We start from the raw sequence: 57,671 nt of genomic DNA, 5'->3' as shown, positions 1-57,671 counted from the left end.
TTTTCAGCCAGAAATGGTATAGCGAGCGCCAGACATCATTTTTGGTGCGAAGCCACATGCCTTCGAGAACCACCAGATAGCTCGCAAGCCCGATGGTGATCGCCGGGAAGAGAATATGAAAAGAGACGGTAAAGGCGAACTGTATCCTGGCCAGATGAAACGCATCAAGCTCGAACATGCTCCGTACCTCTGGAACTGATAGCGCACAAGGCATTGCCAGACAGCCTCAGGCTGCCTGGCAAAACCGGTTACGGTTTTTTCTTACCTGCACCAAGCTCGGCACCGGTAAGCGGATCGGCATTAGGGTCGGATTTCGTGCGTGCGCACATCGCTTTGACCAGCGTTTCCTGCTCTGTAGTGAGCGTTACGCTTGCGCCGCCGTCACCGCCATCGACCGCTGGCTGAGGAGATTCCACGTAGTCGAAGTGCTTATCGCTGTTCCAGCTGCCGCGAACTTCTCCCCCCTCAGACATATTGTAGTACTTGTTGGTGTACTCTTCGATTGGCGGCAATTTACCCGGTGGGAAATTGTTACGGATCGACTGGAGCGCCTTCTCAAACGAGAGCTGGTGTGCTGCCTCACGCGTCATTAAAAACGCCAGCGCATCTTTAACACCCGGATCGTCCGTTACGTTAATAAGCCGTTCGTAGATAATTTTGGCGCGCGCCTCGGCCGCTATGTTAGAGCGCAGATCCGCGGTCGGTTCGCCAATGGTATCCACGTACGCCGCCGTCCACGGTACGCCTGCGGAGTTAGTAAGCGGAGTACCGCCGCCGTAGAGCAGGGAGGTGATATGACTGTCGTTGCCGTTCTCGGTCATGGAGCGGTACAGTTCCGCTTCATTTTCAACGCCTTCTGCCAGTTCGCCTTTCGCACCCTTATTGAGCATACCCACCAGGGTGCCGATAATTTCCAGGTGACTTAACTCCTCGGTCGCGATATCCATCAGCATATCTTTACGACCGGGATCGTCGTCGCTTAATCCTTGCGTAAAGTAACGACATGCCGCGGCAAGTTCGCCCTGTGGCCCGCCAAACTGCTCAAGCAGAAGATTGGCCAGGCCCGGATTCGGTTCGGCTACGCGTACCGTGTATTGCAGCTGTTTTACGTGTCGAAACATACATTCTCCCTATTTCGTTATTTTTTCGCTTCAACGCCGTCCGCGTCGGAGCGCAGCAGGAACTGTTCCGTCGTTTGTGGAATATGCTGGAGCAGCCAGTCTGCCATCTGGCGCTCTTCTTCCAGAATGGATTCAAGGGCTGGAATGGAGGCGGTATCGCCTGCTTGTTTGGCCGCAGCCAGCAGAGAGGTGTAGCAGGCAATTTCAAACTGCTCAAAAACGTAGCCGCTGATGGAGCCTTTAACAATTTCGTCGGAAGGGAACATGCCGCCAATGGACTGGCCGAGCGCCGCCATTTTGCTCATGGAATCTTTTATGACCGAACGGGAAATATCATTGCGGTCGAGAATTTCTTCCAGCACGGTAATTTGGTGTTTAGTTTCATTAACGTGTTGTTCAATTCGTGCACGTAAGTCGGGATAATTATCAATACGGCTGGCCATTGATTCCAGCATGGATTCGGCTTGCTTTTCCATCGCATGGGCATCGCGTAGCCAATCATGGTAGTGTTCTACATGATTCATAATTAACTCCTGTGATTTATTTTCTGGTTAATTTTTGGTGCTGATGCTCATCAGATATTAATTATCCTTTCTGGGCTTTTTGATTAATATTACCGACAGCCAGATCGGTTAATTTGAGATCGGTTTCTTTTTCTTCTTCCAGCGTTTCGGCAAGAAGTTTAACGGCTTTTTTATAGCCTAATTGTTCAGCCAGGGTGGCCAGGGTGCCGTAGCTGGCAATTTCGTAATGTTCAACTTTCTGAGCTGCGGCAATTAATGCAGCGTCACGCACTTCATTTTTCTCAGTGCTCTCAATAACTTCGTTGGCTTCTTCAATTAAGCCTTCCATCGCAACGCATTTCATGCGCTTCAGTTTGAGACCGGATTCCTGCTCAATAATCTGATCGATACGTTCGATCTGTCCCTGCGTCTCTTCGAGGTGAGCCGTGAACGCGGCACTCAGCTTCTCGCTGGATGCGGCGCGAGCTAATTTGCTTAGCGCGCGGGTCAGCTGCTTCTCAGCGCTGTAGGTGTCGGATAACAGGTGAATAAATACATCTTCAACAGTTTTCATATTCATATTTTCGCTCCAGTGAAATAAAGGGAAGGTACTGCGAGCCGACGGGCCCGCAGCATGCTCTCGGTATATTTATAAGAGCTTTAAATAAGATCAGGAGTTATCAGATTTACGGCCTCCGCCATGACTACTCTGACCCCCTTTCTTACCCGCTTCAGATGCACGTTGCGGATCGTTTTTGAAATTACCGCCGCTGTGCTGGCCGCCTTTACGTCCAGCTTCTGATGCCTTTTCACGGTCTTCAGCGAAATTACCGGAACCACCACGATGTTGCTCTGCCATATATCAACCCTCATGTTGCGTTTATGTCAGGAGATACGATAAGTAATTCGTATCAGTTGTCGTTCAGAAATTAACATTAGTCGTTATGTGAGAAGAGTCAAATTTCTTGTCTGGGTTGTTTTGCGGTAATTTCGCAGGGAGTGAAGAAATACCGCTTCGTTACGAGTTTTAAAAACGGATGGGAAATCCATCAGTTAGATGAAAATAAATCCGGAGGTTAAGATTGCGCTTAGCTAATAATCCTAATGTGAACGTGGCGTGAATTATTACAAGAATTGACACAGCGCAAAAATATATCTTCGCAACGGGTGTTCTTGTATTCGGAATAATCCTATGAACGTGAAGAAGTCATGCGCTGAAAAGAGTGTGGCTAAACCTCGTTTTTGACGTGGTCAGGCGGATCGGGTGAGGGTATGCTTCTTTTGTCACCACAATAATTACAGAGGCAATGTCATGGATCAGGAGCTACTGGATGCGGGGTACCGGGCCTATACCGGTGAGAAAATCGATGTCTACTTCAACACCGGGATCTGCAAACACTCGGGCAACTGCGTGCGCGGCAGCGCGAAGCTGTTCGATCTGAAGCGTAAACCATGGATCGCGCCGGATGAAGTAGATGCAGAAACGGTTATGCGCGTAATTGATACCTGCCCGAGCGGTGCGCTGAAGTACCGCCAAAAATAAGCGAGGAACCATGGAAATTCTTGAAGGCCATAACAAGTTTTACGTCAACGACGCCGAAGGCAATCAGGTAGCGGAGATCGTCTTTGTCCCGACCGGCGAGCATCTGAGCATCATTGAGCACACCGATGTGGATCCGAGCCTGAAAGGGCAGGGTGTGGGTAAACAGCTGGTGGCGAAGGTGGTAGAGAAGATGCGCGGTGAGAATCGTAAAATTATCCCGCTGTGTCCATTTGCGAAGCATGAGTTTGATAATACGCGGGAGTATGACGATATTCGGGCGTAAAACAGATGCCCGGCATTGCGCCGGGCAGCATACTCAACCCACAAACATCACCGACACACACAGCACACCCACAATCAGCGTCAGCAGGTTACCGATGGAGCGGTACGGTTTTAATGACGGGATCAGGTACGTCGACAGCGTCGGCATGATGAACAGGATCATGGCGATAAGCGGACCGCTGATGGCATAAATCATTGAGATCGCATTCGGGTTGATGCAGCAGACCGCAAAGGTAATCAGCGACACGCCGAGAATCGAAATCGCGCGGTTAAAGGCGCGGCTTTTCTTCACACCCACCTGATTCAGCGACGATTTCACAATTTCCGTTGCCCCTTCAATCACGCCAAAATAGGTGCCGAGGAACGATTTCGACATCGCAATAATTGCCACGATAATGCCGGAAATGCCCAGCCATGCCGGGGACGATGGCATCATCGACAGAGCGGACAGGATCGTCACCCCTTCCTCTTTTGCCGCCACGATATACGACGGTGGAATCGAAAGCAGGCAGCTGAACACAAAGAACAGCACGCTGAGGCAGATGATCAGGTACGCCACTTTCATGATTTTTTTGCATTTACCCATCGCCTCTTCACCGTATTTCTCGCGACGGTCTACGGCGAAGGTCGAGATGATCGGAGTATGGCTAAAAGCGAAAACCATCACCGGGATCGAAATCCACACCTGGTGCAGCGTATGCTGGTCGAAGGCCATCTGGCTGGTCAGCAGTGACGGCTGCCAGCTGCCCGTCAGATACAGCGAGACAAACAGGAAATAGGCGATCAGCGGAAAGACAAGGAAACCCATCACCTTAATGGTGATGTGCCGCCCCATCAGGAAGATCAGATTCAAAATCAGCACTACGCCAAAGCTCACCAGCATCCGCATGCCGGTATCCACCGTCATCCGTTTCGCCAGCTGTTCAGTGAGTGAGTTGGTTATCGCCACCGCGTAAATCAGAACTACCACAAAGAAGGCCACAAAATAGAGCGTGGTGATCAGGTTGCCGATCTTTTTGCCGTAGTAATGGGAAACGGCACCGGTGATCCCTTCGTTGCCTTTCGTCTTCGACGACAGAATAAATTGCGCCAGCGCTTTATGCGGCCAGTAGGTTAAGGGATACGCCACAAGGGCGGTGATCAGCAGGACAATCGCGCCAGCAGAGCCGAGCTGAATGGGCAAGAACAGGGTTCCTGCGCCCACGGCAGTGCCGTAGAGGGCGAAACTCCAGAGAGTCTCTTCTTTTGACCAAATTTTCGACATTAGAGCAACGTATCAACTATAAAACGAACAAAAAGGAGTGCAATTTACCATAATTATGCGTTGAGGTCGCCGTTGCTTCGCAGGGGGTGGGCCGGAGCAGGTCTCCGGCCGGAAGGTTATTCGCTTGCCAGGGCGCGTCGTTGCTGGCGGCGCTTGATGATTTTCTCCCGCAGGGTGTCGTACGCCCAGTTGTAGAGCATGGTGTACGGCAGGAAGAACAGAAAGAAACCAATTTCCAGGGTAAAAGCCTGGAGCAGCGTCACGCCCAGCACGGCGGCAACGATGGTTACGCCAATCACAATAAAGCCGCATTCAAAACCCAGGGCATGCAGGGCGCGCACTTTCGCCGTGCGCTTCACCCGCTGGACGGGCCAGAAACGGTCGAAGCCAAAGTTATAGATAATGTTCCAGAGCATTGCCGTGGTCGCCAGAATAATGGTGAGACCCCCCATTTCAACCACCGAGCGCTGCATTAGCCACGCGGCCGTCGGGGCGAGGATCGCCGTAGCAATGCCTTCAAAACAGACGGCATGGAAGATCCGCTCCGGCAATTTACGTTGGAGTGCATCCTGATGTTGCATATTTACCTCATATAGACGCCAGTATGGGCGTTGATGCCGCCTATTCTTATCGTTTAAGGTGATATATAAAAGATGGTATCCATCGATAAAGTAGATACATCATGCGTTACTCTCCCGAAGCACTGACCGCGTTTGTTGAAACTGTCGCCGCAGGTTCGTTTTCTGCTGCGGCACGGCGGCTGCGTAAAAGCCAGTCCACCATCAGCACCTCCATTGCCAACCTTGAAGCTGACCTTGGCTTTGAGCTGTTCGATCGCTCGGCGCGTCATCCGGTATTAACCGCCCAGGGTGAACAGGTGCTGGGCTATGTCCAGTCGATACTCGCCGCCAGCGCGCGCCTGGATGAGCTGGCCGTATCGTTAACCGCGCAAACGGAGGCGCGTTTTACCTTTGTTCTCTCCGATACGCTTAACCCGGCCGTGCTGGAAGAGATGATGAGCCAGTTCGACCAGCGTTTTCCGCACACGGAATTTGAGTGCCTGATTGGAGAAGAGGAGGACGTGATCGATCTGCTGCAAAAGGAGCGGGCGCAAATTGGCCTGACGGAAGCGCGCGACAGCTACCCGACCGATATTGGCGCGACCCGTCTGCCCATGCAGACGCGGATGGCCATCTACGTTTCTGCCGGACATCCTCTGGCAGGGCAACATGAGACGCAGGCGGACGAGCTGCATGGCTGGCGCGAGCTGCGGTTGAGCACCTATCTTGAACGGGAAGCGCCCCTTGCGCGCGGGCCGGTCTGGTCTGCGCCGAATTACCTATTACTGCTGAGTATGGCGGTACAGGGCTTTGGCTGGTGCGCGTTACCCTGCGCGCTGGTCGACGAATTTGCCGCGTCGAAATCGCTGGTGCAGCTGAACGTGCCGGGCTGGCCGAGGTCGATTGCCATCGATCTGGTATGGAACAAACGAACCCCGCCCGGCGTCGCCGGAAGCTGGCTGCGCCAGTACTTGCAGGACGCACGATAATCCTGTGACTAAACTCACTATTTTTAAACATTTGCGTCAATTGTTGATAACAATCCTCTACTATCGTCATGTCATTTTGCACAGAGGTCGTGATGAAAGATGTCGTTATAGTGGGTGCGTTACGTACGGCTATCGGCTGTTTTCAGGGAGCGCTTGCGCGTCACTCTGCGGTTGATCTCGGCAGCGTGGTGGTAAGAGCGCTGGTGGAACGCAGCGGGGTTGCCGCACATGAAATTGATGAGGTGATCCTGGGCCAGGTGCTGACCGCTGGCGCGGGACAAAACCCTGCGCGTCAGGCGGCGCTGAAGGGCGGCCTGCCTAATACCGTTTCGGCAATTACCATCAACGATGTCTGTGGTTCAGGTTTGAAAGCGCTCCATCTTGCGACGCAGGCCATCCAGTGTGGTGAAGCGGATGTGGTCATTGCTGGCGGGCAGGAGAATATGAGCCGCGCCCCGCATGTCCTGACCGACAGCCGGACCGGCGCGCAGCTCGGGAACAGTCAGCTGCTTGACAGCCTGGTTCACGACGGGCTGTGGGACGCCTTCAACGACTACCATATGGGCGTAACGGCGGAAAACCTGGCGCGGGAATACGGTATCAGCCGCGAGCTTCAGGATGCATATGCCCTCAGCTCACAGCAAAAAGCGCGTGCAGCGATCGACTCCGGGCGTTTTCGCGATGAAATTGTCCCGGTCAGTACCCAGCGCCAGAACGGTGAAGCGCTCATCGTCGATACCGACGAGCAGCCGCGCACCGATGCCAGCGCAGAAGGGCTGGCAAAACTCGATCCGGCCTTTGAAACGCTCGGTTCCGTAACGGCAGGCAACGCCTCATCCATTAACGACGGTGCGGCGGCGGTGATGATGATGAGTGAAAGCAAAGCCCAGGAGCTGGCGCTGCCGGTGCTGGCGCGGATTAAAGCGTTTGCCAGCGTGGGCGTTGATCCCGCGTTAATGGGGATCGCCCCGGTCTATGCCACGCGCCGCTGCCTGGAGCGGGCGGGCTGGGAGCTGAACGATGTGGATCTGATTGAGGTCAACGAAGCTTTTGCTGCACAGGCGATCTCGGTCGGGAAAATGCTGGAATGGGATCCGCTGCGGGTCAACGTCAACGGCGGAGCCATCGCGCTGGGCCATCCCATTGGCGCCTCCGGCTGCCGCATTCTGGTGTCGCTGGTCCACGAAATGAAAAAGCGTAACGCCCGAAAAGGGATCGCAACGCTCTGTATTGGCGGGGGGCAGGGGGTGGCCCTGGCTATCGAACGGTAATTTCTCCCTCTGCGCACAGAAAACCTCCCACGGGAGGTTTTTTTGTGTCCGCAGAATCCTTTTTTAACACTTATGCGTTCTTTCTGAAGCCCGCAATAAATATTGCGCGGTTAATTATTGGCTTTGTGAAGTGCTTAATGTGATCTCACGCCTGAAATTTACGGTTAATACCCTTTTTTTGTTGATGGGGTTCACGTCGATCTTTGCCAAAAAAAATGAAACAAATAATTTCGATCCTTGTCACTAAAATAACGGTGCATAAAAAATAAACTCAAGTTTCATAAAAACGAAACGTTATTTTAATTGAGGGTTTTTTCATGTTTAAGAAATCTCTGCTCCTTGCTTCCCTTATTAGTGCCTCTTTTGCGGCTAGCGCCGTTACCGTCGATCTGCGTCACGAATATATTGACAGCGGCTCGAATGCCGACCGTGTTGCCGTCTCGCACCGCTTTGATAATGGCTTTGGTTTTTCAGTCGAGGCGAAGTGGAAATCAGGCGGGGACAAGGCAGATCAGCCATTCGCGGATGTAGTGGGGAACGGTCACGAAGATCAGATTAGCTGGCGCTGGAAAGCGACAGACAATATCGCCCTGACCCCTGCGTTTACGATTGAAAGCACAGACAGTCGCACCATTTATAAACCGAATCTGCATGTGCAATATAGCTTCGATAATGGCTTCTACGTGGCTGCGCGTTACCGTTACGAATATACCCGCTACCCGTCAAGCTCAAATAAGGACGATGATAAAGTTAACCGTGGCGATGCGTGGGTCGGTTGGGTATTAGGTGACTGGCGTACCGAGCTGAACTATGTTTACGCGAAAAGTTCTGAAGGCGTGGCCCGAAATAACAATAAAGATTATTCCAACGAATATAACGCCAAGCTGGCCTACAAATGGGATAAAAACTGGGCGCCGTATGTGGAGGTGGGCAACGTGGGGGTTAAAGACACGGACGAACGCCAGACCCGGTTCCGTTTAGGCGTGGCGTACTCCTTCTGATAATTTATCTTCTTCGCTAAAACCGCCGGGTGGCGCTTCGCTTACCCGGCCTACACCTTCCTTCCACTCCGTCGTTTCGTATGTCGCGTAATCACTCAAAAAAAAGCCCTCCGAAACGGAGGGCAAGGCCAGTTACAGAAACACTAACTCAAATCAGACATGCAACATTTCAGGTTGCTCGGGGAGTTTCGCGATATAGAGGGCCGGTTTGCCGTCTTTATCGGAACTGTACAGCACCGCTTTTTCGTCCGGCGTGAAGGACGGATGCGGGTGGGTTACCTGGCGGCTGTTCGCCACCGTAGCCCATGAGGTGTCATGACGGGCGATGCGGTAACAGGCTTTCTTCGCCACGTCAAAGGCATACAGATAAGGATCGTTATCAATGGTGTAGCCGCCGGTGTCTTTCACATCGACAGGCGTACCGGAGCCGTCGCCAACCAGCAGGGTGCCGTCGACGTTGCTCATCAGGTGCGAACAGGCGGGCATATTCATTACCGCTTCATTCACGCCGGTGTCCGGGTTGAAGCGGGAGATGGTGCGCCCTTGCTGACCTTTCAGGTAAGAAACGTAGATCAGCGCGGACCCGTCCGGCACCCAAAATTCATGTGTACAGCTTTCACCTTCCGCGTGCGTTTTCACTTTCCGCACGTTGCTGCCATCTTCGTTCACCAGCCACATGCGGGCGTCGACCAGGTCGTGCGGCCCTTCATGACAGAAGGCCACGGTATTGTCATCGAACGGGCGATATATCGGATGTCCCAGCCAGATCTTCTCGTCATGAATGGTGGTGCTTTCACCCGTTTTCAGATCAACGCGCAGCAGGCGGCAGTGCGGCCCTTTGTGGAAGAAGTCGTGGAAAATTTTCCAGTCGTTGAGTGGCGTCCAGTCACGTCTGGCAATCTCAATACCCACCAGTTTGGTGCAGTCGCTGTTCGCGACCCAGGTGCCGTAGCCGACCCACTCTTCCGGTACGCGGTACACTTCGCGCTCTGCCAGCGTCTGTAAATCCACCTCCAGCAGGGTGCGATCGTTCTTCACATAGTAGAGGGATTTATCGTCCGGAGAGAGAAACCCGCCAAAGGTGTTATCGCCCGCGCCTTCGGTCAACTGTACCGCTTCGGCGTTTTTCAGATCCAACAGGTAATAGTTCCAGTGACCGTCGAACTCCCCGGCGAACAGCAGGTGGCTGCCATCGTTAAAGAAGCACTTCTGATAAAAGTAGTTGCGATGACAGGTTACTTCCGGTGGGGTCAGGCGGGTGACTTCCACGCCTGTATCCGGATCGCGGCTGACCTCATAGTTCAGCTTGACCCGCATACCTTTAGCCATAATGCACTCCTTTGAACGCGTAATGTAGGTTGAAAACTAGGTGATAAATTATCAAAACGTTGTTTTATTATGTGTGACTGACAGCGCACTTTCTCAGTTTCATTAACCAGATTGAGGGTCTTAAAGATTTATCGTGATCGAAACACCATTTCTGGCATAAACAAGCAGAAAAAATGAAACGTTGTTTTAAATTCAATTGAAAACCCCGTGGTCAGGGGATAATATGTGTTCATCACGAAAACGGAACGTTGTTTCGTTAATTATCTTTGCCTTCGGGCACGATCAATTCTGGAGGTTTACGTGGACGTCAGACAAAGCATCCACAGTGCGCACGCTAAAACGCTGGATACTCAGGGGCTGCGCAGTGAGTTTTTAGTTGAGCAAGTGTTCGAAGCCGACAAGTACACCATGCTCTACAGCCATATTGACCGCATTATTGTGGGCGGGATTATGCCGGTGGCGAAAACCGTCTCCGTGGGCGGTGAAGTGGGCAAACAGCTGGGCGTGAGCTACTTCCTCGAACGCCGTGAACTGGGCGTGATTAACATCGGCGGGCCGGGCACCATTACCGTCGATGGCCAGTGCTACGAAATTGGTCACCGCGATGCGCTGTACGTCGGCAAAGGCGCGAAAGAAGTGGTGTTCGCCAGCATTGATGGCAGCAAACCGGCGAAGTTTTACTACAACTGCGCCCCGGCTCATACGACTTACCCCACCAAAAAAGTCACGCCAGCGGACGTTGCCCCGGTGACCCTTGGCGATAACCTCACCAGCAACCGTCGCACCATCAACAAATACTTTGTTCCGGATGTGCTGGAAACCTGCCAGCTCAGCATGGGGCTGACCGAGCTTGCGCCGGGCAACCTGTGGAACACCATGCCGTGCCATACCCACGAGCGCCGCATGGAGGTCTACTTCTATTTCAACATGGATGAAGACGCCTGCGTGTTCCACATGATGGGGCAGCCGCAGGAGACGCGCCATATCGTTATGCACAACGAGCAGGCGGTCATTTCGCCGAGCTGGTCCATCCACTCTGGCGTGGGAACGAAAGCCTATACCTTTATCTGGGGTATGGTCGGTGAAAACCAGGTCTTCGATGACATGGACCACGTCGCTGTTAAGGATCTGCGCTAGTCGCAGGCAGTTAAGTATATATCTGCCTGTTGCTGACAGGCGCTGAACGATTAAGGAACAAACATGATTCTGGATGCATTTTCTCTGCAAGGTAAAGTGGCTGTGGTTTCCGGTTGTGACACCGGGCTGGGGCAGGGTATGGCGTTAGGTCTGGCGGAAGCGGGCTGCGATATCGTCGGGATTAACATCGTTGAGCCAACGGAAACCATCGAGCGCGTCACCGCACTGGGCCGCCGTTTCCTGAGCCTGACCGCGGACCTGCGCAAAATCGATGCGATCCCTGAGCTGCTGGATCGCGCGGTGGCGGAGTTTGGGCATATCGATATTCTGGTCAACAACGCCGGCCTGATCCGTCGTGAAGACGCGATTAACTTCAGCGAAACGGACTGGGACGACGTGATGAATCTGAACATCAAGAGCGTGTTCTTTATGTCCCAGGCGGCTGCGAAGCACTTCATCGCCCAGGGGAAAGGGGGCAAGATCATCAATATTGCCTCCATGCTCTCTTTCCAGGGCGGCATCCGCGTGCCGTCTTACACCGCATCGAAGAGCGCCGTGATGGGCGTGACCCGTCTGCTGGCGAACGAGTGGGCGCAGCACAACATTAACGTCAACGCGATTGCGCCGGGCTACATGGCCACCAACAATACCCAGCAGCTGCGTGCGGATGAAGAGCGCAGCGCGGCAATCCTGGAGCGTATTCCAGCGGGTCGCTGGGGTCTGCCGAGCGATCTGATGGGCCCGGTTGTGTTCCTCGCGTCCCCGGCTTCGGATTACATTAACGGCTACACCGTTGCCGTTGACGGCGGCTGGCTGGCACGATAATTCACCCCGAATAAAGAACCTCTGCCCTCGGGTGGAGGTTTTTTTTGCGCCAAAATTGTCTTTATCCATATCCTTAAAGATGAAAAATCCATACTGAAAAGGAATGAATGACGGGTGTCACACATTTATTGCTCAAATATTAACTAATTAATAAAAAATAAGGTTAAACCACCCTGATTTGAAATTGTAATGTCCATCACAGATCGGTATGTCGTAGCGAAATAATCCATATCTTCACCAGTTCCGGCCTGACACTTTCTTCCGGTATCTCGTAATTTCACTTAACGAATTTCGCTGTTGAGGCAGGAAACTATGACATCTGTAAATGACTCTACCCTTATGCCCGCTGCGCTGCGCGATACCCGACGCATGAACCAGTTTGTTTCTGTTGCGGCCGCCGTAGCCGGTTTACTGTTTGGTCTGGATATCGGCGTTATCGCTGGCGCACTGCCCTTTATTACCGACCACTTTACGTTAAGCAACCGCCTGCAAGAGTGGGTGGTGAGCAGCATGATGCTGGGTGCGGCCATCGGCGCACTGTTTAATGGCTGGCTGTCGTTCCGTCTCGGGCGCAAATACAGCCTGATGGTTGGGGCGATCCTGTTTGTTGCCGGTTCCATTGGCTCGGCGTTTGCCATCAACGTTGAGGTGCTGCTGCTCTCCCGCGTGCTGCTGGGCGTGGCGGTGGGTATCGCGTCCTACACCGCGCCGCTTTACCTCTCCGAAATGGCGAGCGAAAACGTGCGCGGGAAGATGATCAGCATGTACCAGCTGATGGTGACGCTCGGTATCGTGCTGGCGTTCCTGTCGGATACATACTTCAGCTACAGCGGCAACTGGCGGGCAATGCTTGGCGTGTTGGCGCTGCCTGCGGTGCTGCTGATTGTGTTAGTCATTTTCCTGCCGAACAGCCCGCGCTGGCTGGCGCAAAAAGGGCGTCACGTGGAGGCGGAAGAGGTGCTGCGCATGCTGCGCGACACGTCTGAAAAAGCGCGTGAAGAGCTGAACGAAATCCGCGAGAGCCTGAAGCTGAAGCAGGGCGGCTGGTCGCTGTTTAAGGCAAACCGCAACGTGCGCCGCGCGGTGTTCCTCGGCATGCTGTTACAGGCGATGCAGCAGTTCACGGGGATGAACATCATCATGTATTACGCCCCACGCATCTTTAAAATGGCCGGTTTTACCACCACCGAACAGCAGATGATCGCCACGCTGGTGGTAGGGCTGACCTTTATGTTCGCCACCTTTATCGCGGTGTTCACCGTTGATAAGGCCGGACGTAAACCCGCCCTGAAAATTGGCTTTAGCGTGATGGCGCTCGGCACCTTAATACTCGGCTACTGCCTGATGCAGTTCGATAACGGCACGGCGTCAAGCGGCCTCTCCTGGCTCTCCGTCGGCATGACCATGATGTGCATCGCCGGTTACGCGATGAGCGCCGCGCCGGTGGTGTGGATCCTGTGCTCTGAAATTCAGCCGCTGAAATGCCGTGACTTTGGTATCACCTGTTCCACCACCACCAACTGGGTGTCGAACATGATCATTGGCGCGACCTTCCTGACGCTGCTGGATGCGATTGGCGCGGCAGGCACCTTCTGGCTCTATACAGTGCTGAACGTGGCATTTATCGGCGTGACCTTCTGGCTGATTCCGGAAACCAAAGGCGTGACCCTGGAGCATATTGAACGCAAGCTGATGAGAGGGGAGAAACTACGTAATATCGGCGTGTAATGTCATTGCCCGGTGGCGCTTCGCTTACCGGGCCTATGATAGCCTGTAGGCCGGGTAAGGCGTAGCCGCCACCCGGCTTTGTGTTTACCGCATCGCACGTCTCAAAATACGCTCCGCCTGACGCTGGAAGTCAGCGGCCGTCTCTTCCACGGTTTTCTGCCCGTAGTCGATATACTGCAAAGAGGTACCGAACTGCGCCACAATCTGTGGGTCGTCAAAGTATGGCGAGACGGTGAGTTTCGCCGGCAGCGACTGCGCCAGGCGCAGGCCCGCCACGGATGGATCGTCCTCTTTAATGGTGCCGTCTTCGGTCAGATACTGCACCGCCACTTTGCTCAACGGCACGCCGCGCTCAAGACCCAGCGTATCAACCCCTTCTTTGCTGTTGAGCAGGAAGTTAATCAGCTTCGCTGCCGCTTCCGGGTTTTTGGTCGTCTTACCAATCGACAGCATCTGCGCCGGTTTGAAGAACAGACCCGCGTCGGTGGCGCCCGGCAGCATTGGGTAGCTGCCCAGCTCCAGTTTCGCCGGTGGCTTCAGGTTGTCGGAATATTTGTTGATGGTGGAGTTCCACATGTAGGTGCCGCCCCATTCACCCTGGATCCACGGCTTCATCTCATACATGTTGCTCTTACCGAACGAGGCATAGTATTTGGTGTCCGGCATGACGTGGCTGTCGATCAGCTTTTTGTAGGTCTGGAAAAACTCCACCCACTGTTCCTTTGTGTAGCTGAACTTTTTGGTTTTCTCATCCACCGCAGGAATGTTGTACTTCTGGATCATGTACGAATTCAGCAGCGCCAGCGTATCCTGGTGCTCCAGGATCACCGGGTAGTATTGCTTGCCGAGCTTGCTCTCGAAGGTTTTACCGGCCGCCATCAGCTCGTCCCAGGTTTTCGGGTACGCAATACCCGCTTTTTTCCAGGTTTCGTCATTGAAGTAGAACACGCGCGCCGTCACCGAGATCGGAATGCCGTTCAGCTTGCCGTCCACGGTGGTGGTTTGCAGCTCTTTGGGATCGAACTGCGACAGGTCGATCACGTCCTTCATCTTGTTCAGATCGTAGAAGCCGTCACCGGTTTTGGAGAAGATCGGCAGCCAGTTCCAGTTGGTCTGCATCACGTCCGGCTCGGTGCCGCCCGCAATCTGGGTGGTCAGACGGGAGAGGTGACCGTCCCAGCCGGTGTATTCCGCTTTTACGTTGATGTCCGGGTTCTGCTTATGGAACTCTTCCAGCGCTTTCAGAGTGACCTGGTGACGGCCATTGCCGCCCCACCAGGACATCCGTAAATCCACATTCTGCGCCATCGATGGCAAAGCGGTAAGGCCCAGGGTCGCGGAGATTGCTGCGCTTAAAAGCACTTTTTTCATTTTTATCACTCCATCAGAGAGAGAGGTTCTGTTCAGTTTTTGCGTCAAAAATATGACACTTGTTCATCTCAAACGTGAAATACACCTTACGATGAAGCCCTTTATCAATCATTGGCTTAGCTTCATCGGACGGGATTCGGGCGGTCAGTTCGTAGTCCGCGACCTTCAGGTACACAAAGAATTCGTGGCCCATGTTCTCCACGCGCACCATCTCCCCGCTACAGCCGCCATTCGGGAAGGGCTCATCAGAGAGCGACACAAATTCCGGGCGCACGCCGTAGAAGATCTCCTGACCCGCGTAAGCCGCGACTTTCTCCTGCTTCTCCGCGTTCAGCGGCATGGTTTCATCGCCAATGGCGATGTGCAGCTGGCCCGCTTTTTCGACCAGCACGCTTTTGCGTATATTCATCTCCGGCGCGCCGATAAAGCCCGCCACGAACATGTTCTTCGGCTTGTGGTAGAGGTTGTCCGGCGTGTCCACCTGCATGATATGGCCGAGCTTCATCACGCAGATGCGGTCGCCCATGGTCATCGCTTCGGTCTGGTCGTGGGTCACGTAAACGGTGGTCGCCGGTTTTCCTGACTTCTTCAACTGCTTGTGCAGGTCAGAAATACGGATACGCATCGAAGCGCGCAGTTTGGCGTCGAGGTTTGAAAGCGGCTCATCGAACAGGAACACATCCGGTTTTTTCACAATCGCACGGCCTACCGCCACGCGCTGCGCCTGGCCGCCGGAAAGCTGGCGCGGCAGGCGGTCGAGCAGCTCTTCCAGCTCAAGAATTTTGGCGGCTTCATTCACCTGAGACTCAATCTGATCTTTCGGCAGTTTGCTCAGCTTGAGACCAAAGGCCAGATTCTCGCGCACCGTCATGTGCGGATAGAGGGCGTAGTTCTGGAACACCATTGCAATACCGCGCTCCTTCGGCGCGAGGTTGTTCACGATCTTGTCGCCGATGCGCACCTCGCCGCCGCTGATGGTTTCCAGCCCCGCCAGCATGCGCAGGGTCGTGGATTTGGCGCAGCCGGATGGGCCGACGATCACCATGAATTCCCCTTCAGCAATTTTAAGATCGATAGCGTGTACCGCTTTAAAGCCGTTGGAGTAGACCTTTTCCAGCTTGTTGAAAATAACTTCAGCCATGGTATTTCCCTCTTAACCTTTAATTCCGCTGCTGGTGACGCCCTGTACGAAGTAGCGCTGTGCCAGGAAGAAGACAATGATGGATGGCAGAATGGAGATGCTCGCCATTGCCAGAATTTCGTTCCACGGCGCGCCTTCGGTGACGTCGATGGACATTTTCAGCGCCAGTGCGATGGGGTATTTATCCACGCTGTAGACGTAAATCAGCGGCCCGATAAAGTCGTTCATGGACCACATGAACTGGAACAGGGCGACGGAGATAATGGCCGGTTTCAGGATCGGCACCACCACGTACCACAGCACCTGAATGGAGTTACAGCCGTCTATCTGCGCCGCCTCTTCCATGTCACGCGGGACGCCGCGCAGGAACTGGATCAGCATGAAGACGAAGAACCCCTGAGTGGCGAAGGCCAGCGGCAGGTACAGCGGCATATAGCTGTTGAGCATGCCCATTTCACGGAACATCAGGTACTGCGGGATCAGCAGCACGGTGCTGGGCAGCAGCATGGTGGTGATGAGCGTAGCGAACCAGAACTTCTTCCACGGGATCTCGAAGCGGGCAAAGCCGTACGCCACGATGGTGGAGGAGATAATGGTCAGGATCACTTTCGGGATCACATACTTAAAGGTATTCAGCATGTAATGGCCGAAGTTGTACTCGGTCCCGGTTTTCCAGCCGTTCACGAAACCATCCCAGGTGGCGTGGGCTGGCCACAGGCTCAGTGTGGTGAAGATCTCGTGGTTCGGTTTGAACGACGCGGAGAACATCCACACCAGCGGGTAAAGCATCAGCAGGCCGGCAACCAGCAGGATCACATAGCGAACGGAGGCGTTGATTTTCTCTCTGCGCAGCGTGCGGGCCACTTCGCGTTCGGCGACGCTTCTTGCCGTGGAGAGTTGTTGAATATCAGCCATTTTTGCCTCCTTTATCGGCGGAGTAGAACACCCAGTATTTCGACGACTTAAAGGCGATACCGGCGAAGACGGCCACCACCAGGAACAGGATCCACGCCAGCGCCGCGCCATAGCCCATATCGAAATACTTGAACGCGGTGTCGTAGATGTAGAGCGAGAACAGATAGGTCGAATAGGTTGGCCCGCCGCCGGTAATGACGTACGGCCCGGTAAATTCCTGGAACGCCTGCGTGGTCTGCATGATGAAGTTGAAGAAGATCACCGGCGTAATCAGCGGCACGGTCACCTTCATGAACATCTGCCATTTCGATGCGCCATCGATCATTGCCGCTTCATACTGGGACTGCGGTACGTTTTGCAGCGCGGCCAGGAAGATGACCATCGCGGAACCGAACTGCCAGACGCGCAGCAGGGTAACGGACATCAGCGCCAGCGACGGCTCGCCCAGCCAGTTCACCGGATCAAAGCCAAATACACCGATAAAGCTGTTCAGCAGACCATCAATGGCAAATAAGGCGCGCCACAGTACGGCAATGGCGACGGAGCTGCCGAGGATCGACGGAATATAGTAGGCCGTTCGGAAAAAGCCGATGCCGCGTAATTTAAAGTTCAGGACAAAGGCAATTCCTAATGCAAAGGCGAGCTTTAACGGGATGGTTAAAAATACATAGGCAAAGGTCACGCCCATGGATTTCCAGAAGAGCGTGTCTTCGGTAAACATGTAGCGATAGTTTTCGATGCCGTTAAACACCGGCGGACTCATCAAATCGTAATCCGTAAAGCTGAGGAAAAACGATGAGACGAAGGGGAATGCCGTAAAGATTATCAGCCCGATGATATAGGGTGATATCCATGCGAGCCCCAGCAGCTTGTTTTCATTCATACATACCTACCTGGCAATCAATGGTTTAATACGAAATCTGCTTTGTTACATTTTCCCGGGCCTGCGATGCGCGGCATGGGAGCTGAAATTCAGGGTGCAACGTCTGGCAACGGCAAAACCTACGTTTGTTTTTTAACGCTTTTTTGTCTTTCTTCATGCTGTAAGCGCTTCTGGTTTCAAAAGAGCTGAACCGGTGTTCTTGGATACTAAAACATCGTTTTATTTTATATTATTGCGATTTATTTCTGCGTCATTCGCTTAATGGTGGAAATGTGATCGGCGTCGAAACGCTGTTTCAATATAGTGAGGGAGGTGGCATTTTTGACTTTCCATGGACGTTCGCCGCGGCCCATGAGGAAGAGATAATGAAGCAAAAGGGGAGCAGGAATAACAATAGTCACGCAGCGTGGCTAACTACCAGATCTGATAGCAGGTCTACAGATGTACCAATTCGTCATTCAGATAATTCTTACATTCTTGTATGATTTGTTACACCGGAACCAGTCAGGCAGAATTTCACTGCATCCTTAAAAGAAGAACAGTTATGTCAGCGATGGATTTCAAAAAACATACGGATCTCAATTTTCCTCACTATGCTCCCCCGGCGGTCAGCGCTAAAGAAATAGATCTTCTGGGTCTGCTGGACGTCCTGCTGGCAGCAAAAAAACGCATCATCACCATTGTCTTTGCATTTGCACTGGTCGGCCTGGCAATCGCTTTTCTGATACCGCAAAAATGGACCAGTAAAGCGGTCATTACGCCCGCGGAACAGACGCAGTGGAGTTCGCTGCGCCAGATGATGGTGGCGCTCCAGGTGCTTGATGTCGACGTGAAAATTACCCGTGCGGATGTGTTTAATCTGTTTGTTAAAAAGTTTCAGTCCCAGTCTCTGCTTGAAGAGTACATGAAGAGCTCACCTTACGTGATGGCTCAGCTCGATGGCGCTCAGGTTGACCCGCTGGAGCTGCACCGCGCGGTGGTCAATATTGCCGAAAAGATGAAAGCCGTTGATAACACGCAGGAAAAAAATGCCGATAAAGCACCGTACCTCTCCTGGACGTTAAGCTTCACTGCCCCAACGGCAGAGGACGCGCAGAAAGTGTTGAATGGTTACATTCAGTACATCTCCCGCATCGTCGAGCAGGAGACCATGCAAAACATTCGCGATCAGCTGATCCTGAGAACCAAAACGGTTCAGCAGCAGCTGGAGCTGGATCGGGTCCGTCTGACAAATATCCATAATACCAACCTGCAACGCCTGAACTACTCGCTGGAAGTGGCGAACGCGGCGGGGATCAAAAAGCCGGTCTACAGCAATGGACAGGCGGTGAAAGACGATCCGGATTATTCCGTCGCCCTCGGTGCGGACGGGATTGCGCAGAAATTGCAGATTGAAAAAAATCTGAAGGACGTTTCTGAGCTGAACGCCGATTTCCAGAACCGCGAATACTATCTGGCACAGCTGCAAAAACTTTCCTTCGAAGATGTGAGCCTGGAGCCGTTCAAATACCAGCTTTCACCTTCTATGCCGGTGAAAAAAGATGGCCCGGGCAAAGCCCTGATCGTGCTGCTGGCGTGTATTGTGGGTGGTCTGTTCGCCTGTGGCAGCGTGCTGCTGCGCGAGGCAATGAGCACCCGCAACCCGCTGCCGGAACAACTTCCTGAGCCGGTTACGGAATAACTTCAAAAAAGGCGCTCAACTGAGCGCCTTTTTTTATTGCAGGAAATCTTCGCGAACCGGCGTAAAGGTATCCAGCAGGGTGCCGGGTTTCAGGCAAACGCAGCCGTGCATCACGTGCGGCGCTTTATAAAGGGTGTCGCCCGCCGTCACCACATGCTTCTCCTCGCCAATGGTGAACTCAAATTCCCCCGAGAGAACGTAGGTGAGCTGCTCATGCGGGTGGTTATGCATCGGGCCAATCGCGCCTTGCTCGAAATTCACTTCCACCGCCATCATCCTGCCGTCGTGCGCCAGAATACGACGCGTCACGCCGTTGCCCAGATCCTCAAGCGTGGTCTCTTTATGGAAAATAAACATATTTTCGCCCTGTTATGTAATGAAACATTGTTTCAATTAATTTATCTCACCCGCAGCGAAAAGGAAACGTTTAGCCAAATAACTGGAAAGGCGATCACAAGTTTGCTTCACTGGGTGAAACGCACAGGAGGAAAGATGAAAACGATCGGTCTGTTAGGGGGCATGAGCTGGGAATCAACGATCCCGTACTACCGCCTGATTAATGAAGGTGTCAAACAGCGTCTGGGCGGTCTGCATTCGGCCAGCCTGCTGCTGCACAGCGTGGATTTCCATGAAATAGAAGCCTGCCAGTCGAGCGGGGAGTGGGACAAAGCGGGGCAGATGCTGGCGGACGCCGCGCTCGGGCTGGAGCGTGCGGGCGCGCAGGGTATTCTGCTGTGTACCAACACCATGCATAAGGTGGCGTCGCAGATTGAAGACCGCTGTTCGCTGCCGTTCTTACATATCGCGGATGCCACCGGGCGTGCCATACGTGCCGCCGGCATGACGCGCGTGGCGCTGCTGGGGACGCGCTACACCATGGAGCAGGATTTTTACCGCGGGCGGCTGAACAGCCAGTTCGGGATTGAAAGCCTGATCCCTGAAGAGGCTGACCGGGCGCGCATTAACCAGATTATTTTTGATGAGCTGTGTCTGGGCACCTTCAGCGAAACGTCGCGCGCATGGTACGTCAGCGTGATTGAGAAACTGGCGCAACAGGGGGCGGAAGGGGTTATCTTCGGCTGTACCGAAATTGGCCTGCTGGTGCCGGCAGACCAAAGCCCGATAACGGTCTTCGATACCGCCGCCATCCATGCCGCGGATGCGGTGGAGTTCATGCTGTCATAGTGGTTTTTGCAGGTCAGGTAAGCGAAGCGTCACCTGACGCGCGTGCGCAATCAGGTGTTCACTAAACGCATCAACCAGCGCTGAGGCGGGCCGGTGCAGCGGGCGGATCAGGCTCACGGTAAAGGGAACGGAAACGCTAAAACGGCGCAGAACCACGCCGCTGCTGGCGTAGTCCATGGCCGTGAGCGGGTTCACCACCGAAATACCCACGCCCGCGCGCACCATCGCGCAAATAGACGCCGCACTGTGCGTTTCCATCACCATCCGCCGCTTCACCTGATGTTCGGCAAACAGGCCATCCAGAAGCTGCCGGTAGCTGTCGGTCTGCGACAGGCTGATATAGTTCTCACCGTGAAAATCCGCCGGCGTCAGCTCCGCTTTGTGGGCAAGCGGGTGGCTGGCAGGTAGCACGCAGACCTCATCCAGCGACAGCAGCTCCGTGCGTTCCGTTCCCGCTGGCGTGACGAGGGTTTCGGTCAGACCCAGATCGTGGCGCTGGGCCGAAAGCCACTCCTCCAGCAGCGGCGACTCCTGCGGCACGATGGTCAGGCTGACCTCCGGATAGCGGGCCAGAAACGGCTGTAACAGTACCGGCAGGAATGACTGGGAAAAGACCGGCAGGCAGACGATGGACAGCTCGCCCTGGCGGAACTCCCTCAGGCTCTCTGCCGCGCTCACGATCCTGTCCAGCCCGTACCAGGAGCGCTGAACCTCCTCAAACAGGCGTAAACCCTGCACCGTTGGATGTAGCCGGCCGCGGGTGCGTTCAAACAGCTTCAGCCCCAGCACTTTCTCAAAACGCGCCAGCTCGCGGCTGACCGTCGGCTGCGATGTGTGCAGCATGTGCGCGGCTTCAGTGAGATTGCCGGTGGTCATTACCGCATGAAAAATCTCGATATGGCGTAGGTTAACGGCGGGCATAGGGCACCTGATGGCTGAGCGTAGTCCATATCATTTTTGCATAGACTCAAGATAAAACGATATTTTTTATTCTCTTCAGGCTATGGCGTAATGATAAAAAACAGATTTCCGGAGACGACCATGCCACGCCCACTCAACCAGACTGAGACCGATTTAAACGCCGATAACCTGCTGCGCCTGCCTGCCGAATTCGGCTGCCCGGTGTGGGTCTACGATGCGCAGATTGTGCGCGAGAAGATCGCCGCGCTGCATCAGTTTGATGTGGTGCGTTTTGCGCAGAAGGCCTGCTCCAATATTCATATTCTGCGCCTGATGCGCGAGCAGGGCGTGAAGGTTGACTCCGTATCGCTGGGTGAAATCGAACGTGCGCTGGCGGCCGGGTTTGATCCGAAAGCCGACAGCGACGCGATCGTCTTCACCGCTGACCTGATTGACGACGCCACGCTGGCGCGCGTGCACGAGCTGCAAATCCCGGTCAATGCCGGTTCGGTGGATATGCTGGAACAGCTTGGGCAGGTCTCTCCTGGCCATCGCGTCTGGCTGCGCATCAACCCGGGCTTTGGGCACGGTCACAGTCAGAAAACCAACACCGGGGGCGAAAACAGCAAGCACGGGATCTGGTATGCCGATATGCCTGCGGCGCTGGAGGTTTTACAACGCTACAACCTCAAGCTGGTGGGCATTCACATGCATATCGGGTCCGGCGTGGATTACGGCCATCTTGAGCAGGTCTGTGGCGCCATGGTGCGTCAGGTTATCGATTTTGGTCAGGATCTGGAGGCGATCTCCGCCGGGGGAGGGCTTTCGATTCCTTACCGCGAAGGGGAAGAGGCGATCGACACGGATCACTATTACGGCCTGTGGAGCGCCGCGCGTGACAGCATCGCCGCCCATCTGGGCCATGCGGTGAAGCTGGAGATTGAGCCGGGTCGTTTCCTGGTCGCCGAAGCTGGCGTGCTGGTGGCGCAGGTGCGGAGCGTGAAGGAGATGGGAAGCCGTCACTTTGTGCTGATTGATGCTGGCTTCAACGACCTGATGCGCCCGTCCATGTACGGCAGTTATCATCACATCACCGCGCTTGCCGCCGATGGCCGCGATCTGGTCAACGCCCCGCGCATCGAGACCGTTGTTGCCGGCCCGCTGTGTGAATCCGGTGACGTCTTTACTCAGCAGGAAGGCGGGAAAGTCGAAACCCGTTCGCTGCCAGAGGTAAAACCGGGAGATTATCTGGTGCTGCATGATACTGGCGCGTACGGGGCGTCTATGTCGTCCAACTACAATAGCCGCCCGCTGCTGCCGGAAGTGCTGTTTGATAACGGCGTGGCGCGGCTGATTCGCCGTCGCCAGACCATTCAGGAGCTGCTGGCGTTAGAGCTGGTCTGATTAAACCAGGGCCCTGTTGTCACCGAATCGCGTAACACCAGGGTGCCGGTGAACGGCGGGATCGCTTCAACCGGCTGGTTTTTTGCCAGCCGGATCGCCTGATCGATCGCCGTGATGATCATGTTGTCGATCGGCAGATACACCGACGACAGGGCAGGCTCCAGCCACTTTGCGCTGGGGGCATCGTCAAAACCAAACAGCGAAATATCCTGCGGGATCTTCAGCCCGGCCTGGTGTAATGCTTTGGAGGCACCCAGGGCCATATCATCGTTACAGGCAAACAGGGCGCTGAACGATGTCTTTTCCGCAATCAGCTCCTTGCACAGCTCGTAACCCCGCGTCATGCCTGCATCGCCGTATTTAATCCGCCGCTCGTCGAGACGAATACCGTGCTTCTCCAGCGCCTTACGGTAGCCCATCAGTCGCGCTTTACCCGTTGGCGTGTGGATCGGGACGGTGATACAGGCGATCTCCCGGTGGCCCTGGCTTATCAGGTAATCCACCGCTTTGAAGGCCGCGTCCTGCTGTTCAAAGAAGACGCAGCGATCCGCCGCCTGGCTCACTTCACGGTTAATGATCACCAGCGGCGTCTGCACGCTGTTGATCAGCTTCAGGATCGTCTTTTCGCTCATGTAACGCGTATACAGCACGATGGCGTCGCACTTGCGGTCGGCGAGCATCTGCACCGCCTGTTCTTCCTGTTCAGGGGCGTCGTGACCGTCGGTAACAATCAGCTGTTTTCCGTGCTTTTCGGTCTGCCGTGACGCCTGCTGTAGCAAACGACCAAAGTAAAAACCGTCGAACGTCGAGACGACCAGACCAATGCTGTTGCTGGTCTGGTTAGCCAGCGAACGCGCGAGAAAGTTCGGACGATAGCCCAGCTCCTCCATCGCGCGAAATACCTGCTGACGCGTGCTCTCTTTAACCTGACCTGTGCCGTTCAGCACGCGCGAAACGGTGGCCTTCGACACGCCCGCACGCAGTGAGACATCCAGCATTGTTGCCATTCGAAATTCCTGTTTCCACGTAATGGTTTGCAGTTTAACACAGACCATCCGGCGCATAAGCGACGTGGGAAGGGCAAAACCCCATAACGATCACGCTTTTCGGTAACGATCCTCGCCCGCGGGATAAATGCCTGTCATTGGCATGCCAAAATGGTGATAAATCGCAATCTGGAATACCTCTTACCTCATTGAGAGCTTAATCACAGAACAAAGCGCCTGTGGACGCTATTTTTGGCATACCAATAGTATCCGGCTGTCCATCTTATTCAATAAAAGCCCTTTTACTGAGGTATTACCCTATGGCATTTCAGGAAAAACTGATCGACGCTCTGGGCAGTTTTGCCACCACCTTCAACAGCTATCGCTATATCCAGGCGATTAAGTCTGCGTTTATTACCTTAATGCCGGTCATCATTGTGGGGGCGTTCTCGGTACTGATCTCCAATATGGTGCTGGATCCGAAAAACGGCCTGGCGAGCTTTCAGTCGCTGTCGTTTCTGGCGGCGTTAAAGCCGATCACCAGCGCGCTGAACTATGCCACGCTCAACTTTCTTAACATCGGCGCGGTGTTTTTAATCGGCATTGAACTGGGGCGTATTAACGGCATTAAGTCTCTGTTCCCCGGCCTGCTGGCGGTGATCTGCTTTATCTGCGTAACGCCGACGACGGTGGAAATGCTGGTGGACGGCGAGATGCACGTGGTGAAAGACGTGCTGCTGCGCCAGTTCTCGGATACCCGCAGCCTGTTCCTCGGCATGTTTATCGCCATCCTGTCAGTGGAGATTTACTGCTGGCTGGAAAACCGTAAGGGGCTGAAAATCAGGATGCCGGACACGGTGCCGCCGAACGTCGCCGCGTCGTTCTCTGCGCTGATCCCGGCCATTATCACCACCACCGCCATCGCCACCTTTGGCTTCGTGTTTCATCAGATTACCGGTATGTATCTCTACGACGCGGTTTACCAGGTGGTGCAACAGCCGCTGGAGCGGGTGGTGCAAAGCCTGCCGGGGATCCTGCTGCTGATGTTTGTCGCCCAGCTGTTCTGGGTGATTGGTATCCACGGCAACCAGATGATCAAGCCGATCCGCGAGCCGCTGCTGCTGGGGGCAATCACCGTTAACATGAGCGCGTTCGAGCAGGGCAAAGAGGTGCCAAACATCATCACCATGCCGTTCTGGGACGTCTATATGAGCATCGGCGGCTCCGGCCTGACCATCGGCCTGCTGATAGCCGTCATGATTGCCACCAAACGTAAAGAGATGAAGGAGATCGCCAAGCTCTCCATCGGCCCGGGTATTTTTAACATCAACGAGCCGGTGATCTTCGGGATGCCAGTCATGCTCAACCCGATCCTGGCTATCCCGTTCATCATCACGCCGCTGGTGACGGGCTCGATTGGCTACTTTGCCACCGTGACCGGATTTGCCGGGAAAGCCGTGGTGATGGTGCCCTGGACCACGCCGCCGCTGATCAACGCCTGGCTGTCAACCGCGGGCTCCATGGGGGCGGTGATCACCCAGTTTATCTGCATCGTGACCGCGGTGATTATCTATCTGCCGTTTGTGAAAATTGCCTCACGCCGCGCAGATCAGGCCGCACTGCAACAAGCCACCGATAACGCATGAGGACAGGATGAGCATAAAACAGATAACCATACCGCCAGATTTTATGCTGGGCGCGGCGGCATCGGCCTGGCAGACCGAGGGCTGGAGCGGCAAAAAGCCGGGGCAGGATTCGTGGATCGATCTCTGGTACAAGAACGATCGTCACGTCTGGCACAACGGCTACGGCCCGGCGGTGGCAACCGACTTTATCAATCGCTTTCGCGAAGACGTGGCGCTGATGAAGCAGGCGGGACTGACGCACTATCGCACCTCGATCAACTGGTCGCGCTTTTTGACCGACTATGAAAACGCCACCGTAGATGAAGAGTACGCCGCCTATTACGACGCGCTGTTCGATGAAATGCACCGTCAGGGCATTGAGCCGATGATCTGCCTGGAACACTACGAATTGCCGGGCGTGCTGCTGGAGACCTACGGCGGCTGGGCGTCGAAGCACGTCGTCGAGCTGTTCGTTCGCTATGCGGAAAAGGTGTTTGAGCGCTTTCACGGCAAAGTCACCCGCTGGTTTACCTTCAACGAGCCGATTGTGGTCCAGACGCGCGTCTACCTCGACGCGCTGCGCTGGCCCTATGAGCAGAACACCAGCACCTGGATGCAGTGGAACCACCATAAGGTGCTGGCGACGGCGAAAGTGGTGAAGCTGTTTCGCGAGAAAGGGTATGACGGCTCGGTGGGCTGTATTCTTAACCCGGAAGTGACCTATCCGCGCTCGCGCGCGCCGCATGACGTGCGGGCGGCAGAGATGTACGATCTGTTCTATAACCGCGTCTTTCTCGACCCGCTGGTGCACGGGCGCTATCCGCAGGCGCTTTTTACCCTGCTGGCGCAGCATCAGGTGCAGTGGGAATACACGGCTGACGAGCTGGCGCTGATTGCCGACAACACCGTCGACGAGCTGGGCATTAACCTCTATTACCCGCATCGCGTCAAAGCCCCGTCCCGCGCCTGGCACCTGGAGACGCCGTTCCACCCGGCGTACTACTACGAGCCGTTCGAGCTGCCGGGGCGGAGGATGAACACCTCCCGCGGCTGGGAGATCTTCCCGCGCATTATTTACGATATGGCGATGCGGATTAAAAACGAGTATCGCAACATTGACTGGTTTGTGGCGGAAAGCGGGATGGGCGTGGAGAACGAAGCGGAGTTTCGCAATCGCGACGGCATTATCGATGACGCATACCGCATCGCGTTTATCAGCGAACATCTTTATTACACGCTGCTGGCGCGGGAGGCGGGGGCTAACTGCCACGGCTATATGCTGTGGGCCTTCACCGACAACGTCTCCCCGATGAACGCGTTTAAAAACCGCTACGGGCTTATTGAGATCGACCTTGAAAACCATCGCGCACGGCGGGCAAAGAAATCGGCATCCTGGTTTCGCCAGCTGCGCGATGAGCGTGTGATGACGCTCAGGGTTGACGATGAATGGAAGTAAGCCTTCTGGTAAAATAGCGCACAAACTGGCCGGGAGGACGTCCGGCCCGCGCATTAACTGAAAAACACAGGTGAAAACGTGGATAAGGCTGTCATCCTGCCGGAAAAAAAACAGTACCAGGAGATTGGCGAGGATTTACGGGCGCAGATTATCCAGGGGCATTATCCCGTGGGATCGCGTCTGCCGCCGGAGCGCAACATCGCCGAGACGTATGGCGTGAGCCGCACTATCGTGCGCGAGGCGCTGCTGATGCTTGAGCTACAGGGGACGGTGGATATTCGCCAGGGGTCTGGCGTGTACGTGATGCGCATTCCGGAGGAGCATGAAAACGAGGAAGAACGTTTTCTGAACAGTGACGTGGGTCCGTTTGAAATTCTCCAGGCGCGTCAGCTGCTTGAAAGCAACATTGCCGCCTTTGCCGCAAAAATGGCGACGCGGGCGGATATCGACAACCTGCGCCGCATCATCGAGCAGGAGCAACGGGCTATTGCCGCCGACGATCGCAGCCAGGACAACAACAAAATGTTCCACCTGGTACTGGCGGGGGCCACACAAAACCAGATGCTGCTGGCGACCGTTGAAAGCGTCTGGCATCACATGGACAGCAGCCCACTGTGGCAGCAATTCAACGGCCACATCGCCAGCCGCGCATGGCGGCTGAAATGGCTCGGCGACAGGCAAACCATTCTCGCTGCGCTCCGCCGCCGCGACGTGATGGGGGCGTGGCAGGCGATGTTCCAGCATCTTGAAAACGTCAAAAAGAGCCTGCTTGAGCTGTCAGACGAAGACGCGCCCGATTTTGACGGCTATCTCTTTGAATCGGTCCCCCTTTTCCAGGGGAAACTGGTGTGAATATACTGCCGCTTCACGCTGCGCCGCAGTTTACACAGCGGGTGATCGACTGGATCTGGAACGCGTTTGGTGAAGGTATGCCGCGTGCCTTTTTCCAGAGCATTGTTGAGCACAGCCTGACGCCGGGCGAGTTACCGCTCACCTTTATTGCCGTTGAGGATGACCAGCTGCTGGGCACCGTTGGGTTGTGGCGTTGCGATTTAATTTCCCGGCAGGATCTCTACCCCTGGCTGGCTGCGCTGTATGTCGATGAAGCCGCCCGGGGAAACGGGCTGGCGGGAAAACTTCAGCAGCATGTTATCGGCTACGCGCGACGCGCCGGGTATCACGAGCTTCATCTCTGGTCTGCCTGCCGCGACTTCTACGAACGTTACGGCTGGCACTACATCGGCGATGCGCTGGAATACCCGGATAAAACCGTCCATCTCTATCGCTGTTCGCTCACGGCTTCCGCGGGCGATACCACCGAGTGACGGCGCACTAAGGTTGGGCTGAACAGGTGGGTAATTTCCGGTGGCGGGCGATGCTCGGCCAGCGCTAACGCCAGTTCTGCCGCCTGCGTTGCCATGGTCACAATCGGGTAGCGCACGGTGGTCAGGCGAGGGCGCACGTAGCGCGATACCAGCACATCATCAAAGCCAATCAGCGAAATTTCTGCCGGGACGTCAATCCCGTTATCATTCAGCACGCCCATTGCGCCGGCGGCCATGGAGTCGTTATAGCTGGCCACGGCGGTGAAATTCCGCCCGCGGCCCAGCAGCTCCGTCATCGCCTGCTCGCCGCCACTCTCATCCGGTTCTCCGTACGCCACAAGACGATCGTTGCACGGCAGACCGGCTTCGCGCAGCGCGTCGTAATAGCCCTGAAGGCGATCTTCCGCATCGGAAATTGGGTGGTTGGAGCACAGATAACCAATTCGGGTATGGCCCTGCTGGATCAGATGACGGGTTGCGAGCCATGCGCCGTAACGGTCGTCGAGCGCCACGCAGCGGGTTTCAAAACCGGGAATAATACGGTTGATAATCACCATCCCCGGCATCTGTTTCATCAGATGGATCAGCTCGGCGTCGGGGATCATTTTGGCATGGACCACCAGCGCCGCACAGCGATGACGGATCAGTTGCTCAATGGCCTGGCGCTCTTTCTGTTCATTGTGGTAGCCATTACCAATCAGCAGGAAATTACCGGTGTGATAAGAGACTTGTTCTACGGCTTTGACCATTGCACCGAAAAACGGATCGGATACATCCCCGACCACCAGCCCGATGGTTTCTGTCGACTGCTGGGCAAGGGCGCGCGCGTTGGCGTTAGGGTGATAATTCAGGTTTTCCATGGCGTCCTGCACGGCCTGGCGCGATGCATCACTCGCTTTAGGGGAGTTGTTGATCACGCGGGAGACGGTCGCGACGGAAACACCGGCCAGACGAGCCACATCCTTAATTGTCGCCATTCAATACCTTCTTATTGGGGTAAGCGTTTACACACTAACTAGTGTTGCGGAAAAGCGGCGCGCATTCAAGGGGAGCGGGTGAGCGTCCTCTGCAAACGTGAAGCAGAACATCCCTCGCGGTGTAATCGTTACACAGCCAGTCATGTCTGAATAATGTCAATCTGAACCTTTAGTTACACTTTGCCTCAGGCTGTTGCGATTGTCCGTTAGCAACGATGCGTAGTGAATTGCTAGAGTCGAGATCCCAGAGGTATTGATAGGTGGAATCAACTTCGGTTGATTAACACGATTTACACCAACCTGCGTTTTACGCAGGTTTTTTTTTGCCTGTAAGTTCAACCTGTAACAGCAAAAGAGAATATTCACACCTGGTTGCACTTCGGCTCATTCCCTTGCGTTTTCCCGCTGGCGAAGCCTGTCGCCGGAGGCCACAATCAAGATCCCAGAGGTATTGATTGGTGAGAATTCCTGGTACGTTTTCGTACTCTTCTCTTGCACCAACCTGCGCGGATGCGCAGGTTTTTTTTCGCCTCTGTTTTTGCTATCGCTCCCTCACTACTTCTCGTGTAATCTGCCACCATTTATACCTTTCACACTGGCTGGCAAAGGGAGTTGAAATGCTTTTTGGGTTCTTCCGCACACTGTTTCGTGTCCTGTTTCGCATCCGCGTGACTGGCGATACGCAGGCACTCTATGGCGAGCGTGTGCTTATCACACCGAATCACGTCTCTTTTCTTGATGGCGTATTGCTGGCGCTGTTTTTGCCCGTGCGGCCCGTCTTCGCGGTTTACAGCTCCATCAGTGAAAAATGGTACATGCGCTGGCTCAAACCGCTGATTGATTTTGTCCCGCTCGACCCAACCAAACCGATGATGATTAAACATCTGGTGCGTCTGATTGGGCAGGGGCGCCCGGTGGTTATCTTCCCGGAAGGGCGTATTTCAGTGACGGGCTCCCTGATGAAAATTTACGACGGGGCCGGTTTTGTCGCGGCGAAGTCTCAGGCCACCGTCGTGCCACTACGCATCGACGGGGCTGAGCTGACCTTTTTCAGCCGTCTGAAAGGGCTGGTGAAGCAGCGTCTGTTCCCGAAAATTACCCTGCATATATTACCGCCGACGTCACTGCCGATGCCCGAGGCGCCGCGCGCGCGCGACCGCCGTAAAATCGCCGGGGAAATGCTGCACCAGATTATGATGGAAGCGCGCATGGCCGTTCGCCCGCGCGAAACGCTGTATGAATCGTTGCTGTCGGCGCAGTATCGCTACGGTGCGAAGAAAAACTGCATCGAAGACATCAATTTTACGCCGGATACCTACCGTAAGCTGTTGACCAAAACGCTGTTTGTCGGGCGTATTCTGGAAAAGTACAGCAAACAGGGCGAAAAGATCGGCCTGATGCTGCCAAACGCGGGTATCAGCGCGGCGGTAATCTTTGGTGCCGTCTCCCGGGGCCGCATTCCGGCGATGATGAACTACACGGCGGGCGTGAAAGGGCTCTCCAGCGCGATTACCGCCGCACAAATCAACACCGTCTTTACCTCCCGCCAGTTCCTGGATAAAGGCAAGCTGTGGCACCTGCCGGAACAGCTGACGCAGGTGCGCTGGGTGTTCCTGGAAGATCTGAAAGCAGACGTCACGACCGCCGACAAGCTGTGGATTTTCGCGCACCTGCTGATGCCGCGTCTGGCGCAGGTTAAGCAGCAGCCGGAGGATGATGCCATTATCCTCTTTACCTCTGGCTCTGAAGGTAACCCGAAAGGTGTGGTTCACAGCCACAAAAGCATTCTGGCGAACGTCGAACAGATTAAAACCATTGCTGACTTTACCGCCAATGATCGCTTTATGTCGGCGCTGCCGCTGTTCCACTCCTTTGGCCTGACCGTGGGGCTCTTTACGCCGCTGCTGACCGGTGCCGAGGTGTTCCTCTACCCAAGCCCGCTGCACTACCGCATTGTGCCGGAGCTGGTTTATGACCGTAACTGCACAGTGCTGTTCGGGACGTCCACCTTCCTCGGAAACTACGCGCGCTTCGCCAACCCGTATGATTTTTTCCGCGTGCGCTACGTGGTGGCGGGGGCGGAAAAACTCCAGGACAGCACGCGCCAGATCTGGCAGGACAAGTTTGGCCTGCGCATTCTGGAAGGCTATGGCGTGACGGAGTGCGCGCCGGTGGTCTCCATCAACGTTCCGATGGCGGCAAAACCGGGAACGGTTGGCCGCATTCTGCCGGGGCTGGACGCACGTCTGCTGGCGGTGCCGGGTATTGAAGACGGCGGACGTCTTCAACTGAAAGGGCCGAACGTCATGAACGGCTATCTGCGTGTGGAAAACCCGGGCGTGCTTGAGGCGCCGACGGCCGAGAACGTCAATGGCGAGGTTGAAATGGGCTGGTACGACACGGGCGATATCGTGCGCTTCGACGATCAGGGCTTCGTGCAGATCCAGGGACGTGCAAAACGCTTCGCCAAAATCGCCGGGGAAATGGTCTCTCTTGAAATGGTCGAAACGCTGGCGACCGCAGTCTCGGCGGAGAAAATGCATGCGACCGTGGTGAAAAGTGATGCCAGTAAAGGCGAGGCGCTGGTGCTCTTCACGACAGACGGTGAACTGAAGCGTGATGCGCTGCTCAGGTATGCACGCGAACACGGTATCCCCGAGCTGGCGGTCCCCCGCGATATTCGTTACCTCAAACAGTTACCGGTGCTGGGCAGCGGTAAACCCGATTTCGTGACCCTGAAGGGCATGGTTGAAGAGGCAGAACAGCAAAATGCGTGAGTCAGTGCACACTAACACTTCAATCTGGTCGAAAGGCATGATGGCGGTTATCGCCGCCCAGTTTCTTTCCGCGTTCGGCGATAACGCGTTGCTGTTTGCCACGCTGGCATTGCTGAAAGCTGAGTTTTATCCCGACTGGAGCCAGCCGATCCTACAGATGGTGTTTGTGGGTGCTTACATCGTATTTGCGCCGTTTGTCGGCCAGGTGGCGGACAGCTTCCCGAAAGGTCGGGTCATGATGTTTGCCAACAGCCTTAAGCTTCTGGGCGCGGCAAGTATCTGCTTTGGTATCAACCCGTTTGTCGGCTACACGCTGGTGGGCATTGGTGCGGCAGCCTACTCCCCGGCGAAGTACGGTATTCTGGGTGAGCTCACCACCGGTGATAAGCTGGTGAAGGCCAACGGCCTGATGGAGTCCTCCACCATTGCGGCTATTCTGCTGGGTTCGGTGGCGGGTGGCGTACTGGCAGACTGGCATGTGCTCGCCGCGCTTGGCATCTGCGCCCTGATGTACGGTGGCGCGGTGATCGCCAACCTGTTTATCCCCAAACTGGCCGTGGCGCGTCCGGGGCAATCCTGGCGCTTCGGGCCAATGACCGGCAGCTTCTTCAACGCCTGCCGCGTACTGTGGCGTAACGGTGAAACACGCTTCTCGCTGATGGGCACCAGCATGTTCTGGGGGGCCGGCGTTACGCTGCGTTTCCTGCTGGTGCTGTGGGTGCCGGTGGCGCTGGGCATTACTGACAACGCCACGCCGACTTATCTGAATGCCATGGTCGCCGTCGGGATTGTTGTCGGGGCCGGGGCTGCGGCAAAACTGGTGACGCTGGAAACCGTCGCGCGCTGCATGCCTGCGGGGATCCTGATTGGCGTCGGCGTTCTATTCTTCTCCCTGCAACATGCCCTATTGCCTGCCTATGCCCTGCTGTTGCTGATCGGCATGTTAGGCGGTTTCTTTGTGGTGCCGCTAAACGCGCTGTTGCAGGAGCGCGGCAAGCAGACCGTTGGGGCGGGTAACGCCATTGCGGTGCAAAACCTTGGTGAAAACATGGCGATGTTACTGATGCTGGGGATTTACTCGCTGGCGGTAAAAGCAGGTGCGCCGGTCGTGGCAATCGGGGTAGGATTCGGCGCGCTGTTCGCGCTGGCGATTAGCGGTCTGTGGGTCTGGCAGCGTCGTCGTTGAATTGTGCGGCCTGATGCCCTCACCCCGGCCCTCTCCCACGGGGAGAGGGTGAAAACCCTAAAAACGGCAACGCACGTTGCCGTTTTGCTTTTATTACGGTGCCGGGTAGGTGTATACCTGATGCACCGCTTCAATCTCCGCTAATACCTCTTCACTCAGGTTCAGATGGAAACTCTCAATATTGGTTTTCAACTGATCCATCGTCGTTGCGCCGAGCAGGGTACTCGCCACAAACGGCTGACGACGCACGAAGGCCAGCGCCATCTGCGCCGGATCGAGTCCGTGGCGTTTCGCGATATCCACGTAGGCCGCAACGGCTTTTTGCGTCTGCTCGCCGCTATAGCGGGTGAAGCGGCTGAAAAGCGTGTTACGCGCACCAGCCGGTTTCGCGCCGTTCAGGTATTTGCCCGTCAGGGTACCGAAGCCCAGGCAAGAGTAGGCGAGCAGTTCCACCTCTTCGTACTGCGTCACCTCCGCCAGACCCACTTCATAACTGCGGTTCAGCAGGCTGTACGGGTTCTGAATGGTCACGATGCGCGGCAGGTCGTGTTTATCGGCCAGATGCAGATAGCGCATCACGCCAAACGCCGTCTCGTTGGAAACGCCAATGTAGCGGATCTTACCCGCCCGCTGGCACTCCGTGAGCGCTTCCAGCGTTTCCAGCAGGGTAACTGCCGGAGCACTTTCGTTCCAGGTGTAGCCAAGCTTACCGAAGCAGTTCGTCGGACGCTGCGGCCAGTGCACCTGATAAAGATCGAGATAGTCGGTTTGCAGGCGCTTGAGGCTGGCATCCAGCGCGGCACGGATATTCTTGCGATCAAGGATCTGGTTAGGGCGGATCCCGGCATCGTTATTACGGGAAGGGCCGCTGACTTTGGAGGCGATGACCAGCTTTTCGCGATTGCCGCGTTTCGCCAGCCAGTTGCCGACATACGTTTCAGTAAGACCTTGTGTTTCCGGGCGGGGAGGAACGGGGTACATCTCCGCCACGTCAATCAGGTTAATGCCCTGGCTGACGGCGTAATCGAGTTGTGCATGGGCATCGGCTTCGCTGTTTTGTTCACCAAATGTCATGGTGCCCAACCCCAGTTGGCTGATCTCCAGAGCGCTGTGGGGGATACGGTGATAATGCATAGCCGGTTTCCTTTTTTTGACATACAGACTGCGTCAGGAACCTCCCGACAAAGGAATATAAACATGGCAGAGGGAAGGCAAAAGGGGAAGGAAAAAATCAAAAAGGCCAGCAAGCTACTGACCTTTATCTGTTTAACGCTCGATGATCTGGGAGACTTCGTCGCGATTAATCTGCATTTGATTGCCTTCGCGATCGCGGTAACTCACCAGACCGGTATCGTCGTCGACTTCGGGTTTGCCATCGGTCAGGATCATACGACCATCTTTCGTTGACATGACATAGTCGCTACTGCAACCCGATACCGCAAACGCTAAACCGACTGCTGAGATAATTACTGCCCATTTTTTCATCGTTCTCATCCTCACCTGGCTCGTATCAAATCATAGTGTAGTAATAACCTGATATTACGACAGGTGAAAGGGGGGAAATCTTAAAAAGGAGGAGATTATGTTAGCCGGAGCGCAAAATTGGTAAAAAACTATGTTTTCAACAGGAAGTGGCGTGCCAGCAGCGCCCCGGTGAAATTCTTTTTAAGATAGAAACCGCGCGGCAGCGTCAGGATCGGTTCGCCCTGTGCGCCTACCGCTTCAGTGAGCGCTTTGCTGTTGGCGGCTTTGGGACGAAGTTGCAGCACTTCGCCATGCCGGGCGGTGATACGCTCAACCTGTCCCAGCACAATCATGTCCATCAGCTCTTCCCAGTCCTGGGAAAGCTGTCTCTCCTCTTCTTCATTCGGGCTCCAGAGCAGCGGGGCGCCAACGCGACGCTCAGCCAGCGGGATCTGCCTGTCGCCCTCAACGGGTACCCACAACACCCGCTTCAGCTTATGCCTGACGTGGCTGGTTTCCCATGTCACTCCGCTGTTACCCGTGAGCGGCGCAACGCAGACAAAGGTGGTTTCCAGCGGCCGCCCCTGGCTATCGATGGGGATCGTCTTCAGTTCCACCCCCAGCGCCGCAAAATCTTGCTCGGGTTTACTGCCCGCGCTTGCGCCCAGCCAGCGTTCCAGCAACACGCCGATCCAGCCCTTATCACGCTTTAGATCGTTGGGTATCGTCAACCCCGCCATCACGGCCAGCTCGCCCAGTGAATAGCCTGCCAGGCGTTGTGCCTGCTGGAGCAACTGGGCTTCACTGACGGGAGGAGAGAGCAGTGGGGTGAGAGATTGCATGCTAACGACCTTTTGATTAAAAAATGAGCTGATATTTTATCCCTTGTGGACAGAGTTTACCTTTTTCTGTGCACCTATTCCATGTGGATGATTTATATCATCTTTTTTAGAATACAATCCGTCCCGCGGCGGCTAAAAAACAGGTTGTGCAATTCTGGTCACTGACAATAAACAGGATCTTACACCATGTTATCCACAGAAAAATGGGATAACTGGGAATAACTGCCACTACTGTTTCAATTTACAGCCTTGACGTGCGATGAAAATCGAATTTTCACACAAATTGTGCCTAACTTATTGGCACAAACTGTGGATAAAACCGACGCTGTTCGATCTTTCATCAGCAGGAGGATCTTTGATGTGATGATCGTCACGTTTATCGCCCTGGATACCCTTAATTTCAATATAATCATATGAATTTAAATGATTTGTTATAAGCGAGGTAAATTGGCGGCTCGTCGGGCTACAAGGTTGTTCATCGGTAATTCCGCACTTCTTCACAACTATATCCACAGAAAAGGTGAATAAAAATGGTCTCTGTCGCCCGCATCTGTTTATAACTCCGCACTAAATTGTGAGTTATTCAAATGTTATTAGGTTGCAGGCCTGTAAGAGAGTGGTTTACCGCCTCCCTGTAGTGTGAAACAATCATTCATATATCAGATTTAGTTTGGGGTAGTCCGGTGATTGATGACGATGGCTACCGCCCAAACGTAGGAATAGTAATTTGTAATCGTCAGGGCCAGGTGATGTGGGCCCGGCGATATGGTCAGCACTCCTGGCAGTTCCCGCAAGGCGGGATCAATCCCGGAGAGTCCCCAGAACAAGCGATGTACCGGGAGCTGTTTGAAGAGGTTGGTTTAAGCCGAAAAGATGTTCGCATCCTGGCTTCGACCCGCAACTGGTTGCGTTACAAGTTACCGAAACGTTTGGTGCGTTGGGACACAAAGCCGGTTTGTATCGGCCAGAAACAGAAGTGGTTTCTTTTGCAGTTGGTGGGCAACGATTCAGATATCAATATGCAAACCAGCAGCACGCCAGAGTTTGATGGCTGGCGCTGGGTAAGCTACTGGTATCCGGTTCGTCAGGTCGTGTCATTTAAGCGCGATGTATATCGTAGGGTGATGAAAGAGTTCGCAAGTGTCGTGATGCAGCTTCAGGAGACGCCTCCGAAGCCACAGAGCGCACCTGCCTGGCGACGTAAAAGAGGTTAAGCTACGCAAATCATGCTCACCCGCTTGCGAGAAATAGTTGAAAAGGTTGCCAGTGCGCCTCGCCTCAACGAGGCGCTGAATATTCTGGTGACGGACATCTGTCTTGCGATGGAAACCGAGGTCTGTTCGGTCTACCTGGCCGACCATGACCGACGTTGCTACTACCTGATGGCAACCCGCGGTTTAAAAAAACCACGGGGACGTACCGTCACGCTCGCGTTTGATGAAGGTATTGTTGGCCTGGTCGGGCGACTGGCGGAGCCAATCAACCTTGCCGATGCGCAAAAACATCCCAGCTTCAAATATATCCCTTCCGTCAAAGAGGAGCGGTTCCGCGCTTTCCTTGGCGTGCCGATTATTCAGCGTCGTCAACTGCTTGGCGTGCTTGTTGTCCAGCAGCGAGAGTTGCGTCAGTACGACGAAAGCGAGGAGTCTTTCCTCGTCACGCTGGCAACGCAGATGGCTGCGATCCTCTCCCAGTCTCAGCTGGCAGCCCTTTTTGGGCAGTATCGTCATACCCGCATCCGCGCGCTTCCGGCCTCGCCGGGCGTCGCGATTGCCGAAGGCTGGATGGATGCCACGCTCCCCCTGATGGAGCAGGTCTATGAAGCCTCGACGCTGGATGAAGCGCTTGAGCGCGAACGGCTTACCGCTGCGCTGGAAGAGGCGGCGAATGAGTTTCGTCGCTACAGCAAACGCTTTGCCGCTGGCGCGCAAAAAGAGACGGCGGCCATTTTCGACCTCTACTCACACCTGCTTTCCGATGCGCGTTTGCGTCGTGAGTTATTTGCCGAGGTCGATAAAGGTTCGGTGGCAGAGTGGGCGGTTAAAAAGGTCATTGAAAAATTTGCCGAGCAGTTTGCGGTGCTGACTGACGGTTATCTGAAAGAGCGCGCCGGCGATTTACGCGCGCTTGGGCAACGTCTGCTGTTCCACCTTGATGATACTATTCAGGGGGCGAATGCCTGGCCGAGCCGGTTTGTACTGGTGGCCGATGAACTCTCGGCGACGACGCTGGCGGAATTACCGCAGGACAGGCTGGCGGGCGTAGTGGTGCGCGATGGCGCAGCTAACTCCCATGCCGCCATTATGGTGCGCGCGCTCGGTATTCCGACCGTGATGGGGGCGGATATTCAGCCCTCCGTACTGCACCGCCGTACGCTGGTGGTGGACGGATACCGCGGTGAGTTGCTGGTGGATCCTGAGCCGGTTCTCCTTCAGGAGTACCAGCGTCTTATCAGCGAAGAGAATGAATTAAGCAAGCTGGCGGAAGATGACGTCAACCTGCCCGCGCAGCTCAAGAGCGGTGAGCGTGTGAAGGTGATGCTCAATGCTGGCTTAAGCCCTGAGCATGAAGAGAAGCTCGGCAGCCGCATCGATGGCATCGGCCTCTACCGCACCGAAATACCGTTTATGCTGCAAAGCGGCTTCCCGTCAGAAGAGGAGCAGGTGGCGCAGTATCAGGGCATGTTGCAGATGTTTAACGATAAACCCGTCACGTTGCGCACCCTGGACGTCGGCGCGGATAAGCAACTGCCCTATATGCCCATCAGTGAAGAGAATCCCTGCCTCGGCTGGCGTGGGATCCGCATAACCCTCGATCAGCCGGAAATCTTCCTTATCCAGGTTCGTGCGATGCTGCGTGCCAACGCGGCCACGGGGAATCTCAGCATTTTGCTGCCGATGGTCACCAGTATTGACGAGATCGACGAAGCGCGGCGGTTGATAGAACGTGCAGGGCGCGAAGTGGAAGAGATGATCGGCTATGCGATCCCTAAACCCCGTATTGGCGTGATGCTTGAAGTGCCTTCGATGGTCTTTATGTTGCCGCAGCTGGCGACCCGCGTTGATTTTATCTCCGTTGGCACCAACGACTTAACGCAATACATTCTGGCGGTCGATCGCAACAATACGCGCGTTGCCAGCATCTACGACAGCCTGCATCCGGCGATGCTTCGTGCCCTGGCGATGATCGCCCGCGAAGCCGAGCAGCATAATATCGACCTGCGCCTGTGCGGTGAAATGGCCGGCGATCCGATGTGCGTGGCGATCCTGATTGGTCTCGGTTTCCGTCACCTGTCAATGAACGGACGTTCCGTTGCGCGTGTGAAATACCTGTTACGTCACATCGAACAAGATGAGGCGCGCGAACTGGCCGCGCGTAGCCTGGAAGCACAGCTGGCAGCCGAAGTGCGCCATCAGGTGGCTGCGTTTATGGAGCGACGCGGCATGGGCGGTTTGATCCGCGGCGGCCGCTGATCCCCACAAAATAATGACGGCTCGGACGCCCCCCTCTCCCTTGAGGGAGAGGGATAGGGTGAGAGGGAACAGCGCGCATGAAACCCTATACACATCTTTTACATCTCAGGCGCATCCTCCACGCCTGCCTTATGCTATGATTCGCAACTTTGGAGCACCTGCCAACGGCGGGAATGCAATTCACCCGCTGTCCACTTTCAGCGGAATAACAACATCTTGTGGTGACAGATGAACAGTGGTTATCTGCATTTTCCGGAATTCGATCCGGTTATTTTCTCAATAGGACCTGTAGCGCTGCACTGGTACGGTCTGATGTACCTGGTGGGCTTCGTCTTTGCCATGTGGCTTGCTGGCCGTCGCGCCAGTCGTCCAGGCAGCGGCTGGACGAAGAACGAAGTGGAAAACCTGCTTTATGCCGGCTTCCTCGGCGTGTTCCTGGGCGGTCGCATCGGTTATGTCCTGTTCTATAATTTCCCGGTATTCCTGAACGACCCGCTCTATCTGTTCCGCGTCTGGGACGGTGGCATGTCTTTCCACGGCGGGCTGATTGGTGTGATCCTGGTCATGGTGATCTTCGCCAGACGCACCAAACGCAACTTCTTCCAGGTGGCTGATTTTATTGCGCCGTTAATCCCGTTTGGGCTGGGCGCAGGGCGTTTGGGCAACTTCATCAACGGTGAACTGTGGGGGCGTGTCGATCCGAGCGTGCCGTTTACCATGCTGTTCCCGGGTTCCCGCGCGGAGGACATCGCGCTGCTGCCTTCGCATCCTGAGTGGCAGTCCATTTTCGATACCTACGGCGTTCTGCCGCGCCATATGTCACAGCTCTATGAGCTGGCGCTGGAAGGCGTGGTGCTGTTCATCATCCTGAATCTGTATATCCGCAAACCGCGCCCAATGGGGGCTGTCTCTGGTCTGTTCCTGATTGGCTACGGCGCGTTTCGTATCATCGTCGAGTTCTTCCGCCAGCCGGATGCGCAGTTTACCGGGGAATGGGTACAGTACATCAGCATGGGGCAGATCCTCTCCATCCCGATGATTGTCGCGGGTGCCATTATGATGATTTGGGCGTATCGTCGTCGTCCACAGCAACAACTTTCCTGAGGAATCATGAAACAGTATCTTGAATTGATGAAAAAAGTGCTCGACGAGGGCACGCCGAAAAACGACCGTACCGGCACCGGTACGCTCTCCATTTTTGGCCACCAGATGCGCTTCAATCTGCAAGAAGGCTTTCCTCTGGTGACAACGAAGCGCTGCCATCTGCGCTCGATCATTCATGAACTGCTCTGGTTCCTGCAAGGCGATACCAACGTTGCTTATCTGCATGAAAACAATGTCTCCATCTGGGACGAGTGGGCAGATGAGAACGGCGACCTGGGGCCGGTCTACGGCAAGCAATGGCGCGCGTGGCCTACCCCGGACGGCCGCCATATTGACCAGATCACGACCGTCATGAACCAGCTGAAAAATGACCCGGACTCGCGCCGTATCATTGTCTCTGCCTGGAACGTGGGGGAACTGGATAAAATGGCGCTGGCGCCTTGCCACGCGTTTTTCCAGTTCTATGTGGCGGACGGCAAGCTCTCCTGCCAGCTCTATCAACGCTCCTGCGACGTGTTCCTCGGCTTGCCGTTTAACATCGCCAGCTACGCGCTGTTGGTGCACATGATGGCGCAGCAGTGCGATCTTGAAGTGGGCGATTTTGTCTGGACGGGCGGTGATACCCACCTCTACAGCAATCATATGGAACAGACGCATCTCCAGCTGACGCGCGAACCGCGTGCATTGCCGAAGCTGGTGATCAAACGTAAACCGGAATCGATCTTCGATTACCGTTTTGATGATTTCGAGATTGAGGGTTACGACCCGCATCCCGGCATTAAAGCTCCTGTCGCCATCTGATACGGCAAATCCTGACACAACCGGTGCTCTTTAGCGCCGGTTTTTTTTCACGCCCGTTTTGTTTTTCGAGCCTGTTTCCAGAGATGATGCAACGCGTTGCAACGGGTGAAAATCTCCGGAAAGCGGCTCGTAAAGTTCTGGTTTGACGCTCGCACCGTTTTTGCTATTCCGCCACACTCCCGCCATGAAAAACGAACAAGGCTTTACGCTTATCGAAACCCTTATCGCCGTTTCGCTGACAGTGATCCTCAGCGCCACAGGGCTATATGGCTGGGACAGCTGGCAGCAGCGGCAGCGGCTTTGGCAAACCGCCTGCCAGGTGCGGGATTACCTGGTGTTTTTGCGCAATGACGCCAACCGTCACAACAGCGAGCACAGGATCGCGCTGCATAACGACGGTGAAAAGGAGTGTCTGGCCAGTTCAGCGGTGACCGGTTGTGACAGCGGCGGACCGTTCGTGATGAAGCCGATGTGGCCCGAGGTCACGATAAGCGACATAACCCCTGCGCTGGGATTTTACGGTTTAAGGGATACCGCATGGGCCGGACATATCCGCGTGCAGAGCCGCGCTGGTGGGTGGTGGGTTATTGTCTCAAATGGCGGACGTATCAGGCTGTGTAATGCCGCAGGAGAAGGTGCATGCCAGTAAATCGAAAAGGGTTTTCCCTGCTGGAAGTGCTTATTGCGATGACGATAAGCAGCATTCTGTTACTCAGCACGTCACGTTTTTTACCGGGGCTACAGCGGGGTGTTTTACTGCAATCCGGACAGCAGGAGCTGGAGGATGAGGTCTGGCAACGTCTGTTCGCGATCGGTAAACAGTTTCAGAGGGCAGGATATTGTGCAGGGCATTGCCAGGGGCAGGGGATGATCATCGGCAGGCAAGGACGATGTGCGATTGTGCTATGGGATGCGAACAGCAACGGCCAGTGGGATAGCACCGCGTCAGAAAACGACAGTACGGGATTCCGGCTTGAGTCCGGATCGCTTGAAACGCTGCGGGGCGCCACATCCTGTGACGGTAAGGGATGGGATAAGCTCACCGACCCGGATCGGGTCCTGATAGAGCAATTTATGGTCACTAAAACCGATCATGATGGCTTTGCGCCGGTCATCAGTATCGAGCTGCGTGCCCGCCGCAAAGGTGAACTGGCCGCACCCTTTTCGGCTCGCCATACCGTAACGGGGTTTAATCTGTGAATCGTCAGCGGGGCATGTCATCGCTGGCACTGGTCCTGCTATTACTGGTGCTCGGCACGCTGATCCTCACCGGATTAAATCAGCAGCTGCAAACCTTTAGCACGCTGGTAAGTGGCGAGAGTTTGTCTGTTCGCCAGCAGGCTGCCGTGCAATCTGCACTGGAGTGGGGGCGCGTTCAGGAATGGGCTTTACAGCCAGAGGTTCAGTGCAAACAGACACAACGTTTGCGGGTCTGTATAAGGCTGTTTGGGGCGCGTGTGTTGCTTATTGCCGGCAATGACAATCTATTGCTATGGCGAGGCGGGGACATCTCGGAGGGGCAGATACGCTTTTCCGTCCACGGCTGGAGTGATTTCTGCCCCCTTAAGGAAAGTACGCTATGTCAGTTACCCTGAGCAGACAAAAAGGATTTAGCATGGTTGAGGTTTTGCTGGCAATGATGTTGCTGGTTGTGGTTGTGATGGCGTTATCCGGCTATCATCGCGCGCTGGCAGCCCGGTATGCGGCGCTTAGCCAGTATCGTCAGCTATGGCATCATGCGTGGAATCAGTCGCAGATCTCAACATTAACGCTCCCGCCGGGCTGGCAGGTCAGTCGGGGGCAGACAACACAGTCCGGATGTGTCAGCATCACGGTCACACTTATTTCTCCTATGGGGCGGCAGGGCGCGTTGACGCGTCTGCATTGCCCGGTTAGCCGCTAGTCGGGAGCGTTTATGCTAAGGGTTTACCACTCAAATCGTCTGGATGTGCTGGAAGCACTGATGGAGTATATCGTTGAGCAAGAGCGTCTTGACGATCCGTTTGAGCCAGAAATGGTGCTGGTGCAGAGCACCGGTATGGCGCAGTGGCTGCAAATGTCCCTTTCGCAGAAATTTGGCATTGCGGCGAACATCGATTTTCCGCTGCCCGCGAGCTTTATCTGGGAGATGTTTGTTCGCGTCCTGCCGGATATTCCTGAGCAGAGCGCCTTCAACAAACAAAGTATGGCCTGGAAACTGATGACGCTGCTGCCGGACATGCTGGCGCATGATGAGTTTGCCATGCTGCGGCACTACCTGAATGACGACACTGACAAGCGTAAACTTTTCCAGCTTGCCTCACGTACTGCCGACCTTTATGACCAGTATCTGGTTTACCGTGCAGAATGGCTGATTCGCTGGGAAGCGGGAGAATTAGTCGATGGGTTACCGGAAGCGCAAATCTGGCAGGCGCCGCTCTGGAAAGCGCTGGTCGAGCATACCGGGAAACTCGGTCAGCCTAAGTGGCACCGTGCTAACCTGTACGATCGCTTTATCTCAATACTTGAGAACAGCGCAGAACGGCCAGCCCGTTTGCCGTCACGCGTGTTCATTTGCGGTATCTCCGCGCTGCCGCCTGTCTACCTGAACGCGCTAAAAGCGCTCGGTAAGCACACTGATATCCATATCCTCTTTACCAACCCGTGTCGGCACTATTGGGGGGATATTCAGGATCCGCGCTGGCTATCACGGCTGGTCACCCGTCAGAGAAAACGCCTCTTTGAGGAACGCGCCGTGCCGCTGTTTAAAGACAGTGAAAATGCGGCGCAGCTTTTTGATGAAGAGGGGATTCAGAACCTGCCGAACCCGCTGCTTGCCTCGTGGGGCAAGCTCGGACGCGACTATATTTATCTGCTTTCTGAAATCACCTCTTCGGGAGAAGGGGATGTGGATGCGTTTGCGGATATTACGCCGGACAGCCTGCTGCACAATATTCAGCTTGATATTCTGGATTTGGAAAACCGTGCCGTTGCCGGGATCACTGCCGAAGAGTTTGCGCGAAGCGACAAGAAGCGAAAACTGGATCCTGACGATCGCAGTATCGCGATCCACGTTTGCCACAGCCCACAGCGTGAAGTTGAAATTCTTCATGACCGCCTGCTGGCCATGTTACAGGACGATCCAACCCTGACACCGCGCGATATCGTGGTGATGGTGGCGGATATCGACAGCTACAGCCCGTTTATTCAGGCGGTATTTGGCAGCGCAACGGGCGACCGCTATCTGCCCTACGCAATCTCTGACCGTCGCGCTCGTCAGTCACACCCGGCGCTACAGGCCTTTATCAGCCTGCTTTCGCTGCCTGATAGCCGGTTTATCTCTGAGGATGTGCTGGCACTGCTGGATGTGCCTGTTCTGGCCGCACGTTTCAACATTAACGAAGAGGGGTTGCGCTATCTGCGCCAGTGGGTCAACGAATCTGGTGTCCGCTGGGGTATCGACGATGATAACGTCCAGGAGTTCGAACTGCCTGCGACCGGCCAGCATACCTGGCAGTTTGGCCTGACGCGCATGCTGCTGGGGTATGCTATGGAGAGCATCCACGGCGAATGGAATGACGTGCTGCCGTACGATGAATCCAGTGGGTTGATCGCGGAACTGGTTGGTCACTTAGCCTCGCTGCTTATGCAGCTCAACCGCTGGCGCCGTGCGTTGATGCAGCCCCGCCCGCTCGAAGAGTGGCTGCCGATTTGCCGCGAAATGCTGAATGATTTCTTTCTGCCGGACAGCGAAACTGAAGCCGCCATGGCGCTTATCGAGAAGCAGTGGCAGGCCATCGTTGATGAGGGGGTTAATTCGCACTATCACGAGGCGGTTCCTCTTTCGCTTCTTCGTGATGAGCTGACGCAACGTCTCGATCAGGAGCGCATCAGCCAGCGCTTCCTTGCGGGGCCGGTGAATATTTGTACCCTGATGCCAATGCGTTCAATCCCGTTCAAAGTGGTCTGTCTGCTTGGCATGAACGACGGTATTTATCCGCGTGCGCTTCCACCTCTGGGTTTTGATCTCATGAGCGCACAACCGAAGCGGGGCGACCGCAGCCGCCGCGATGATGACCGTTATCTCTTTCTTGAGGCGCTGATGTCTGCGCAAAGCAGGCTGTATATCAGCTATATCGGACGTTCAATTCAGGATAACAGCGAGCGTTTCCCGTCTGTGCTGGTGCAGGAGCTGGTGGACTACATTGGACAGAGCCACTATCTGCCGGGCGATGAAGCCTGCAACTGCGACGAAAGCGAACGTCGGGTGAAAGCGCATATCACCTGTCACCATAGCCGTATGCCGTTTGATCCTGTCAATTACGTTCCTGATGAACTGCAAAGCTACGCCCGCGAGTGGCTTCCCGCAGCGAAGAAAGCGGGGACGCCGCAAACCGATTTTATTCAGACGCTCGAACCGCGCGTCATAGATACCCTCTCGTTTGAGCAGCTACAGCGTTTTTGGGCGCACCCGGTCCGGGCTTTTTTCCAGCAACGCTTGCAGGTGAATTTCCGCTCTGAAGAGAGCGAAATCCCCGATGCGGAACCGTTTATTCTTGATGGGCTGGAGCGTTTTAAGCTTAATTCCCAGCTTCTGAATGCGCTGGTTGACGAAGAAGACGCCAGTAAACTGTTCCGACGTTACAGGGCGTCGGGATTACTTCCGTATGGTGCATTCGGCGAAATCGTCTGGGATGCCCAGTGCGAGGAGATGCGAGCGCTTGCTGACCGCGTTATCGCGTGTCGGCAGCCGGCGAGCAGCATTGAAATCGATCTCGATTGTAACGGTATGCACCTCAGCGGCTGGCTCACGCACGTGCAGTCTGACGGGCTGCTGCGCTGGCGGCCATCCATGCTCAGCGTTTCACATGGCCTGCAACTCTGGCTCGAACATCTTGTCTACAGTGCGAGTGGTCACGAAGGTGAAAGCCGGTTGTTTGTACGTAAGGACGGCGAATGGCGTTTCCCGCCGATGGAGCCTGAGCAGGCGTTGACGTATCTGTCGCTTTATATTGAAGGTTACCGTCAGGGCATGAACAAACCTCTGCTTTTGCTGCCTGAAAGTGGGGGGGCGTGGATAAAAGCCTGTTACGACGCGCAGAATGATGCCATGTTAACGGATGAGGCTTCGCTCCAGAAAGCGCGCAGCAAGTTTTTGCAGGCCTACGAAGGGAACATGATGGTACGTGGCGAAGGTGACGATGTCTGGTATCAACGTTTATGGCGAACGCTGGAGCCAGAATATTTCGACATTATCACCCAAGAGGCGCAACGCTACCTGTTACCGATGTTCAAATTTAATCAGTCCTGAGTGCTGTATAAAAATTGCGCAGTGTGAGGTGTTCATTTATGATGCACCTCTTATCACGGACTGATGTACCCAAAGAAAGAGATGCTGGCGTGTCCAGCACGCACGTTGTTAATGATGTAGCCGTGATAAAGAGGTCGTAATGCCAGGCAGCACCTTGTTCAAAGCGTTTGTTTTGTTTATCGCCCTTTGGGCTCCCGTCACTCAGGCCGATTCCGGTTGGCAACCTGTCAAGGAAACAATCCGTAAGAGCGATAAGGACACCCGTGAGTATCAGGCGATTCGTCTTGATAACGGGATGACCGTGCTGCTGGTTTCCGATCCTCAGGCGGTGAAATCGCTCTCCGCGCTGGTTGTGCCGGTGGGTTCGCTGGAAGATCCTGACGCCCATCCTGGACTGGCGCACTACCTTGAGCACATGACGCTGATGGGCTCTAAAAAATACCCACAGCCTGACAGCCTGTCCGAATTTCTGAAAATGCATGGCGGCAGCCACAACGCCAGTACCGCGCCGTATCGCACCGCGTTTTACCTGGAAGTGGAAAATGATGCGCTTGATGGGGCGGTGGACCGTCTGGCGGATGCCATCGCCGCACCGCTGCTGGATAAAAAATACGCTGACCGTGAACGTAATGCCGTGAACGCCGAACTGACGATGGCGCGCACGCGAGACGGTATGCGCATGGCGCAGGTTAGCGCTGAAACCATCAATCCGGCGCACCCGGGTTCGCGCTTCTCAGGCGGCAACCTTGAAACGCTGAGCGACAAGCCCGGTAGCCCGGTGCTCGATGCGCTGCATGCGTTTCGTGAAAAATACTATTCCGCCAATCTGATGAAAGCGGTTATCTACAGCAATAAACCGTTGCCGACGCTGGCAAACATGGCCGCGCAGACCTACGGCAGGGTGCCAAATAAAAATATCGATCTGCCGCAGATTAACGTGCCGGTTGTCACGGACGCGCAAAAAGGCATTGTTATTCACTATGTGCCGGCCTTGCCGCGCAAGGTGTTACGCGTTGAATTCCGTATTGATAACAACACGGCGCAGTTCCGCAGCAAAACCGACGAGCTGGTGACGTATCTTATCGGCAACCGCAGCCCGGGTACGCTCTCTGACTGGCTGCAAAAGCAGGGGCTGGTGGAAGGTATTCGCGCTGACTCCGATCCCGTTGTAAATGGGAATAGCGGCGTGCTGGCCATCTCCGCGACGCTGACCGATAAAGGGCTGGCTCACCGGGACGACGTCGTTGCGGCCATTTTCAGTTACCTCTCTCTGCTGCGCGATAAAGGCGTCGATAAACGCTACTTTGACGAGCTGGCGCACGTGCTGGATCTCGATTTCCGCTATCCCTCTATCACGCGTGATATGGACTACGTTGAGTGGCTGGCAGATACCATGATCCGCGTGCCGGTGGAACATACGCTGGATGCGGTAAATATTGCCGACCAGTATGACGCCGGAGCGCTCAAAGCGCGTCTGGCGATGATGACTCCGCAGAATGCCCGCGTCTGGTATATCAGCCCGAACGAACCGCATAACGAAATGGCCTACTTCGTTGATGCCCCGTATCAGGTTGAAAAAATCAGCGAACAGACCTTCGCGGGCTGGCAGAAAAAGGCGGGGGAAATTGCGCTGGCGTTACCGGAACTTAACCCCTACATCCCGGACGATTTCTCGCTGATCAAACCCGCAAAGGCGTATCCGCACCCGGAGCTGATTGTTGATGAGCCGACGCTGCGCGTGGTCTACACCCCAAGCCGCTATTTCGCCGACGAGCCAAAAGCGGATGTTAGCGTGGTGCTGCGTAACCCCAAAGCAATGGACAGCGCCAGAAACCAGGTGCTGTTTGCGCTTAACGATTATCTGGCCGGTATTGCTCTCGATCAGCTCAGCAACCAGGCTGCCGTTGGTGGTATCAGTTTCTCCACCAATGCCAATAACGGTCTGATGGTGAATGCCAACGGCTATACCCAGCGTTTGCCGCAGCTGTTCCAGGCGCTGCTGGACGGTTATTTCAGCTATACGCCTACGGAAGAACAGCTCGAGCAGGCTAAGTCCTGGTATGCCCAGATGATGGATTCTGCCGAGAAGGGTAAAGCCTACGATCAGGCGATTATGCCAGCACAGATGCTGTCGCAAATTCCGTACTTCCAGCGCGAAGATCGCCGCGCGTTATTGCCCTCAGTCACCTTAAAAGAGGTGCTGGCTTACCGTGATGCGCTGAAAACCAATACCCGTCCGGAGTTCCTGGTTGTAGGGAATATGAGCGAAGAACAGGCTAAAACGCTGGCGCAAAACGTCCGTGCGCAACTGGGTTCAAAAGGCGATGAGTGGTGCCGTAACCAGGATGTGCTGGTAGAGAAAAAGCAGAACGTGATCTTCGAAAAAGCGGGAAGCAGCACGGATTCCGCGCTGGCCGCGGTGTTTGTCCCTGTCGGTTATGACGAATTTACCAGCTCTGCCCAGAGTGCGGTTCTCGGTCAAATTATTCAGCCGTGGTTTTACAACCAGCTGCGCACCGAAGAGCAGCTGGGCTATGCGGTATTCGCTTTCTCTATGAATGTGGGCCGTCAGTGGGGGCTGGGCTTCCTTCTGCAAAGCAGCGACAAGCAACCCGCTTACCTGTGGCAGCGTTATCAGGCGTTCTTCCCGCAGGCGGAAGCAAAACTGCGCGCCATGAAGCCGGAAGAGTTTGCCCAGATCCAGCAGGCGGTTATCGCCCAGGTGATGCAGCCGCCGCAGACGCTGGGTGAAGAGGCCTCGCAGCTGAGCAAAGATTTTGATCGCGGTAATATGAAATTTGATTCGCGTGATAAAATAGTGGCCGAAATAAAACAGCTGACGCCACAAAAGGTTGCCGATTTCTTCCACCAGGCGGTAGTAAAACCGCAGGGTATGGCCATCCTGTCTCAGGTTTCTGGCAGCCAGAACGGGAAAATGGACTACGTAAAATCAAAAGAGTGGACCGTCTGGAAGAGCGTCAGCGCGCTGCAACAAACTATGCCCTGGAGTAAGAAAGAATGACCCATACCGCTGAGCCGCTTGATCCCCTAAGTTTACCTCTACAGGGTGAGAGACTGATTGAAGCCTCAGCGGGAACGGGAAAAACCTATACCATCGCCGCGCTCTATCTGCGTCTGCTGTTGGGGCTCGGCGGCAACGCCGCTTTTTCGCGCCCGTTAAGCGTGGAAGAGCTGCTGGTGGTAACCTTCACCGAAGCGGCCACTGCCGAGCTGCGTGGCCGTATTCGCAGCAACATTCATGAGCTGCGCATCGCCTGTTTGCGTCAGACAACGGATAACCCCCTCTACGCGAGCCTGCTGGACGAGATTGCGGATAAGCAACAGGCTGCGCAATGGCTGCTGCTGGCCGAGCGGCAAATGGATGAAGCGTCCGTCTTCACCATTCACGGTTTTTGTCAGCGCATGTTAAGCCTGAATGCGTTTGAATCCGGCATGCTCTTTGAGCAGCAGCTTATTGAAGATGAATCCGAGCTTCGCTATCAGGCCTGTGCGGATTTCTGGCGTCGTCACTGTTATCCATTGCAGCGCGACATTGCCGAAGCGGTTCACGCCCTGTGGAAAGGTCCGGAAGAGCTTCTTCGCGCCATCGACCGTTACCTGCAAGGCGAAGCGCCGGTCATTAAATCTCCGCCGCCTGCCGATGAAACGCTGGCCTCGCGCCATGAAAAGATCGTCGCCAAAATTGCGGCGCTTAAGCATAAGTGGAATGAGTCGGTTGGTGAAATTGATGCAATCATCGAAAACTCAGGCATCGACAGACGCAAGTTCAACCGTGGGAACCAGGGGAAGTGGATCGAAAAGATCAGCGTCTGGGCCCAGGAGGAGACGCGGGGCTACCAGCTTCCGGACGCGCTGGAAAAATTTTCGCAGCGCTTTTTGACCGAGCGAACCAAAGCCGACGGCATTGTGCCTGAGCATTCCCTGTTTGTGGCGATTGATGCGCTGCTTGCGGAGCCATTAACGCTCAATGACCTGATGATCACCCGCGCTATGACGGAGATCCGCCAGGCCGTCGCGCGCGAAAAACGTCGCCGGGGCGAGCTGGGGTTTGATGACATGCTGAGCCGCCTGGACGAGGCGCTGTCCAGCGAGAATAGTGAAGCGCTCGCCAGCGCGATCCGTACCCGTTTTCCTGTGGCGATGATTGACGAATTTCAGGACACCGACCCTCAGCAGTACCGCATTTTTCGCCGCATCTGGCGACAGCAGCCCGACACTGCCCTGTTGTTGATAGGCGACCCTAAACAGGCGATTTACGCCTTCCGTGGGGCAGATATCTTCACCTATATGAAAGCCCGTAGTGAGGTTGTCGCGCATTACACGTTAGAAACTAACTGGCGTTCCGCGCCGGGGATGGTTGAGAGCGTCAATGCGCTGTTCAGCCGTATGGAGACGGCGTTCATGTTCAATGAAATCCCTTTCCTGCCGGTGAAATCCGCCCCAAAAAACGCATCCCTGCGCTTCGAAGTCAGTAGCGCGGTACAACCCGCCATGACCTTCTGGCTGCTGGAAGGGGAAGGCTATGGGGTTGCCGACTATCAGGCGGCGATGGCCCAGCACTGCGCCGCGCAAATCCGTGACTGGCTGAGCGCAGGCGCGCGCGGCGAGGCGCTGCTGTGGAAGGGGGAACAGGCGAATCCTGTTAAAGCCTCTGATATTACCGTGCTGGTGCGCAGTCGTCAGGAAGCGGCGCTAATCCGCGATGCGCTAACGCTGCTGGATATTCCGTCAGTGTATCTCTCTAACCGCGACAGCGTGTTCGACACGCTGGAAGCCCAGGAAATGCTCTGGCTGCTTCAGGCGGTGCTGGCCCCGGAGCGCGAAAATACGCTTCGAAGCGCGCTGGCCTGCTCTATGCTGGGGTTGAACGCGCGCGATATAGATGAGCTCAACCATGACGAAAACGCATGGGATGCGGTGGTGGAAGAGTTTGTCCATTACCGTGAACGCTGGCAAAAACGCGGCGTCATGGCGATGCTGCGCGAATTGATGACGCGGCGCCAGATTGCCGAAAATATGCTGGCGTCATCGGGCGGTGAAAGGCGTCTTACCGATATTTTACACATCAGCGAACTGTTGCAGGAAGCCGGCACCCAGCTTGAAAGTGAACATGCCCTCGTGCGCTGGCTGGCGCAGCAAATCGCGGATCCAAACAGTAACGCCTCAAGCCAGCAGATGCGTCTTGAGAGCGATAAGCATCTGGTGCAAATCGTCACCATTCACAAATCGAAAGGTCTCGAGTATCCGCTGGTCTGGCTGCCCTTTATCGCCAACTACCGCGTTCAGGATCAGGCCTATTATCATGACCGCGAGACTTTCGATGCGGTGCTCGATCTCAGCAAGGCGGAAACCAGCATTGAGCTGGCGGAAGCGGAGCGTCTGGCGGAGGATTTGCGCCTGCTTTACGTGGCGCTGACCCGTTCTGTCTGGCATTGCAGCCTGGGCGTCGCGCCGGTTTTCCGCCGTCGCGGGGAGAAAACAGGGGAGAGCGATTTCCATTTAAGCGCCTTAGGGCGGCTTGTTCAGCGTGGTGAGCCGAAAGATGCGGCGGGGTTGCGCCTCTGTATTGAGTCGCTTTGCGGAGACGATATCGCCCTGCATATCCCTTCTCTGCCAGACAACAGCCGCTGGGAAATGGCGCAAGAGCCCGCGACCGATCTTAACGCGCGCCAGATTACACGGGTGCTTGCCAACGACTGGCGCGTCACCAGCTATTCTGGCCTGCAACAGCACGGGCAAAGTATTGCGCAGGATCTCATGCCGAAGCTGGACGTGGATGCCGCAGGGGTGGGCGATGTTCCGGTTGAACCGACGTTAACTCCACATCAGTTCCCACGCGGCGCGTCGCCGGGCACCTTTTTGCACAGCCTCTTTGAAGAGCTTGATTTCACCCAGCCTGTCAGTGAGGAGTGGGTGCTGAAGATGTTGCAGAGCGGAGGCTATGACGCGCACTGGCAGCCCGTTCTCACTGACTGGATCAACGCCATTTTGCAGGCGCCGCTGACGACGCAGGGCTTCTCTCTTCGCCAGTTAACGGCCAAAAATAAGCAGGTTGAGATGGAGTTTTATCTGCCCGTCGCAGGCCCGCTTAAGGCCGACGCGCTCGATGCGCTCATCCGTCAGTACGATCCGCTGTCAGCCGGTTGCCCGCCGCTGAACTTCCGTCAGGTGCAGGGCATGCTGAAAGGGTTTATCGACCTGGTCTTCCGTCACGAAGGACGGTACTACCTGCTGGATTACAAATCGAACTGGCTGGGCGAGAACAGCGAAGCCTATACCCAGCAGGCGATGGCGGCAGCCATGCAAATGCATCGCTACGATCTGCAATATCAGCTCTATACCCTGGCGCTGCACCGCTATTTGCGCCACCGTATTGCGGATTATCGCTACGACGATCATTTTGGCGGTGTCATCTATCTGTTCCTGCGCGGGGTTGATGCTGCCGATCCGCGCTCCGGGATCTTCAGCACTCGTCCGGATGCGGAATTGATTAATAAAATGGATAACCTGTTTGCAGCAAACACGGAGGAGATGGCATGACGATGCAGGACTTATTGCTGGATGCGGTAGAGCAACGCGTGCTGCGTCAGCTGGACGTGCAGTTTGCCATGATGATTGCCGCTGACCAGCCCGCCGTGATGCTTGCCGCTGCCCTGTTGAGTAAAGATGCCGGAGAGGGGCATGTGTGTCTGCCGCTCTCGCGTCTGGTGGCTGACGAGAAAATGCCGCCTGTCCTCCAGTCCTGCTTTGCGCTGCTGGGAGATAAGGTGGACTGGCAGAAAATCTTGCGTGAATCGTCAGCCGTCGGGCCGGGAGACAACCAGGCACCGCTGATCCTTACGGGGGAGCGCTTATACCTGAACCGCCTGTGGCGAAACGAACTGACGGTAGCGCGTTTCTTTAGTGAGACCAATGCGCCGCTTCCCTGCGACGAAGCACAGCTTCGCCAGACGCTGGACAGGCTGTTTGACTCCGGTGAGGCCACAGACTGGCAGAAAGTGGCGGCAGCCGTCGCCCTTACGCGGCGGATCTCGGTGATATCCGGCGGCCCGGGAACCGGGAAAACAACGACCGTCGCAAAGCTGCTGGCAGCCCTGATACAGCTTTCAGGCGAGCAGCGATGCCGTATTCGTCTGGCGGCGCCCACCGGGAAGGCCGCGGCGCGTCTGACCGAATCACTGGGCGGTGCGATGCAACGGCTGCCGCTCACCCAGGAGCAGCTTGCGCTTTTCCCGGGTGAAGCAAGTACTCTGCACCGTCTGCTCGGCGCGCAGCCGGGTAGCCAGCGGCTGCGCTACCATGCGGGCAATCCGCTGCATCTGGACGTGCTGGTGGTGGATGAAGCCTCCATGATCGACCTGACCATGATGTCGCGCCTGATCGATGCGCTGCCACCCCATGCGCGCGTGGTTTTCCTGGGCGATCGCGATCAGCTCGCCTCTGTAGAAGCCGGGGCGGTGCTGGGGGATATCTGTACCTACGCCAGTTACGGTTATACCCCCGCGCGGGCGCAGGAGCTCGCCCGTCTGACCGGTTGCTCGCTTGAACCCGATCACACGCCGATCGCGGGCGCACTGCGTGACAGCCTGTGCCTGCTGCAAAAAAGCTACCGTTTCGGTAGCGACTCCGGCATCGGCCAGCTGGCTGCGGCGGTCAACCGTGGCGACAGGCACGCCACGCGCACGGTGTTTGACGGTTCCTTCACTGACATTGAAAAGAAATCGCTGCAAAGCGGGGAAGAGTATCAGGCTATGCTTGAGGAGGCTCTTCAGGGATACCAGCATTTTCTGAGCTGCGTGCAGCAGCGCAGTCAGCCCGGGCAGGTCATCGCCGCATTTGGCGAATACCAGCTTCTGTGCGCATTGCGGGAAGGGCCGTTTGGCGTCACGGGCCTGAACGACAGGCTGGAGCAACTGCTGGTGCAGAAACGCAAAATTAACCGTCAACAGCATTCGCGATGGTATGAAGGCCGGCCAGTGATGATCTCCCGCAACGACAGTGCGCTGGGGCTGTTCAACGGCGATATCGGCATTGCGCTCGATCGCGGTAACGGACTGCGCGTCTGGTTCCAGCTGCCGGACGGCAGCGTGAAGTCCGTCCAGCCCAGCCGCCTGCCAGAGCATGAAACGGCATGGGCGATGACGGTACACAAATCTCAGGGCTCCGAGTTCAACCATGCGGCGCTGATCCTGCCTACCCAGCTGTCGCCGGTTGTGACCCGCGAGCTGGTCTACACCGCCATTACCCGTGCGCGCCAGCTTCTGTCGCTGTATGCGGATGAGCGCGTGTTGAGTCAGGCGATTGCCACCCGTACCGAGCGCAGAAGCGGATTAAGCGCGATATTTGAATCTGTCTGAGTGAACGCCCTCTCCAGCAGGAGAGGGTGACTGTTATCCCAGGTCCGCCATTAACACCTTCGAGCGGCGCTGGTAGTTGTACATCTCTTTCTTACTTTCCGGCAGGGAATCAATATCCACCGGCGTGAAGCCGCGCTCCTGGAACCAGTGAATGCTGCGCGTGGTAAGCACGAACAGCTTGCTCAGACCCATCTGGCGCGCCTGTGCCGCCACGCGTTCAAGCAGCAGTTCCCCCCGTGAGGAGCTACGGTAATCAGGATGCACGGCGACGCACGCCATTTCGCCAATCTGCTCTTCCGGGAACGGATAAAGCGCCGCACAGGCAATGGTCAGGTTATCCCGCTGAATGATGGTGAACTTGTCGATCTCCATCTCCAGCTGCTCGCGGGATCGGCGAACCAGAATTCCCTGTTGTTCCAGCGGACGGATCAGCTCCAGAATGCCGCCGATATCGTTGATGGTGGCACGGCGGATCTGCTCGGCGCTCTCCATGACGATCTGCGTACCGATCCCGTCACGGGAGAACAGCTCCTGCAACAGCGCGCCGTCTTCCTGATAGCTGATCAGGTGGCTGCGGCGCACCCCGCTACGGCACGCTTTAACGGCGCCGCGCAGAAAACGCACGGTACCGGAATAGTAATCGCCTTCTGCTTCCAGCGCTTCGACGCGCGCCTGGGCTTCATTCGGAAAAAGTTCTGGCACAATCACGCCCTCATCGTTCACGACACCCTGTGAGGAGCAAAAGCCGATCATTTTTTCCGCTTTCAGCTTGATGGCCAGCTGGGTGGCAATCTCTTCTGAGGTCAGATTAAAACTTTCACCCGTTACGGAGACGGCAACAGGGCCCATCAGAACGATCGCGCCATTGTCTAACTGGCGGTGAATGGCTTCTTCATCAATACGGCGGATGCGGCCGCTGTGGCAGTAATCCACGCCATCGTCCACGCCGAGCGGCTGAGCGATGATAAAGTTGCCGCTCACCACGTTGATGTGCGCGCCCTGCAACGGCGTATTATTCAGGCTCATCGACAGGCGGGCGGTGATATCGAGCTGCAACAGACCCGCCGCCTGTTTGACCAGCTCGAGGGTTTTCGCATCCGTCACGCGCGTGTGTTTGTGGTAGATCGGCTCATGGTGATGGGCGGCCAGGTTGGCTTCAATTTGCGGACGTGCGCCATACACCACCACCAGACGGATGCCGAGGCTGTGCAGCAGGCCGATATCATTGACGATGCTGGAAAAGTTTTCATGCTCAATGGCTTCGCCGCCAAGCATGATGACAAACGTTTTTCCCCGATGGGTGTTGATATAGGGAACAGAATGGCGGAATCCCTGGACCAGTTCGGTTCTGCGTTCCTTAACCATGACACAACCCTTAGTGAATGTTTATTCGTAATTTCTGTATTTTTATTCGATTGTGGCCGCGTGTGCAAGCCTAAATTTTCTGCGACCCACAGAAAATAATAAGTAATCCGTGCGTTAACGTATGATTGTTTACCCTTTTATAGATGACAGTTTATGCGTCATTCGTTAAAGTTTTCGGTCAATTTGGGCGTTTTGTTCATCAATCAGATTTCTTGCTCGGGAGAAGCATGTCGGGATCCAATTCAGCAATAAGCCGCCGCCGCCTGTTAAAAGGGGCCGGGGCGATGTGGTTGCTTAGCGTCAGCCAGGTGGGTCTTGCCGCCACAAGCCAGGTAGTCGCGGTGCGCGTCTGGCCGTCGTCGACCTATACGCGCGTGACGGTCGAGTCCAATCGCGTGCTGAAATACAAGCAATTTGCCCTCAGCAATCCTGAACGTGTGGTGGTTGATCTCGAAGGTGTAAACCTCAACTCCGTGCTTAAAGGCATGGCAGCTCAGATCCGTGGCGACGATCCGTTTATCAAATCGGCGCGCGTCGGGCAGTTCGATCCGCAAACCGTGCGTATGGTGTTTGAGCTGAAGCAGAACGTGAAACCTCAGCTCTTTGCCCTTGCGCCTGTAGCCGCCTTTAAGGAGCGTCTGGTGATGGATCTCTATCCGGCGAATGCGACGGATATTCAGGATCCGCTCCTGGCATTACTTGAGGATTACAACAAAGGCGATCTCGACAGCCAGGTTCCGCCAGCGCAAAGTGGCCCACAGCCGGGTAAGGCGGGGCGCGATCGCCCGATTGTGATCATGCTCGATCCTGGCCACGGCGGAGAAGATTCCGGCGCCGTCGGGAAATATCGCACCCGCGAAAAAGATGTGGTGCTGCAAATTGCCCGTCGTCTGAAGGCCTTGATCGACAAAGAGGGCAATATGCGCGCCTACATGACGCGCAACGAAGATGTCTTTATCCCGCTGAAGGTCCGCGTGGCAAAAGCGCAAAAGCAGCGCGCGGATCTGTTTGTCTCTATTCACGCGGATGCCTTCACCAGCCGCCAGCCGAGTGGATCTTCAGTGTTTGCCCTGTCAACGAAAGGGGCGACCAGTACCGCCGCGAGATACCTGGCGGACACGCAGAACGCCTCGGATTTAATCGGTGGCGTGAGCAAAAGTGGCGACCGTTACGTCGACCATACGATGTTTGATATGGTGCAGTCGCTGACCATTACCGACAGCCTGAAGTTTGGTAAAGCGGTGCTGGGCAAGCTGGGCCGGGTCAACAAGCTGCACAAAAACAGCGTCGAGCAGGCCGGATTTGCGGTCCTGAAAGCGCCAGATATTCCATCCATTCTGGTCGAAACCGCGTTTATCAGTAACGTGGAAGAGGAACGTAAGCTCAAGACGGCTAAATTCCAGCAGGAAGTGGCGGAGTCGATTCTGGCGGGGATCCGGGCCTACTTCTCAGACGGGGAAACGCTGGCGCGGCGGGGGTAGGGCATTAAGCCGGGTATCATGCCCGGCATTTTCACAAACGCCAGATACAAAAAAACACCCTTCAGGGTGTTTATTGTTTTAAGAAGTGTTGGTTGCGGGGGCCGGATT

50 protein-coding genes (1 of these 50 running past the window's edge) are annotated in these 57,671 nt (G+C 55.4%); 30 read left to right on the top strand and 20 right to left on the bottom strand.

From position 1 onward, the window contains the following. The 5 genes from INF61_RS13755 to INF61_RS13735 form a co-directional block, all read right to left on the bottom strand. Positions 1–178, bottom strand: partial view of a cytochrome ubiquinol oxidase subunit I gene (locus INF61_RS13755; RefSeq protein WP_193547846.1) — the start only. The gene continues 1,226 nt to the left of window position 1, outside the view; the window shows 178 of its 1,404 coding nt (coding positions 1–178); the start codon lies at positions 176–178; the stop codon falls past the left edge of the window. Between the two features lie 70 nt (positions 179–248). Next, complete coding sequence (locus tag INF61_RS13750) at positions 249–1,121, bottom strand: manganese catalase family protein (protein ID WP_015571777.1); 873 nt, start codon at positions 1,119–1,121, stop codon at positions 249–251. Positions 1,122–1,138: 17 nt separating this feature from the next. Next, entirely contained in the window at positions 1,139–1,645 is a 507-nt protein-coding gene (locus INF61_RS13745; RefSeq protein WP_017382870.1) for a ferritin-like domain-containing protein, read from the bottom strand. A 61-nt stretch (positions 1,646–1,706) separates the two neighbouring features. Next, a complete protein-coding gene (locus INF61_RS13740; RefSeq protein ID WP_003862851.1) occupies positions 1,707–2,204 on the bottom strand; it encodes a ferritin-like domain-containing protein in 498 nt (165 codons plus the stop codon). A gap of 90 nt (positions 2,205–2,294) precedes the next feature. Continuing rightward, complete coding sequence (locus INF61_RS13735) at positions 2,295–2,483, bottom strand: general stress protein (RefSeq protein WP_015571775.1); 189 nt, start codon at positions 2,481–2,483, stop codon at positions 2,295–2,297. Positions 2,484–2,936: 453 nt separating this feature from the next. Here INF61_RS13735 and yjdI point away from each other — a divergent pair, with 453 nt between their 5' ends. Both yjdI and INF61_RS13725 read left to right on the top strand, forming a co-directional pair. Continuing rightward, positions 2,937–3,167, top strand: a complete 231-nt coding sequence (gene yjdI, locus INF61_RS13730) for a 4Fe-4S mono-cluster protein YjdI (RefSeq protein ID WP_015571774.1) — start codon at positions 2,937–2,939, stop codon at positions 3,165–3,167. A gap of 10 nt (positions 3,168–3,177) precedes the next feature. Then, entirely contained in the window at positions 3,178–3,450 is a 273-nt protein-coding gene (locus INF61_RS13725; protein ID WP_003862848.1) for a GNAT family N-acetyltransferase, read from the top strand. Between the two features lie 33 nt (positions 3,451–3,483). On the opposite strand, the gene INF61_RS13720 is transcribed toward INF61_RS13725, so the two are convergent. Then, positions 3,484–4,713 carry an amino acid permease gene (locus INF61_RS13720; RefSeq protein ID WP_015571773.1) on the bottom strand — a complete coding sequence of 410 codons (1,230 nt, stop codon included), beginning with the start codon at positions 4,711–4,713 and terminating at the stop codon, positions 3,484–3,486. A gap of 116 nt (positions 4,714–4,829) precedes the next feature. Then, positions 4,830–5,294 carry a multidrug/biocide efflux PACE transporter gene (locus tag INF61_RS13715; protein ID WP_022651793.1) on the bottom strand — a complete coding sequence of 155 codons (465 nt, stop codon included), beginning with the start codon at positions 5,292–5,294 and terminating at the stop codon, positions 4,830–4,832. 101 nt (positions 5,295–5,395) lie between these two features. On the opposite strand from INF61_RS13715, the gene INF61_RS13710 reads away from it, so the two are divergent. The 3 genes from INF61_RS13710 (at position 5,396) to INF61_RS13700 (ending at position 8,534) form a co-directional block, all read left to right on the top strand. Further along, positions 5,396–6,262, top strand: a complete 867-nt coding sequence (locus INF61_RS13710; RefSeq protein WP_038416634.1) for a LysR family transcriptional regulator — start codon at positions 5,396–5,398, stop codon at positions 6,260–6,262. Positions 6,263–6,354: 92 nt separating this feature from the next. Then, positions 6,355–7,533, top strand: coding sequence for an acetyl-CoA C-acetyltransferase (locus tag INF61_RS13705; protein WP_017692722.1), 1,179 nt, complete (start codon positions 6,355–6,357; stop codon positions 7,531–7,533). A 317-nt stretch (positions 7,534–7,850) separates the two neighbouring features. After that, complete coding sequence (locus INF61_RS13700) at positions 7,851–8,534, top strand: oligogalacturonate-specific porin KdgM family protein (RefSeq protein WP_003862842.1); 684 nt, start codon at positions 7,851–7,853, stop codon at positions 8,532–8,534. A gap of 153 nt (positions 8,535–8,687) precedes the next feature. Here INF61_RS13700 and INF61_RS13695 read toward each other — a convergent pair whose 3' ends face one another. After that, positions 8,688–9,863, bottom strand: coding sequence for an oligogalacturonate lyase family protein (locus tag INF61_RS13695; RefSeq protein ID WP_047745242.1), 1,176 nt, complete (start codon positions 9,861–9,863; stop codon positions 8,688–8,690). A 300-nt stretch (positions 9,864–10,163) separates the two neighbouring features. Between INF61_RS13695 and kduI the strand changes: the two genes are divergently transcribed. The 3 genes from kduI (at position 10,164) to INF61_RS13680 (ending at position 13,553) form a co-directional block, all read left to right on the top strand. Then, a complete protein-coding gene (gene kduI, locus INF61_RS13690; RefSeq protein WP_023304358.1) occupies positions 10,164–11,000 on the top strand; it encodes a 5-dehydro-4-deoxy-D-glucuronate isomerase in 837 nt (278 codons plus the stop codon). A 63-nt stretch (positions 11,001–11,063) separates the two neighbouring features. Continuing rightward, positions 11,064–11,825, top strand: a complete 762-nt coding sequence (kduD, locus tag INF61_RS13685; protein ID WP_003862835.1) for a 2-dehydro-3-deoxy-D-gluconate 5-dehydrogenase KduD — start codon at positions 11,064–11,066, stop codon at positions 11,823–11,825. A 312-nt stretch (positions 11,826–12,137) separates the two neighbouring features. Then, positions 12,138–13,553, top strand: a complete 1,416-nt coding sequence (locus INF61_RS13680) for a sugar porter family MFS transporter (RefSeq protein ID WP_023295370.1) — start codon at positions 12,138–12,140, stop codon at positions 13,551–13,553. Between the two features lie 84 nt (positions 13,554–13,637). Here the strand turns inward: INF61_RS13680 and INF61_RS13675 are convergent, their stop codons facing one another. The 4 genes from INF61_RS13675 to INF61_RS13660 are packed head-to-tail and all read right to left on the bottom strand — an operon-like array spanning position 13,638 to position 17,863. Further along, positions 13,638–14,924, bottom strand: coding sequence for an ABC transporter substrate-binding protein (locus tag INF61_RS13675; protein WP_017382862.1), 1,287 nt, complete (start codon positions 14,922–14,924; stop codon positions 13,638–13,640). Between the two features lie 13 nt (positions 14,925–14,937). After that, entirely contained in the window at positions 14,938–16,065 is a 1,128-nt protein-coding gene (locus INF61_RS13670; protein WP_023295369.1) for an ABC transporter ATP-binding protein, read from the bottom strand. Positions 16,066–16,077: 12 nt separating this feature from the next. Continuing rightward, entirely contained in the window at positions 16,078–16,980 is a 903-nt protein-coding gene (locus INF61_RS13665) for a carbohydrate ABC transporter permease (protein ID WP_193547845.1), read from the bottom strand. Then, positions 16,973–17,863, bottom strand: coding sequence for a carbohydrate ABC transporter permease (locus INF61_RS13660; protein WP_023304356.1), 891 nt, complete (start codon positions 17,861–17,863; stop codon positions 16,973–16,975). Before INF61_RS13660 ends, INF61_RS13665 begins: the two co-directional genes overlap by 8 nt. A gap of 544 nt (positions 17,864–18,407) precedes the next feature. Here INF61_RS13660 and wzz(fepE) point away from each other — a divergent pair. Then, positions 18,408–19,544 carry an LPS O-antigen length regulator Wzz(fepE) gene (gene wzz(fepE) / locus INF61_RS13655; RefSeq protein WP_045141962.1) on the top strand — a complete coding sequence of 379 codons (1,137 nt, stop codon included), beginning with the start codon at positions 18,408–18,410 and terminating at the stop codon, positions 19,542–19,544. A 33-nt stretch (positions 19,545–19,577) separates the two neighbouring features. Here the strand turns inward: wzz(fepE) and INF61_RS13650 are convergent, their stop codons facing one another. Then, positions 19,578–19,901: a cupin domain-containing protein gene (locus INF61_RS13650; protein ID WP_090280061.1), complete on the bottom strand. Its 324-nt coding sequence runs from the start codon at positions 19,899–19,901 to the stop codon at positions 19,578–19,580. Positions 19,902–20,036: 135 nt separating this feature from the next. Between INF61_RS13650 and INF61_RS13645 the strand changes: the two genes are divergently transcribed. Continuing rightward, positions 20,037–20,729, top strand: coding sequence for an aspartate/glutamate racemase (locus INF61_RS13645; protein WP_032669287.1), 693 nt, complete (start codon positions 20,037–20,039; stop codon positions 20,727–20,729). Here the strand turns inward: INF61_RS13645 and INF61_RS13640 are convergent. Then, complete coding sequence (locus INF61_RS13640; protein ID WP_193547844.1) at positions 20,724–21,650, bottom strand: LysR family transcriptional regulator; 927 nt, start codon at positions 21,648–21,650, stop codon at positions 20,724–20,726. The two genes, INF61_RS13645 and INF61_RS13640, sit on opposite strands and share 6 nt — an antisense overlap. A gap of 120 nt (positions 21,651–21,770) precedes the next feature. On the opposite strand from INF61_RS13640, the gene lysA reads away from it, so the two are divergent. Then, positions 21,771–23,033: a diaminopimelate decarboxylase gene (gene lysA, locus INF61_RS13635; RefSeq protein WP_017692727.1), complete on the top strand. Its 1,263-nt coding sequence runs from the start codon at positions 21,771–21,773 to the stop codon at positions 23,031–23,033. Here the strand turns inward: lysA and INF61_RS13630 are convergent. After that, on the bottom strand, positions 23,003–24,040 hold the full coding sequence (locus INF61_RS13630) for a LacI family DNA-binding transcriptional regulator (protein ID WP_017692728.1): 1,038 nt from the start codon (positions 24,038–24,040) through the stop codon (positions 23,003–23,005). The two genes, lysA and INF61_RS13630, sit on opposite strands and share 31 nt — an antisense overlap. Before the next feature lie 299 nt (positions 24,041–24,339). On the opposite strand from INF61_RS13630, the gene INF61_RS13625 reads away from it, so the two are divergent. From INF61_RS13625 to INF61_RS13610, 4 genes are all read left to right on the top strand, one after another. Continuing rightward, on the top strand, positions 24,340–25,665 hold the full coding sequence (locus INF61_RS13625) for a PTS sugar transporter subunit IIC (RefSeq protein ID WP_023304355.1): 1,326 nt from the start codon (positions 24,340–24,342) through the stop codon (positions 25,663–25,665). Positions 25,666–25,672: 7 nt separating this feature from the next. Beyond that, positions 25,673–27,100 (top strand): glycoside hydrolase family 1 protein, encoded by a 1,428-nt coding sequence (locus tag INF61_RS13620; protein WP_023304354.1) that lies wholly within the window; start codon positions 25,673–25,675, stop codon positions 27,098–27,100. A gap of 78 nt (positions 27,101–27,178) precedes the next feature. Then, on the top strand, positions 27,179–27,952 hold the full coding sequence (locus INF61_RS13615; protein ID WP_003862809.1) for an FCD domain-containing protein: 774 nt from the start codon (positions 27,179–27,181) through the stop codon (positions 27,950–27,952). Further along, positions 27,949–28,425, top strand: a complete 477-nt coding sequence (locus INF61_RS13610) for a GNAT family N-acetyltransferase (protein WP_017692731.1) — start codon at positions 27,949–27,951, stop codon at positions 28,423–28,425. Before INF61_RS13615 ends, INF61_RS13610 begins: the two co-directional genes overlap by 4 nt. Here INF61_RS13610 and galR read toward each other — a convergent pair. After that, on the bottom strand, positions 28,380–29,402 hold the full coding sequence (gene galR, locus INF61_RS13605) for an HTH-type transcriptional regulator GalR (protein ID WP_003862806.1): 1,023 nt from the start codon (positions 29,400–29,402) through the stop codon (positions 28,380–28,382). The genes INF61_RS13610 and galR overlap by 46 nt on opposite strands. A gap of 617 nt (positions 29,403–30,019) precedes the next feature. On the opposite strand from galR, the gene aas reads away from it, so the two are divergent. Continuing rightward, on the top strand, positions 30,020–32,179 hold the full coding sequence (gene aas / locus INF61_RS13600; protein WP_047716749.1) for a bifunctional acyl-ACP--phospholipid O-acyltransferase/long-chain-fatty-acid--ACP ligase: 2,160 nt from the start codon (positions 30,020–30,022) through the stop codon (positions 32,177–32,179). Beyond that, the gene (lplT, locus tag INF61_RS13595) at positions 32,172–33,365 is read left to right on the top strand and encodes a lysophospholipid transporter LplT (protein WP_003862801.1); all 1,194 of its coding nucleotides are present in this window, start codon (positions 32,172–32,174) and stop codon (positions 33,363–33,365) included. The genes aas and lplT overlap by 8 nt, the downstream gene beginning before the upstream one ends. A 93-nt stretch (positions 33,366–33,458) precedes the next feature. Here lplT and INF61_RS13590 read toward each other — a convergent pair whose 3' ends face one another. From INF61_RS13590 to mutH, 3 genes are all read right to left on the bottom strand, one after another. Then, positions 33,459–34,499 carry an NADP(H)-dependent aldo-keto reductase gene (locus INF61_RS13590; protein ID WP_015571754.1) on the bottom strand — a complete coding sequence of 347 codons (1,041 nt, stop codon included), beginning with the start codon at positions 34,497–34,499 and terminating at the stop codon, positions 33,459–33,461. 132 nt (positions 34,500–34,631) lie between these two features. Further along, positions 34,632–34,850 carry a YgdI/YgdR family lipoprotein gene (locus tag INF61_RS13585; protein WP_003862794.1) on the bottom strand — a complete coding sequence of 73 codons (219 nt, stop codon included), beginning with the start codon at positions 34,848–34,850 and terminating at the stop codon, positions 34,632–34,634. A gap of 128 nt (positions 34,851–34,978) precedes the next feature. Further along, positions 34,979–35,671: a DNA mismatch repair endonuclease MutH gene (gene mutH / locus INF61_RS13580; protein WP_047055894.1), complete on the bottom strand. Its 693-nt coding sequence runs from the start codon at positions 35,669–35,671 to the stop codon at positions 34,979–34,981. 683 nt (positions 35,672–36,354) lie between these two features. Here mutH and rppH point away from each other — a divergent pair. From rppH to recD, 12 genes are all read left to right on the top strand, one after another. Further along, a complete protein-coding gene (gene rppH, locus INF61_RS13575) occupies positions 36,355–36,885 on the top strand; it encodes an RNA pyrophosphohydrolase (RefSeq protein ID WP_003862791.1) in 531 nt (176 codons plus the stop codon). Positions 36,886–36,897: 12 nt separating this feature from the next. Beyond that, positions 36,898–39,144, top strand: a complete 2,247-nt coding sequence (ptsP, locus tag INF61_RS13570) for a phosphoenolpyruvate--protein phosphotransferase (RefSeq protein WP_015571752.1) — start codon at positions 36,898–36,900, stop codon at positions 39,142–39,144. Between the two features lie 228 nt (positions 39,145–39,372). Beyond that, the gene (gene lgt, locus INF61_RS13565) at positions 39,373–40,248 is read left to right on the top strand and encodes a prolipoprotein diacylglyceryl transferase (protein WP_003862787.1); all 876 of its coding nucleotides are present in this window, start codon (positions 39,373–39,375) and stop codon (positions 40,246–40,248) included. A gap of 6 nt (positions 40,249–40,254) precedes the next feature. Next, positions 40,255–41,049: a thymidylate synthase gene (gene thyA / locus INF61_RS13560; RefSeq protein WP_015571751.1), complete on the top strand. Its 795-nt coding sequence runs from the start codon at positions 40,255–40,257 to the stop codon at positions 41,047–41,049. Between the two features lie 184 nt (positions 41,050–41,233). Further along, positions 41,234–41,698 (top strand): prepilin peptidase-dependent protein, encoded by a 465-nt coding sequence (locus INF61_RS13555; protein ID WP_047726665.1) that lies wholly within the window; start codon positions 41,234–41,236, stop codon positions 41,696–41,698. Further along, on the top strand, positions 41,689–42,249 hold the full coding sequence (locus INF61_RS13550; protein ID WP_015571748.1) for a prepilin peptidase-dependent protein: 561 nt from the start codon (positions 41,689–41,691) through the stop codon (positions 42,247–42,249). Before INF61_RS13555 ends, INF61_RS13550 begins: the two co-directional genes overlap by 10 nt. Then, positions 42,246–42,644, top strand: coding sequence for a DUF2509 family protein (locus INF61_RS13545; protein WP_032671942.1), 399 nt, complete (start codon positions 42,246–42,248; stop codon positions 42,642–42,644). The genes INF61_RS13550 and INF61_RS13545 overlap by 4 nt, the downstream gene beginning before the upstream one ends. Further along, positions 42,629–42,952 carry a prepilin-type N-terminal cleavage/methylation domain-containing protein gene (locus INF61_RS13540; RefSeq protein ID WP_023295356.1) on the top strand — a complete coding sequence of 108 codons (324 nt, stop codon included), beginning with the start codon at positions 42,629–42,631 and terminating at the stop codon, positions 42,950–42,952. The genes INF61_RS13545 and INF61_RS13540 overlap by 16 nt, the downstream gene beginning before the upstream one ends. Before the next feature lie 12 nt (positions 42,953–42,964). Continuing rightward, positions 42,965–46,339 carry an exodeoxyribonuclease V subunit gamma gene (gene recC, locus INF61_RS13535; RefSeq protein ID WP_193547843.1) on the top strand — a complete coding sequence of 1,125 codons (3,375 nt, stop codon included), beginning with the start codon at positions 42,965–42,967 and terminating at the stop codon, positions 46,337–46,339. Between the two features lie 139 nt (positions 46,340–46,478). Continuing rightward, on the top strand, positions 46,479–49,361 hold the full coding sequence (gene ptrA, locus INF61_RS13530; protein WP_193547842.1) for a pitrilysin: 2,883 nt from the start codon (positions 46,479–46,481) through the stop codon (positions 49,359–49,361). Next, positions 49,358–52,900: an exodeoxyribonuclease V subunit beta gene (gene recB / locus INF61_RS13525; protein ID WP_193547841.1), complete on the top strand. Its 3,543-nt coding sequence runs from the start codon at positions 49,358–49,360 to the stop codon at positions 52,898–52,900. Before ptrA ends, recB begins: the two co-directional genes overlap by 4 nt. Beyond that, positions 52,897–54,717, top strand: a complete 1,821-nt coding sequence (gene recD / locus INF61_RS13520) for an exodeoxyribonuclease V subunit alpha (protein ID WP_193547840.1) — start codon at positions 52,897–52,899, stop codon at positions 54,715–54,717. The genes recB and recD overlap by 4 nt, the downstream gene beginning before the upstream one ends. 33 nt (positions 54,718–54,750) lie before the next feature. On the opposite strand, the gene argA is transcribed toward recD, so the two are convergent. After that, positions 54,751–56,082: an amino-acid N-acetyltransferase gene (argA, locus tag INF61_RS13515; protein WP_015571744.1), complete on the bottom strand. Its 1,332-nt coding sequence runs from the start codon at positions 56,080–56,082 to the stop codon at positions 54,751–54,753. Between the two features lie 227 nt (positions 56,083–56,309). On the opposite strand from argA, the gene amiC reads away from it, so the two are divergent. Continuing rightward, positions 56,310–57,563 (top strand): N-acetylmuramoyl-L-alanine amidase AmiC, encoded by a 1,254-nt coding sequence (gene amiC / locus INF61_RS13510; RefSeq protein ID WP_017382840.1) that lies wholly within the window; start codon positions 56,310–56,312, stop codon positions 57,561–57,563. Positions 57,564–57,671 lie beyond the last annotated feature (108 nt).

This window comes from Enterobacter cloacae complex sp. P18RS (assembly GCF_014982105.1).
GTDB classification, from domain to species: Bacteria; Pseudomonadota; Gammaproteobacteria; order Enterobacterales; family Enterobacteriaceae; genus Enterobacter; species Enterobacter hormaechei_C.
This window is presented reverse-complemented; position numbering and strand designations above follow the sequence as displayed.

Bases quoted from the DNA above. Each gene is read 5' to 3' on its own strand.
- INF61_RS13750 (WP_015571777.1), bottom strand. From the start codon at position 1,121: ATGTTTCGACACGTAAAACAGCTGCAATACACGGTACGCGTAGCCGAA.
- INF61_RS13745 (WP_017382870.1), bottom strand. From the start codon at position 1,645: ATGAATCATGTAGAACACTACCATGATTGGCTACGCGATGCCCATGCG.
- INF61_RS13740 (WP_003862851.1), bottom strand. From the start codon at position 2,204: ATGAATATGAAAACTGTTGAAGATGTATTTATTCACCTGTTATCCGAC.
- INF61_RS13735 (WP_015571775.1), bottom strand. From the start codon at position 2,483: ATGGCAGAGCAACATCGTGGTGGTTCCGGTAATTTCGCTGAAGACCGT.
- yjdI (WP_015571774.1), top strand. From the start codon at position 2,937: ATGGATCAGGAGCTACTGGATGCGGGGTACCGGGCCTATACCGGTGAG.
- INF61_RS13725 (WP_003862848.1), top strand. From the start codon at position 3,178: ATGGAAATTCTTGAAGGCCATAACAAGTTTTACGTCAACGACGCCGAA.
- INF61_RS13720 (WP_015571773.1), bottom strand. From the start codon at position 4,713: ATGTCGAAAATTTGGTCAAAAGAAGAGACTCTCTGGAGTTTCGCCCTC.
- INF61_RS13715 (WP_022651793.1), bottom strand. From the start codon at position 5,294: ATGCAACATCAGGATGCACTCCAACGTAAATTGCCGGAGCGGATCTTC.
- INF61_RS13710 (WP_038416634.1), top strand. From the start codon at position 5,396: ATGCGTTACTCTCCCGAAGCACTGACCGCGTTTGTTGAAACTGTCGCC.
- INF61_RS13705 (WP_017692722.1), top strand. From the start codon at position 6,355: ATGAAAGATGTCGTTATAGTGGGTGCGTTACGTACGGCTATCGGCTGT.
- INF61_RS13700 (WP_003862842.1), top strand. From the start codon at position 7,851: ATGTTTAAGAAATCTCTGCTCCTTGCTTCCCTTATTAGTGCCTCTTTT.
- INF61_RS13695 (WP_047745242.1), bottom strand. From the start codon at position 9,863: ATGGCTAAAGGTATGCGGGTCAAGCTGAACTATGAGGTCAGCCGCGAT.
- kduD (WP_003862835.1), top strand. From the start codon at position 11,064: ATGATTCTGGATGCATTTTCTCTGCAAGGTAAAGTGGCTGTGGTTTCC.
- INF61_RS13680 (WP_023295370.1), top strand. From the start codon at position 12,138: ATGACATCTGTAAATGACTCTACCCTTATGCCCGCTGCGCTGCGCGAT.
- INF61_RS13675 (WP_017382862.1), bottom strand. From the start codon at position 14,924: ATGAAAAAAGTGCTTTTAAGCGCAGCAATCTCCGCGACCCTGGGCCTT.
- INF61_RS13670 (WP_023295369.1), bottom strand. From the start codon at position 16,065: ATGGCTGAAGTTATTTTCAACAAGCTGGAAAAGGTCTACTCCAACGGC.
- INF61_RS13665 (WP_193547845.1), bottom strand. From the start codon at position 16,980: ATGGCTGATATTCAACAACTCTCCACGGCAAGAAGCGTCGCCGAACGC.
- INF61_RS13660 (WP_023304356.1), bottom strand. From the start codon at position 17,863: ATGAATGAAAACAAGCTGCTGGGGCTCGCATGGATATCACCCTATATC.
- INF61_RS13650 (WP_090280061.1), bottom strand. From the start codon at position 19,901: ATGTTTATTTTCCATAAAGAGACCACGCTTGAGGATCTGGGCAACGGC.
- INF61_RS13645 (WP_032669287.1), top strand. From the start codon at position 20,037: ATGAAAACGATCGGTCTGTTAGGGGGCATGAGCTGGGAATCAACGATC.
- INF61_RS13640 (WP_193547844.1), bottom strand. From the start codon at position 21,650: ATGCCCGCCGTTAACCTACGCCATATCGAGATTTTTCATGCGGTAATG.
- lysA (WP_017692727.1), top strand. From the start codon at position 21,771: ATGCCACGCCCACTCAACCAGACTGAGACCGATTTAAACGCCGATAAC.
- INF61_RS13630 (WP_017692728.1), bottom strand. From the start codon at position 24,040: ATGGCAACAATGCTGGATGTCTCACTGCGTGCGGGCGTGTCGAAGGCC.
- INF61_RS13625 (WP_023304355.1), top strand. From the start codon at position 24,340: ATGGCATTTCAGGAAAAACTGATCGACGCTCTGGGCAGTTTTGCCACC.
- INF61_RS13620 (WP_023304354.1), top strand. From the start codon at position 25,673: ATGAGCATAAAACAGATAACCATACCGCCAGATTTTATGCTGGGCGCG.
- galR (WP_003862806.1), bottom strand. From the start codon at position 29,402: ATGGCGACAATTAAGGATGTGGCTCGTCTGGCCGGTGTTTCCGTCGCG.
- aas (WP_047716749.1), top strand. From the start codon at position 30,020: ATGCTTTTTGGGTTCTTCCGCACACTGTTTCGTGTCCTGTTTCGCATC.
- lplT (WP_003862801.1), top strand. From the start codon at position 32,172: ATGCGTGAGTCAGTGCACACTAACACTTCAATCTGGTCGAAAGGCATG.
- INF61_RS13590 (WP_015571754.1), bottom strand. From the start codon at position 34,499: ATGCATTATCACCGTATCCCCCACAGCGCTCTGGAGATCAGCCAACTG.
- INF61_RS13585 (WP_003862794.1), bottom strand. From the start codon at position 34,850: ATGAAAAAATGGGCAGTAATTATCTCAGCAGTCGGTTTAGCGTTTGCG.
- mutH (WP_047055894.1), bottom strand. From the start codon at position 35,671: ATGCAATCTCTCACCCCACTGCTCTCTCCTCCCGTCAGTGAAGCCCAG.
- ptsP (WP_015571752.1), top strand. From the start codon at position 36,898: ATGCTCACCCGCTTGCGAGAAATAGTTGAAAAGGTTGCCAGTGCGCCT.
- lgt (WP_003862787.1), top strand. From the start codon at position 39,373: ATGAACAGTGGTTATCTGCATTTTCCGGAATTCGATCCGGTTATTTTC.
- thyA (WP_015571751.1), top strand. From the start codon at position 40,255: ATGAAACAGTATCTTGAATTGATGAAAAAAGTGCTCGACGAGGGCACG.
- INF61_RS13555 (WP_047726665.1), top strand. From the start codon at position 41,234: ATGAAAAACGAACAAGGCTTTACGCTTATCGAAACCCTTATCGCCGTT.
- INF61_RS13550 (WP_015571748.1), top strand. From the start codon at position 41,689: ATGCCAGTAAATCGAAAAGGGTTTTCCCTGCTGGAAGTGCTTATTGCG.
- INF61_RS13540 (WP_023295356.1), top strand. From the start codon at position 42,629: ATGTCAGTTACCCTGAGCAGACAAAAAGGATTTAGCATGGTTGAGGTT.
- recC (WP_193547843.1), top strand. From the start codon at position 42,965: ATGCTAAGGGTTTACCACTCAAATCGTCTGGATGTGCTGGAAGCACTG.
- ptrA (WP_193547842.1), top strand. From the start codon at position 46,479: ATGCCAGGCAGCACCTTGTTCAAAGCGTTTGTTTTGTTTATCGCCCTT.
- recB (WP_193547841.1), top strand. From the start codon at position 49,358: ATGACCCATACCGCTGAGCCGCTTGATCCCCTAAGTTTACCTCTACAG.
- recD (WP_193547840.1), top strand. From the start codon at position 52,897: ATGACGATGCAGGACTTATTGCTGGATGCGGTAGAGCAACGCGTGCTG.
- argA (WP_015571744.1), bottom strand. From the start codon at position 56,082: ATGGTTAAGGAACGCAGAACCGAACTGGTCCAGGGATTCCGCCATTCT.
- amiC (WP_017382840.1), top strand. From the start codon at position 56,310: ATGTCGGGATCCAATTCAGCAATAAGCCGCCGCCGCCTGTTAAAAGGG.